The organism is Streptomyces sp. NPDC002536, from assembly GCF_053594995.1.
The window spans coordinates 1-55,915 of sequence record NZ_JBSFWU010000036.1 but is presented as its reverse complement, the minus strand read 5'-3'; the positions used below and the strand labels follow the sequence as shown (position 1 = coordinate 55,915).

Sequence of the window (55,915 nt, the reverse complement as noted above, 5' to 3'; positions counted from 1 at the left end):
CGCGGCGAGCGCGTAGTCGAACTTCTCCGGCGTGTCCGTGTGCAGCGTCATCAGCGGCTGCCCCGCCACGACGGAGTCGCCCGGCTTGGCGTGCATCTCGATGCCCGCGCCGGCCTGCACCGGGTCCTCCTTGCGGGCGCGGCCCGCGCCCAGGCGCCAGGCCGAGACGCCCACCGCGTAGGCGTCCAGCTTGGTGAGGACGCCCGTCGACTCCGCCTTCACCACGTGCTGTTCCCGGGCCACCGGAAGAACGGCGTCCGGGTCGCCGCCCTGGGCGATGATCATGCGGCGCCAGTGGTCCATCGCGGAGCCGTCGGCCAGGGCCTTGGCCGGGTCGGCGTCCTTCACGCCCGCCGCGTCGAGCATCTCGCGCGCCAGGGCGAGGGTCAGCTCGACGACGTCCGCCGGGCCGCCGCCCGCCAGGACCTCCACCGACTCGCGGACCTCGAGCGCGTTGCCCGCGGTGAGGCCGAGCGGGGTGGACATGTCGGTGAGCAGCGCGACCGTCTTGACGCCGTGGTCGGTGCCCAGGCCCACCATCGTGGAGGCGAGCTCGCGCGCGTCCTCCAGGTTCTTCATGAAGGCGCCGGAGCCGACCTTCACGTCCAGGACCAGCGAGCCGGTGCCCTCGGCGATCTTCTTCGACATGATCGAGCTGGCGATCAGCGGGATCGCCTCGACCGTGCCGGTCACGTCGCGCAGCGCGTACAGCTTCTTGTCCGCAGGCGCCAGGCCGTCGCCCGCGGCGCAGATGACGGAGCCCACGTTGCGCAGGACGTCCATCATCTCGTCGTTGGAGAGCAGCGCGCGCCAGCCGGGGATGGACTCCAGCTTGTCGAGCGTGCCGCCGGTGTGGCCGAGGCCGCGGCCGGACAGCTGCGGGACGGCCGCGCCGCACGCGGCGACGAGCGGGGCCAGCGGCAGGGTGATCTTGTCGCCGACGCCGCCGGTCGAGTGCTTGTCGGCGGTGGGCAGCGGCAGCGAGGAGAAGTCCATGCGCTCGCCGCTCTTGATCATCGCGGCGGTCCAGCGGGCGATCTCGGCACGGTCCATGCCGTTGAGCAGGATGGCCATGGCGAGGGCGGACATCTGCTCGTCGGCGACCTCACCGCGCGTGTACGCGTCGATGACCCAGTCGATCTGCTCGTCGGTCAGTCGACCGCGGTCGCGCTTGGCGCGGATCACGGAAATGGCGTCCATCAGCACATTTTCCTTAAGTTTGTGCGTCCTCAGTCTTCCCGGGGCCGGAAAGTGACCCGGACGGGCTGAACATCAGCCCGTCCGGCGCTTGAGGACATCTTCAACGATTCAGGTCGGAGGGCCCAAACGCGTCCGGCAGCAGCTCCGACAGCGGGCGGATGCCCGTCGTCGTGTCCACGGCCAGCTCCGGCCCGCCGTGCTCCCACAGCAGCTGGCGGCAACGGCCGCACGGCATCAGCACGTTGCCGTGCCGGTCGCAGCAGGTGAAGGCGGTCAGGCGGCCACCGCCGGAGGCGACGAGCGAGGAAACCATTCCGCACTCGGCGCACAGCGCCACGCCGTACGCGGCGTTCTCCACGTTGCACCCGGTGACGACACGGCCGTCGTCGACCAGGCCCGCGGCCCCCACGGGGAAGCCCGAGTACGGGGCGTAGGCCCGGGACATGGCGTCCCGGGCCTGCGCACGCAGGGCCTCCCAGTCGAGCGGGAGGGACTCTGCGGGAGAGGTCACTTGCCCTCTCCCTTCCGGTACGGCTTGCCGTTGGCCTTCGGCATCCGCAACCGCTGCGCGGAGACGGACAGCACCAGCAGCGTCGCCACGTACGGGGTGGCGTCGACGAACTCCAGCGGCACGGTCTTGGTCAGCGCGTACCAGACGGCCAGCGCCACCGCGATGCCCGCGCTGATCAGCGCCGGCTTCTGCTTGCCCTGCTTGAGCCGCAGCGCGGCCAGGCCGACCAGCAGCACCGCCAGGAGCAGCAGCAGCGCGTGGACGGTCGGGCCGCCGGAGCGCAGCTGGAGGCTGTCCATGAAGCCGAACAGGCCCGCGCCCATGGCGACGCCGCCCGGACGCCAGTTGCCGAAGATCATCGTGGCGAGACCGATGTAGCCGCGTCCGCCCGTCTGGCCGTCGGAGTACATGTGCGTGCCGACGGCGAGGAACGCACCGCCCAGGCCCGCGAGGGCACCGGAGACGATGACGGCCGCGTACTTGTACACGTAGACGTTGACGCCGAGGGACTCGGCGGCCACCGGGCTCTCGCCGCAGGACCGCAGGCGCAGGCCGAAGCCCGTGCGCCACAGCACGAAGAACGTGCCGACGAACAGCGCGGCGGCGACGATCGTCAGCCAGGACACCCCGTCGACGAGGCTGTCGAGCATGCCCGCAAGGTCGGAGACGAGGAACCAGTGGTGCTTCTCGACCGACGTCAGCCAGTCGGACAGGCCGGGGATGGAGAAGTTCCCCATGTTCGGCATGGGCGGCGACTGCTTGTCGTTGCCGCCGGCCTGCTGCGCCGCGCTGCCCTCCGCGCCGAAGAGCGTCTTGGCGGCGTACTGGGTGATGCCGAGGGCCAGGATGTTCATGGCCACACCGGAGATGATGTGGTCCACGCCGAAGGTGACGGTGGCGAGGGCGTGCACGAGGCCGCCGAGGGCGCCGCCGACGACACCGGCGAGGGCCGCGGCCCAGGGGCCGTGCTGCCAGCCCATCCAGCCGGCGCAGAAGGTGCCGAGCATCATCATGCCTTCGAGGCCGATGTTGACGACACCGGACCGCTCGGCCCACAGGCCGCCGAGGCCCGCGAGTCCGATCGGCACGGCCGCGCCGAGCGCGCCGCTGAACTGGCCCGCGGAGGTGAGGTCCGTGGCGCCGGTGATCACGCGCAGCGCCGAGAGCAGCACCAGGCCGCCGGCGACGATCAGCAGGACGACGGGGTAGGAGAGCTTGCGCTTCCCGCCGTCGTTGTTCTTGCCCCGCAGCCCCTTGGCGAGCGCGGCGGTGAAGGTCGTACTCACGCGGATACCTCCGCCTTGTCGCTCTTGCGGGCCTGGGCGGCGAGCTCCTCGCCGACCTTCCGCTGCTGGGCCTTGAGTCCGTACCGGCGGACGAGCTCGTATGCGATGACGACGCACAGGACGATGACGCCCTGGATCACGCCGACGATCTCCTGCGCATAGCCCTCGAACTCCAGCTGGGTGCCGGTGCGCTCGAGGAAGCCCCAGAGCAGGGCGGCGAGCGCCATGCCGACGGGGTTGTTGCGGCCGAGCAGGGCGATGGCGATGCCGGTGAAGCCGATGCCGGTGGGGAAGTCGGTGCCGTAGTTGTACGAGACGCCGAGCAGGGTCGGCATGCCGACGAGGCCGGCGAGGGCACCGGAGATCAGCATGGAGGTGACCACCATGCGCTTGACGCTCACGCCGCTGGCCTGGGCCGCGGTCTCGGACCGGCCGACGGTGCGCAGGTCGAAGCCGAAGCGGGTGCGGTTGAGGAGGAACCAGTAGGCGACGCCGGCGAGGGCGGCGACCACCACGAAGCCGTAGATCGGCTTGGTCTGGGTCGGGATCTCGAAGAAGTGCGCGGAGTCCGGCAGGTAGGGCGTGTGGATCAGGTTGCCCTCCTTCTTCGCCAGCCTGCCGTCCTGCAGGAAGTAGCCGATGACCGAGGCGCCGATGGCGTTCAGCATGATCGTGCTGATGACCTCGTTGACGCCGCGGCTGGTCTTCAGCAGACCGGCGATGCCCGCCCAGAGCGCGCCGACCGCCATCGCCACGATGATGATCAGCGGGATCTCGATGATGCCCGGCAGCGTCAGCGCGCCGCCGACGACGGCGGCGAAGAAGGCCGCGATGCGGTACTGGCCGTCGACGCCGATGTTGAAGAGGTTCATCCGGAAGCCGACGGCCACCGCCAGCGCCGAAAGGTAGTACGGCGTCGCCTTGTTGATGATCCAGACCTGGCTGTCGGCCTTCGAGCCGAAGTCGATCATCACCTGGTAGGCGTGGAACGGGTCCTTGCCGGTGACGCCGATGATGATCGAGGTGATGGCCAGGGCGGCCACGATCGCCAGGACCGGGGCGGCGAGGCCCAGGATCAGCCTGTTCTTGTCGATCTTCTTCACTTCGTCACCGCCTCCGCTTCTTCTTGTTCTTCTTGGACTTGTTCCGGTTGTTCGCGGGCCTCTTGGCCTGCGCGGACGTGCCGGTCTTCCGGGGCTTCGGGGCCGCGTTCGCTGCCTTCGCCGTCTTCGCCGTCTTCGGGGCGTCGGCCTCCGGCTCCGCGGACGCTCCTCGCTCCGGCGGCTTCGGCTTCCCTCCGGACTTCTTCCGCCCGGAAGGCTTCTCGTGGTGTTCGAGGTGGCCGCTGGCGGCGCCGGTCATGGCGGAGCCGAGCTCCTCCGGGGTGATCGTGGCGGGGTCGGCGTCGGCGACCAGGCGGCCACGGAACATCACCCGCAGGGTGTCGGAGAGCCCGATGAGCTCGTCCAGGTCCGCCGAGATCAGCAGCACGGCCAGGCCCTCGTGGCGCGCCTCGCGGATCTGGTCCCAGATCTGCGCCTGCGCACCGACGTCCACGCCCCGGGTGGGGTGGGCGGCGATGAGGAGCTTGGGCAGGTGGCTCATCTCGCGGCCGACGATCAGCTTCTGCTGGTTGCCGCCGGACAGCGAGGCCGCGGTGACGTCGATGCCGGGGGTGCGCACGTCGAACTCGCGCACGATGCGCTCGGTGTCGGCGCGCGCCGCCTTGGTGTCGATCAGGCCGTGCTTGCTGTTGGGCCGCTCGGTGACGTGGCCGAGGATGCGGTTCTCCCACAGCGGGGCCTCCAGCAGCAGGCCGTGGCGGTGGCGGTCCTCGGGGATGTACCCGATGCCGTCCTCGCGGCGCTTGCGCGTGGGGGCCTTGGTGATGTCCTCGCCGTCCAGGATCACGGTGCCCGCGTCCGGGGAGCGCATGCCCATGATGGCCTCGACGAGCTCGGCCTGGCCGTTCCCCTCGACGCCCGCGAGGCCGAGGACCTCGCCCTTGTGGATGGTGAAGGTGATGCCGTCGAGCACTGCGCGCACGACGCCGTCGGAGTCGGTGGCCGACAGGTGCAGTCCGTCGACCGCCAGCATCGGGATGTCGGTGACCGTGGACTCGCGGGTCTCCGGCGAGGGCAGTTCCTCGCCGACCATCAGCTCGGCGAGCTGCTTGGGCGTCGTCTGGCTCGGGATCGCGGTGCCGACGGTGGTGCCGCGCCGGATGACGGTGATGTCGTCGGCGACGGAGAGCACCTCGCCCAGCTTGTGCGAGATGAAGATGACCGTCAGGCCCTCGGACTTGAGCTCGCGCAGGTTGTCGAAGAGCGCGTCGACCTCCTGGGGGACCAGGACCGCGGTGGGCTCGTCGAGGATCAGCGTGCGCGCGCCGCGGTAGAGGACCTTGAGGATCTCCACGCGCTGGCGGTCGGCGACGCCGAGGTCCTCGACGAGGACGTCGGGGCGCACGCCGAGGCCGTAGGCGTCGGAGATCTCCTTGATCTTCGCGCGGGCCTTGCCGCCGATGCCGTGCAGCTTCTCGGCGCCCAGGACGACGTTCTCCAGGACGGTGAGGTTGTCGGCGAGCATGAAGTGCTGGTGCACCATGCCGATGCCGCGCGCGATGGCGTCGGCGGGGCTGTGCAGGGTGACCTGTTCGCCGCCGAGCGTGATGGTGCCCTCGTCCGGCTTCTGCATGCCGTAGAGGATCTTCATCAGGGTGGACTTGCCGGCGCCGTTCTCGCCGCAGAGGGCGTGGACGGTGCCGCGGCGGACGGTCAGGTGGATGTCGTGGTTGGCCACGACGCCGGGGAACCTCTTGGTGATTCCCGCGAGTTCCACCGCGGGGGCGGTACTGCTGGATTCTTCGGTGGACGCTTTGATGGCGCACTCTCCTCTGGGGAAAGGAGCGGAGGGCAGGACAGGCGAACGTACGTTATACGGGCCAACTGGACGCTACGCGCGTAGCGTTGACCCGTATGCGCGGGCCCGGCGGGAATGTTCCCCCGCCGGGCCCGCAGTGTCCATGGACCGGGTGAAACCGGTCCTCAGATCACGGAGAGGTGCGGACCGTGATCTGGCCGTCCACGATCTTCTTCTTCGCGGCCTCGATCTTGTCCTTGATGTCGTCGATGAAGCCGCCGGAGGTGGCCAGCGAAACGCCGTCGTCCTTCAGCAGGTACTTGTGCTCGCCGGTGAGCGGCTTGCCGTCCTTGACGCTCTTGACGAGGTCGTAGACCGCGACGTCCACGTTCTTCACCACGGAGGTGAGGATGGAGCTCTTGTACTGCTCCAGGCCCGGCTGCTGGTACTGGTCGGAGTCGACGCCGATCGCCCAGGCACCCTTCTGGCCGGCGACGGCCTCGATCGAACCGTTGCCGGAGAGACCGGCGGCGGTGTAGATCACGTCGATGCCCGAGTCGAGCATGCCCTTGGCCTTGTCCTTGGCGGCCGCCGGGTCGTTGAAGCCCTTGTCGTTGTTCGGGTACAGGTACTGCGAGGTGACCTGGACGCTGGAGTCCGTGTCCTTCACACCCTGCTCGAAGCCCGCCTGGAACTTCTGGATCAGCGCGTTGTTCACACCGCCGATGAAGCCGACCTTGTGGTTCTTCGACTTCAGCGCGGCGGCGACGCCCGCGAGGTAGGAGCCCTCGTGCTCGCCGAAGGTGATGCTGTCGACGTTGCTGCCGGGGACGACCGAGTCGACGATGCCGAAGGTCGTCTTGGGGTAGTCCTTGGCAACCTTCTCGATCGACTTCGCGTAGTTGAAGCCCACGCCGATGACCGGGTTGTAGCCCGCCTCGGCGAGGGAGTTCAGCCGCTGCTCGCGGTCGGCCTCGGTCTCGCCGTTCTTGGCGGTCATCATCTTGTTGTCGATGCCCAGGTCCTTCTTCGCCTTGTCCACGCCACGGGCGGCGGACTCGTTGAAGGAGTGGTCGTCACGGCCGCCGACGTCGAAGGCGAGGCCCACGCCCTTGCCCGAGCCACCGCTGGACTCGGTCGAGGAAGAGCCACAGGCCGAAAGAGTGAATGCGAGAGCCGCGGTACTGATGCCCGCGACAGTGATGGTGGATACCCGGCGCACAGAGGGCCCCTTCACTACGAAGCGCCTCCATTGGCGCTGGTTCGCGGGAATCGTAACGCGCGTAGATGCAGATAAAAGGGGTGCAGGCAAGCCGTTATCGATTCGTCGCGAACACTTCCCGACGCGAATGCTCACATTCGGTTGCCATCGAGCAAAGCTGCGGCGGTGAAGAGCTCCACCCCCACCTCGATCGCGCCCTCGTCCACATCGAAATCACCGCAATGCAGGTCACGGCGGGTCGTATCCCCCACTGGGCGGACACCCAGTCGGGCCATCGCGCCGGGGACGTGCTCCAGGTACCAGGAGAAGTCCTCGCCGCCCAGGCTCTGCTCGGTGTCCTCCACCGCATAACGGCCGCGGCGCGCCGTCATGGCGCGCCGCAGCAGGCCGGTGACCTCCGGATCGTTCATGACGGGGGGCACCCCGCGGACGTAGCTGATCTCCGACTTGGCGCGGTGCATCCCGGCGACCTCGTCGACGGCGGCGTGCACCGCGTCCGGCGCGTCCCGCCAGGCCTGGATGTCCAGGCAGCGGACCGTGCCGGAGAGCCGTGCGTCCTGCGGGATGACGTTGCACGTGTGGCCCGCCTCCAGGCGGCCCCAGGTGACGGCGAGACCCGAGCGGGTGTCGACACGGCGGGCGAGCAGGGCCGGCACGTCGGTGGCGACCCGGGCGGCGGCGGTCACCAGGTCGGTGGTGAGGTGCGGGCGGGCGGTGTGGCCGCCGGGGCCGCTGAGGGTGACCTCCAGGCGGTCGCAGGCGGAGGTGATCGGCCCGATCCGCAGCCCGATCCGGCCCACTTCGACCTTGGGGTCGCAGTGCACCGCGAGGATCCGGCCCACCCCGTCCAGCGCCCCGGACTCGATGGCGTCGAGCGCGCCGCCCGGCAGCACCTCCTCGGCCGGCTGGAAGACCAGCCGGACCGGGTGCGGCAGCAGCCCCTGCTCCGCGAGCTCCGCGAGGACCAGCCCGGCGCCGAGCACGACGGTGGTGTGCACGTCGTGGCCGCAGGCGTGCGCCATCGCGGGGACGGTCGAGCGGTAGGGGACGGTCTTGGTGTCCGGGATGGGCAGCGCGTCGAGGTCGGCGCGCAGTGCCAGGACGGGGCGGCCGGAGGCGGCGTACGAGGCGCTGTCCCGGCCGATGTCGCAGATGAGCCCGGTGCCGGTGGTGAGCGTGCGCGGTCTGAGGCCTGCTTTCTCGAGCCGCTCCCGTACTGCCGCGGTGGTACGGAACTCGCGGTTGCCCAGTTCGGGGTGCATGTGCAAGTCCCGGCGGAAGGCGATCAGTTCGGCGCGCAGCCCCGGGGGCAGCGCGCCGGGCAGATCGCCCTGGGCAGTGTCGGGGTCGGCTTCGCAGGGCATCAGATGATTCACCCTTGGAAGATTAGAGCCCCGAATGGGGCAACTACCCATCGATCAAGAAAAGTTCAGCCGCATGGATGGGTTTGCCGAGGGGTATGACCCGTATTTACGGCGTACCTTCGGCGACACACCGCGCGGGTACGGGCATCCGCGGCAGTCGGTGTACTTCGCGGGCCGTGCCGGTGACCCCGGAGAGGAAGCCCTCCGCGCGCGGCGAGGCGTGCTCGGTGAGCCAGTCGGGGTCGATGTCGCACACGGCCACGGTGACGCCGGTGCCGGCGAGGGCCAGCGGCAGGGTGTGCACCACGGTGGAGGGGAAGCTGAGCACGGTGCGCCCTATGGGGCCGCGGCGGGCGATCAGTTCGAGCGGCAGCTCCGGGCGGACGATCTCCAGGCCGAGGCCGGTGGCTATCCGGCGCAGCTTGTCGGTGCTCTCGCGGCGGTGGGCGAAGTAGCGGGTGGCGCCGTGGGCCTCGGCCAGGGCGGCGACGGCGGCCAGGTAGCGCTCGGGGTCCACCACACCGGTCTCGACCAGATTGGTGCCCACGAGGTCCGTGGTGCGGGTGAGGCGGGGCGGGCCGAAAGAGGCGCGGGTCCAGGCGAAGTCGTTGGCGGTGACGGTCACGCCGGGCGGGGCCTCGACGGGCATGGAGGTGAAGATCTCCACGCTCCGGCGGTCGTTCGGGGTGAGCCTCCGGCGCGCTGAAGCGGAGACCGGCGCGAAGACGAGATCACGCGCCCCGCGTTCACCCCTGCGGTGCCACCTCACCAGCCGTTCCCCGCGGGCGAGTTGGGAGACGAACTCCATCGTGGCCGTGCCGTCGTCCACCACCACCAGCTCCCGGGCCCGGGTGATGGTCAGCAGCAGCTGCACGTAGCGGGAGAACGGGTCGCCGATGACGATGCGGTGCGCCCGGCGCAGCGGTCCGGCCAGCGAGCCGACGGTCTGCACGGGCGCCGCGGGGCCGCCCCGGGCCTCGGTCCACTGCACCCGGTGCCCCTGGTCGCGGGCCAGTTCGGCCATGCGGCGCAGCTGGCCGCGGGTCATGGGGTCGTGCGGGGCGAGCACGACGACCAGCAGGTCGAGCGCGTCGAGCGGCTCGTCCGGCTCGCCGGGTTCCGGGGGCTCCGTCTCGACGTCCCGGGGGCCGGGCTGGCGGGGCACGCCGTCGGCGGTTTGTCGGGTCTGCCCGGCCTGCCGCGACGGGCGGCGGGACGCGCCGAGGTGCGCCCATTCGAGGACGTTGAGCAGCTGGACGGGGCTCTCGACGAAGGCCAGCGTGCGGGCCGGGCCCTGCTCGCTCCGTGGGCCCCGGAGACGGCGGACGGGAGTGGCCGCCGCCTCCGGGGAGGGGCCGGCAGAGGGCCCCGCGGGAGAGGTCACCGTGGCGCGCCCGTCAGACGGCGACGGGCTCGCGGTCGCCGCCCTCGGCGACGACGCCCGTCACCCGGCGCAGCTTGCGCATCGGACCGAGCTCGCTGTCGTACACCCGCTTCACGCCGTCGCCCAGCGACTCCTCGACCACCCGGATGTCGCGCACCAGCCGCTGCAGGCCGCCCGGTTCGACGGAGGCCGCCTGGTCGGAGCCCCACATGGCGCGGTCGAGGGTGATGTGCCGCTCGACGAAGGCGGCGCCGAGGGCGACCGCGGCGAGGGTGGTCTGCAGGCCCGTCTCATGACCGGAGTAGCCGATGGGGACGTTGGGGTACTCGGCCTGGAGGGTGTGGATGACGCGCAGGTTGAGCTCGGCGGCCTTGGCCGGGTAGGTCGAGGTGGCGTGGCAGAGCACGATGTTGTCGCTGCCGAGGACCTCGACGGCGTGCCGGATCTGCTTCGGGGTGGACATGCCGGTCGACAGGATCACGGTGCGGCCGGTGGCGCGCAGGGTGCGCAGGAGTTCGTCGTCGGTGAGCGAGGCGGAGGCGACCTTGTGGGCGGGCAGGTCGAACTTCTCCAGGAAGGCGACGGACTCGGTGTCCCAGGGCGAGGCGAACCAGGCGATGCCGCGCTCGCGGCAGTACGAGTCGATCCTGCGGTACTCGTCCTCGCCGAACTCCACCCGGTGGCGGTAGTCGATGTACGTCATCCGGCCCCACGGCGTGTCCCGCTCCAGGGCCCACTGGTCGCGCGGGGTGCAGACCTCGGGGGTGCGCTTCTGGAACTTCACCGCGTCGCAGCCGGCGTCGGCGGCGGCGTCGATGAGGGCGAACGCCGTGTCCAGGTCGCCGTTGTGGTTGATGCCGATCTCGCCGGTGACGTAGACGGGGTGGCCGGGGCCGACGGGCTTCTGGCCGAGGAGACGGGTCCGTGCTGCGGTGCTGGCGGGGCTCATGGTGAGGCGGTTCCTTAAGGGGAAGGGGGCTGTGGTCAGAGTTCGGGGCCTAGGGGGTGTCTGGTGGGCCAGTGCGGGTCCTGCGGCGTCTGGTGCGGTGCATCGCAAGGCGGAGCATCACCCGCGTACTGGGCGTACTCGGGTGATGCGACAACGCAGCGAGGTGCCGTACCAGGCGCCGCAGGACCCGTGCTGGCTCACCAGGCACCCCCTAGGAGCCATGAGGCGATCTCCCGGACGGCACCGCTGCCGCCGGGGGCGGAGGTCACCGCGCGGGCCGCCGCCCGTACGGAGCCGTGGGCGTCCGCCACGGCGACGGGCCAGCCGACGAGGCCGAAGCAGGGCAGGTCGTTGACGTCGTTGCCGACGTAGAGCACCCGGTCGGGGGCGATGCCGCGCTCCTCGCACCACTGCTTGAGGGCGTGGTCCTTGTGCTCGCTGCCGTGCACGACGGGGATGCCGAGCTTGCGGCCGCGGGCGGCGACGACGGGATTGGTCTCGGTGGAGAGGATCAGCAGGGCCAGCCCGGCGCGGCGCAGGGCGGCGACGCCGAGCCCGTCGCCGCGGTGGACGGCGACGAGTTCGCGCCCGTCGGCGTCGATGAGGACGCGGTCGTCGGTCTGGGTGCCGTCGAAGTCGAGGACGACGGCGTCGATGTCGTCCAGGGCGGGCCTGCTGTTGCCGGTGCCGAGCAGGGGTGCGAGGACGCGGGCGCGGTCGAGGTCGTGCGGCTCGTCGATCTCCAACACCCGTGCGGCGTCGGTGCGTACGAGCTCGGTGCGGCCGAAGAAGCGGTGCCGGGCGGTGCGGAAGCCGGCGGCGCGCATCGCGTAGGCGGCGCCGGTCTCCAGCCAGTCCTGCGGGCGGTCCTGGCGGCGCGGGCGGTGGGACTTGTCGTGGTTGACCCCGTGCGTGTCGTCGGGCCGGGCGGCGGTGCGGGCGCCGCCCTGGACGGGCACGGCGGGCCCGTCCGGGGCCGCGCGCCACACGAATCCGTGGAAGGGGGCCACGGCGAGCGCGCTGTCGGCGCCCTGTTCGACGACCGCGGAGGCGACCGCGTCGACGTCCTCCCCGGTGAGGAACGGGCTCGTGCACTGCACCAGCAGGACCGTGTCCACCGCCGTGCCGTGCGCGGACTCGTACGCGTCCATCGCGTGCAGCACCGCCGCCTCGCTGGTGGCGGTGTCGCCCGCGATCGCGTCCGGGCGCCGGACCACTTCCGCGCCCGCCTCCCGGGCCGCGGCCGCGATGGCCGGGTCGTCGGTGGAGACGACGACGTCGGTGACCAGGCGTGCCGCGCGGCAGGCCCGGACCGCGCGGACGACCAGGGGCACGCCGCCGACCGGGGCGAGGTTCTTGGCGGGCACCCCCTTGGAACCGCCGCGTGCGGGGACGACGGCCAGGACGGCGAGCATGGTGCGCTCCTCGGAGGGGTTCGGGGTCGGTGTCACAGCTCCCCCAGCCGCCGGATGACGGGGGCCACGCGCTGCACCCCGTGCCGGTAGGCGCCGCGGGCCGCGTCGCGCAGGGCGTTGCGGCCGGCGCGGCGCAGGGCGCTCTCCGGCCGCTCGGGGGCGGTGCGGCCGGTCAGGGGGCGGCCGCCGGGGTCGAAGCCGTGGCGGGCGAGGATGCCGGGGAGGTAGCCGGGGGCGGTGCGGGCCGTGTAGTAGGGGGCGAGTGGCGGGAGTCGGTGCCGCGCGCACAGGTGGGCGACCCGTTCGCGCGCGGTGGCGAAGGCCTGCTCGTAGGGGACGCCCACGGTGACGCCCTGGCGGGCCGTCCATTCCGGGTCGGGTGCGGGCAGCAGGCCGGCGTCGAGTTCGTCCCAGGAGGCGAGGCAGCCGGAGCCGAGGAAGTGGTGGTTGCCGAGGGGTTCGCGGATGCCGAGGTCGGTGAGGACGGCCGTGGGGATCGCCCGGTGCAGGGACTCCAGGGCGGCGGTGGAGCTGACGGTGACGAGGAGGTCGGCGCGGTCCAGGACGTCGCCCATGTGCCCGTACGCGAGGCGGAGGTTGGGGGGCGGTCCGCCCTTCAGCCGGGCGGCCAGCTTCTGGTACGGGTGTTCCTCGATGTGTGTGGTGTGCTCTCCGGGCTTGCTGCGCAGTTTGACGAGGACCTCGCGGTCCGGGTGCAGCCGGGCGTGCCCGGCGGCCCGCTCCAGCAGGTACATCCGGTCGGCGCGGCTCTCCGGCACCGAGGGCTGGGCGGCGAACACCACGGTGTACGGGCGGACTTGGCACCCGGCCTCGTAGGACTCGCCCCCGAGGAACGGCAGGGCGCACTCGGTGACGCTCTCCGCGTCGGCGCCCGCACCGGCGTACACGGCGCGGAAGCGCTCCGCGTCGTGCCGGGAGTTGGCCAGGACCACGTCCGCGCCGTGCCGCAACAGCAGCCCGTCGGCGAGCTTTTCGTACACGACCCCGACGTAGCCGGTGACCACGACGGGGCGCCGGGCCACGCCGTCCCACGCATGCCCGAGCCCGTGCAGCATGGCCTGGACGGCTCCGCCGACGCACGCGAGGACGATCACGTCGTAGCGGTCCGGGTGCGCCGCGCGGACGAACTCCGTGCCCGTGACCTCGCGCAACGCGGCCGCGTCGGCGCCGACTTCGGCGAGCTGCCGCACCGTGGGCGTCGCGCGCCCCCGCAGCAGGAACCCGTCCGGCCGGGCGCCGGGCACGAGCCGGTGCGCGGTGAGTGCTCCCCATTTCCATCGCGTGTCGGAGTCCGCGAGCACGGCGACCCGCGGCGGGGATTCGGTACGTGTGGGCACGTCGCCGACGATAGGAATTCATTCCGCTTCGTTGCCCAACGCAGGCACAACAACCGGTAAACAGCACAACGACGATCGGCGAATCGGTTGACGCGCAGGCCCGGTTCATCATTCCGACCCGCTTCGTTCACCTTCGCTTCCGGCCGCGGTCAGAGTAAATGCCGGAGCGCCGCCTACCGTGCCGTGAGTGGTCAAGCTCTCCGTCATCGTGCCGTTCTTCAACGTGCAGACTTACGCTCCGGACGCGCTGCGCAGCCTGCGTGCGAACGCACGCGACGACTTCGAATTCATTCTCGTCGACGACTGTTCGACCGACGGGACGCCGGGCATTCTGGAGCGGGCGGTACGCGAGCTGCCGGGCGCGGTGCTCGTGCGCCACGAGCGGAACGGCGGCCTCGCCACCGCCCGCAACACGGGCCTGGACCACGCCCGCGGCACATATCTGACCTTCCTGGACGGCGACGACTGGCTGGCGCCCGGCTACTACCCGCAACTGCTCTCCGCGATCGAGGCGTTGGACGTCGACTTCGTGCGCACCGACCACGTCCAGTGCACCGGACCCGTCCGCACCGTGCACCGCGTGCCGATCGGCCGCCGCGGGGTCGCGCTCCGGCCGCGCGACGCGATACTCCCCGCCGACCGCTCGACGTCCGTCGACTACGCCTACGCCTGGGCCGGCATCTACCACCGCCGCCTGCTGGACGCGGGGCTGCTGCACTTCAAGCACGGCCTGCGCACCGCCGAGGACCGCCCCTGGATCTGGCGGCTGCACCGCGAGTCGCAGTCGTTCGCGGTGGCCGGACTGCTGGGCGTGTTCTACCGGCGCGGAATCGCCTCGTCCCTCACACAGATCGGCGACGTACGCCAGCTCGATTTCATTCGCGCTTTCGACCAGGTCATCGACGAGACCTCCCGCGATCCCGCCGCGGAAAAACTCCTGCCCAAGGCCGTGCGGACGTATTGCGCCATCATTTCCCACCACCTCGGCAGCATCGAACGATTCGAACCGGCCGTGGCCAAGGCCTTGCGCTCGATGAGTGCAGCAGCCATGAAACGCATGCCGCAGGATCTCCTCAAGGACGCCCTGAATTCCATGGACGACGACCGCGCAGCCCGCCTGCGCCGCCTCCGCCGCCGCCCGGCCCCCGCGGAGGTGGCCGCCTGATGGCAGGCCGTACCCAACTGCTCCTCGCCTCCACGCTCTACGGAGCCGCCACGCTGGCGGCCGCGGTGGACGCCGGCATGCTCGCACCGGCCGACCGCCGCCTGCTGGTGGTCTCCAACACCGCTGCCGTACCCGAGACGACCCCCTCCCTGGAAGAGGCCCCCGGCTTCGAGCGGCTGCGCACCCGCTTCGACGCCGTCGTGTCCTGGAACGAGACGATCAGCCCCTTCCACCCCACCGGTTGGTCGCCGCGCCCCGACGACACCCCTCTCTGGGAGCGCCACCTGCGGCTGCTGTGGGGGCTCGGCACCGACGAGGTGACGATCGTCCTGGAGTCCCTCCAGGTCAACCCGGCCATGGCGGTGGCCCAGATGTTCCCCGGCGCCCCGCTCGAGGTCTACGCCGACGGTCTGATGAGCTACGGCCCCACGCGCAGCAAACTCGACCCGCTCATCGGCACCCGGGTCCGCCGCCTGCTCCACCTGGACCTGGTGCCCGGGCTGAAGCCGCTGCTGCTCACGGAGTTCGGCGTCGAGCCGGAGACCGTCCCCGGCGAGGTCTTCGCCAAGGTGCTGGCCGAACTCGCCGACGCGGCCGGCCTGCCGGACGACGCCCCCGAGGGCGCGGCCCTGCTGCTCGGCCAGTACCTGTCGGCGCTCGACATCCTCACCCCCGAGGAGGAGGAGCGGCTGCACGTGCGGATGCTGCGCGGCGCGGTGCGCCGCGGGCACCGGACCGTGATCTTCAAGCCCCACCCCTCGGCGCCCGCCCGCTGGTCGCGGCTGCTGGAGGAGGAGGCGGACCGGCTCGGCGCGCGCCTGACCGTGCTGGACGTTCCCGTCCTGGCCGAGGCGGTGTACCAGCGGCTGCGGCCCGCGCTGGTCGTCGCCTGCTTCTCGACGGCGCTGATCACCGCGCGGACCTTCTACGGCCTGCCGGTCGCCCGGTCGGGCACCGAGATGCTGCTGGAGCGGCTCACGCCGTACCAGAACAGCAACCGGGTGCCGGTGACGGTCGTCGACGCACTGCTGCCGGACGTGGACGACGAGACGGCGGCCCAGGACGAGACGTTCCGAGACAAGACGGTCCCGGACGCCGGGGACCTCAACGGGCTGCTGGCCGCGGTCGGTTACTCCATGCAGCCGCAGATCCTCCCCGACCTCCGCCCCGCCGCCGAACGCTACCTCGCGGCGCACCTGACCCCCCGCACCCGGCGCTACTTCAAACGGCGCCGCCTCACGTCGCTGGGCCTGCCCGGCGCGGTCCCCTCCTCGCTCTCCTTCCTGCCGCGCAATCCGACGCTCCGGCGCATGGCACGCCGCGCCCGGGCCGTGAAGCGGCGGCTGACCAAGAAGACGGCGGTGCCCTCCTCATGACAGCCCCCACCGTGCCCGGCCCCCGCCTCACCGAGGCCCCGGCCGCAGGTGCACAGCACGGCAGCGGCGCGGCGGGCCGGCTGCGCGCCCTGGACGGCCTGCGGCTCGTCGCCGCGCTCATGGTCGCGCTGTACCACTACGGCGGCCGGGACGGCGAGATCAGCCAGGCGTGGGGCAGGTCGCCGCGCCACGAATTCCCGCACCTGTCGGGCGCGTTCGCCTACGGCTGTCTCGGGGTGCAGATCTTCTTCGTCATCAGCGGCTTCGTCATCTGCATGAGCGGCTGGGGCCGCCCGCTGCGCTCCTTCTTCGCCTCCCGCGTCGCCCGGCTGTACCCCGCGTACTGGGTGGCCATCGCGCTGGTGACGCTCGCGTTCGCGCTGCCGTGGGTGACGTACAAGACGGTCTCGCCCAGCGACACGCTGGTGAACCTGACCATGCTGCAACAGCCGGTCGGCGCCACGCGGGTGCTCGGCGTGTGCTGGACGCTCTGGGCCGAGCTGCGCTTCTACGCGCTCTTCGCCCTGTGCGTCGTCCTGCCCGGGGCCACGCGCCACCGGGTCGTGCTCTTCTGCGCCGGGTGGACCCTGGCGACGGTGATCACCACGGCCTCCCATCTGGAGGTGCTGCGCGTGGTGTTCATGCCGGAGTACTCGGCGTACTTCATCGGCGGCATCGGCCTCTACCTGGTCCACCGCTTCGGGCACGACGCGCTGGCCTGGGGCATCGTCGCGATGAGCTTCCTGATCGGGCAGCACTACGCGGTGGCGGGGCTGTGGCACCCGCCGAACCCGCACTACTTCTCGTACCGTTCGGCCTACGTGATCATCGCGGTGCTGGCGCTCGGCTACGCGGCCGTGGCACTGATCGCCCTGGGCAAGGTGACCTGGGCGAACTGGAGCTGGCTGCCCTTCGCGGGCGCGCTGACCTATCCGTTCTACCTGGTGCACGAGCACCTGGGGTGGGTGGTGATCGGCGCACTGCACCGCAGGCTCGGCCTGCCCTCGGCGGCGGTGTTCGTGCTGACGATCGGGCTGATGCTGGTACTGGCGTGGCTGATGCACCGGGTGGTGGAGAGGCGGCTGACACCGGTGCTGCGGAGGGCACTTGAGGGGCGCAGCACCTAGTCGCGCCCCGTCAGGGGCGCGGGGCTGTTACATCATGCGGCTCCGCCGCGTGGGCGCGACCAGCCCCCACCGGCCCGCAGCCGAAGAACCGCCCTACAACAGGGTCGCCTCAATACCCGCTATGACGGCACTCAACCCGGCCTCGAACCCGGCCTCAAGGTCACCGAAAAGCTCCTCTCCCGCCTCGAACGACAGCGGATACCCCCCGTCCAGCCGCTCCGCCCGGTGCGCGGGCTCGAAGGCCGGGTCCCGCGGGCCGCCCGGCACGGGATGGACGGACTGCTCCTCCATCACGTACCCCATGGTGTACGTCTGCATCGTGAACCAGGCGCGGGCGGCGGCGTGCGTCGAGAAGCCCGCGCCGACGAGGGTGCTCAGGGCGCCCTCCAGCGGACCGGCGTACGTGCCGTCGGTGAAGCGGGTACCGCCGAACACCTTGGCGCCGTCGCGGTAGTGGAGCAGGTAGCGCCGCATCTCGCGGGCGGCGACGGCCATGCACTCCTGCCAGGTGCCGCCGCCACCGGAGCGGAGGGGCCCGGCCATGCGGCGCATCATCTCCGTCGCCACCTCGTCCAGCAGCTCCTGCTTGTTCTTGAAGTGCCAGTAGAGGGCGGGTGCCTGGACGTCGAGCTCCTTGGCGATCCGGCGCAGGGTGAGGCCTTCGAGACCCACCTCGTTCAGCAACCGGAGGGCGGTGTCGGCCACTTGGGCCCGGTCGATTCGCGTTGCCACCTTGACAGCTTAACGCTGTTCAGTTCAGTCTGGTAGTGCAGTGAACTTAACATCGTTAAGGGGGGTCTTCCGTGGACACGAACGTCGACGTACTGATCGCCGGAGCCGGCCCGACCGGCCTGGTCCTGGCCATCGACCTGGCGCGGCGCGGCATCCGGTACCGGCTGGTGGAGCGCGCCGAGCGCGGCTTCCCGGGCTCGCGCGGGATGGGCATCCAGCCGCGCACGCAGGAGGTGTTCGACGACCTGGGGGTGATCGGGGCCGTTGCGGCCGCGGGCGGGCCGTGCCCGCCGGTGCAGGTCTGGGAGGACGGGGAGCGGGTGCGCACGTGGGATCTGGTGGAACGGGCCGACACCTCGCCGGCCGTCCCGTACCCCGAGATCCTGATGGTGCCGCAGTGGCGGACGGTGGAGGAGCTGTGCGCACGGCTCGAAGAGCTGGGCGGCACGGTCGACTTCAGCACGGAGCTGACGGAGTTCGCGCAGGACGCGGCCGGCGTCACGGCAGTGCTGCGCGGCGCCGACGGCTCGACGGAGACGGTCCGCGCGGCGTATCTCGTCGGCACCGACGGCGGCCGCAGCACCGTGCGCAGAATGCTGGGCACGGCCTTCACCGGCAACCGGATAGACGAGACCGCCACGGTGATCGCCGACCTGGTGCTGGAGGGCGAACTCGACCGCGATCACTGGCACATGTGGCCCAAGGCGGAGGGCGGGTTCCTCGCCCTGCGGGGCCTGGAGGGCACGGAGGCGTTCCAGACCATCGTCCGGTTCAAGGACCCGTCCTATGAGCCCGACCTGGCGCGCGACGCCACGCCGCAGGCCCTGACCCGCACCATCGCCCGCCGCACCGGCCTGGCGGACCTGCGGGTGACCGAGGTGCGCTGGTCGTCGGTCTACCGGCCGCGGGCCGCCATGGCGGAGCACTTCCGCACCGGCCGCGTCTTCCTCGCGGGGGACGCCGCCCACATCCACTCCCCCGCGGGCGGCCAGGGCCTCAACACCAGTGTCCAGGACGCGTACAACCTGGGCTGGAAGCTGGCCGCCGTGCTGCGGGGAGCCGCGCCGGACGCGCTGCTCGACACGTACGACGACGAGCGGGGCCGGGTGGCGGCGGACGTCCTGGGCCTGAGCACACGCCAGCACATCAAGGACCGCTCCTCGACCGTGAACGGCTTCAGCCGCCGCGGCCCCGAGACGCACCAACTGCACCTGAACTACCGGGAGAGCGGGCTGAGCCGGGAGCACCGCGACGCCGTCCCGGAGGGCGCCCTCCACGCCGGCGACCGCGCCCCGGACGCCCCCTGCCGGGACGCCTCCGGCGAGGTGTTCCGCCTCTTCGACGCCTTCAGGGGGCCGCACTTCACGCTGCTGGACCTGACGGGTGCCGGGGGGACCGAGGTGACAGAGGTGACCGGGGCCCGCACCTACCGCATAGGCGGCCCGTCCCCGGACCTCCTGGACCCGGAGGGGCACGCCAAGGCGGCGTACGGTTCGGGGTTGTTCCTGGTCCGGCCGGACGGGTATGTCGCGGTGGCGACGGACGAGTTGGGGGATGTGACGGGGTACCTGGCGCAGGTCGCGGGGTAGTGCCCCTAAGGGGCGCGGGGCAGCTACATATGCGGCTCCGCCGCGTGGGCGCGACCAGCCCCCACCGGCCCGAAGCCGACGCACCACCCCAGGGGTCCGGGGCGCAGCCCCTGGGGGTACCTCCTGGGGGCACCCCCAGCGGTAGCTGGGGGAGGTAGCTGGGGGACCTCGACCGCGGGCGCGTCGTGGCCGATCGCGCAGTTCCCCGCGCCCCTGACGGGGCGCTACACCACCAGCGACAGCAGCATCACGAATCCCAGCCCGACCACCGAGATCAGCGTCTCCATCAGCGACCACGTCTTGAGCGTCTGCCCCACGCTCATGCCGAAGTATTCCTTCACCATCCAGAACCCGGCGTCGTTGACGTGGGAGAAGAACAGCGATCCGGCGCCGACGGCCAGTACCAGCAGGGCCGTGTGCGTCGTGCTCATCCCGGCGGCCAGCGGGGCGACCAGCCCCGCCGCCGAGATGGTGGCCACCGTGGCCGAGCCGGTCGCCAGCCGGATACCGACCGCGATCAGCCAGGCAAGCAACAGGGCCGACACCGACCAGTCCTTGGAGAAGTCCAGGATCATCCGCCCGACACCGACGTCGATCAGCGTCTGCTTGAAGCCGCCTCCCGCACCGACGATCAGCAGGATTCCCGCGATGGGCCCGAGGGACTTCTCCACGGTCCCGGCGATCCGGTCGCGCCCGAAGCCGGCGGCGCGGCCGAGCGTGACCATCCCGACCAGCACGGCCGCGAGCAGGGCGATCAGCGGGGAGCCGACCACGTCCGCGACGCGCTGCACATGGTTCTTGGGGTCGTCCACCACGACGTCCACCAGGGCCTTGCCCAGCATCAGCAGCACGGGCAGCAGCACCGTTCCCACGGTGACGGCGAATCCCGGGCGCCGCTCCAGTTCCTCCGACGGGCGCTGCGGGATCAGCTTCTCCGGCGGGGCGATGTCGACCCAGCGGGCCGCGTACCGGGAGAACAGCGGCCCCGCGATCACGGCCGTCGGCACGGCGATCAGCGCGCCCAGGGCCAGGGTCACGCCGAGGTCGGCGTGGATGGCGTCGACGGCGGCCAGCGGCCCGGGGTGCGGGGGCACCAGGCCGTGCATCACGGAGAGGCCCGCCAGCGCGGGGATGCCGATCCGCATCAGGGAGTGCCCGCCGCGCTTGGCGACCAGCAGCACCACCGGGATCAGCAGCACGATCCCGACCTCGAAGAACAGCGGCAGGCCGATGACCCCGGCGATCAGCACGATCGCCCAGGGCATCGAACTCCGGCTCGCGCGGCCCAGGATGGTGTCCACGATCTGGTCCGCGCCACCGGAGTCGGCGAGCAGCCGGCCCAGTATCGCGCCCAGCGCGATGAGCACGCCGACACCGGCGACGGTGGAGCCGAGCCCGGCCGAGAAGCTCGCGATGGCCTTGTCCAGCGGGGCGCCCGCCACGGCGCCGAGGACGAGGGAACCGATCGTCAGCGACAGGAAGGCGTGCAGTTTGAGGCGGCTGATGAGGAGGACGATGACGGCGATGCCGACGAGAACGGCGATGCCCAGCTGCGCGTGACCCGCCGATGTGATCGGGGCGGGTGCGTCCGCGGCCAGCATCTCGACGCTGAGAGTGCTCACGGGGCTTTCCTAGGGGGGAAGTTGGGGGGGAGGTGAGGGGCTCAGAGCCGCCGCAGTGCGGCGGCCGCCCGCTCGGCGATGACGGCCGCTTCGGGCGTGACATCAACGGCGATGCCCGCCTCGTCGGCCCCGAGCGGTTCGAGGGTGGCGAACTGGGAGTCCAGCAGCCGGGTGGTCATGAAGTGGCCCTTGCGGGCGGTCATCCGCGAGGCGATCAGCTCGTAGTCGCCGGTGAGGTGGAGGAAGACGAGCCCGGGGGCCGCGGCCCGCAGTCGGTCGCGGTAGGTGCGCTTGAGCGCCGAGCAGCTGACCACGCCGCCCAGCCCGGCCCGCCCGCGCGCCCAGTCGCCGATGGCGTCGAGCCAGGGGGCGCGGTCGGTGTCGTCCAGCGGAGTCCCGGCCGACATCTTGGCGATGTTGGCGGCCGGGTGGAAGTCGTCGCCCTCGGCATAGGGGACGCCGAGCGCCTCCGCCACCAGGGGCCCGACCGTGGTCTTGCCCGTTCCTGCCACGCCCATCACCACGATGACGCGGGGTTCCGTCCGGGGGTCCGTCTCCGTCGACATGGAGGACACTGAACTTTATGAGTACGACGTATTCAAGACACTGTGACGTAAACGTCATACTTAATCGCGCGGACGCCCGGCCCGTAGGCTGACCCCATGAGCAAGCAGGGGCAGGGAGGCCACGGGGGAGGCCAGGGGCTGCACGCGCGCGTGCTGGACTCCCTCGGACCCGCGATCACGGCAGGTGAATACCCGCCGGGCACGGTGCTGCGCACGGACGAGCTGGAGCAGCGCTTCGACGTCTCGCGCACGGTGGTGCGCGAGGTGATACGCGTCCTGGAGTCCATGAGCCTGGTGGCCTCCCGGCGCCGGGTCGGCGTGACCGTCCTCCCGACCGAGGAGTGGAACGTCTACGACCCCCAGGTGATCCGCTGGCGGCTGGCCGGCCCCGACCGTCCCCGCCAGCTCCGATCCCTCACCGTGCTGCGCTCCGCCGTCGAACCAGTGGCCGCGGGCCTCGCGGCCCGCCTCGCCACGCCGGAGCAGTGCGCCGAACTCACCGGGCACGCCCTGGGGATGGTCGCCACCTCACGGGGCCAGCAGCTGGACGGCTACCTGGTGCACGACATCGCCTTCCACCGCGTGATCCTCCGCGCCTCCGGCAACGAGATGTTCGCGCGCCTGGGCGACGTGGTGGCCGAGGTCCTCACGGGCCGCACCCACCACCACGTGATGTTCACGGACCCCGACCCGGCGGCGGTCACCCTGCACGTCCGGGTGGCGGAGGCGGTCCGGGAACGGGACGCGGAGGCCGCGGAGCGGCTGACGCGGGAGATTGCGCGCGGCGCGATGGCGGAGCTGGACATTCTGGCGCCGTGAGCCACGGCGCCCCGAAGTCGAGGTACCCGGGGCTTCGCCCCGGACCCCGGGGCGGTGCGTCGACTGCGGGCCGATGGGAGTTGCTCGCACAGTTCCCCGCGCCCCTGACGGGGCGCCGTGGCGCCGGACGGGTCACCCTTGCCCCATCCGGCGCACGTCACCCACACATCCCCGAACACCCATCCGTACCCTCGATCCCATGCGCCACCAGAAACCCTTCGCGCGCCCCGCGCGCCAGCGCTACGGCAACCGCTGGGTGTACGCCCGCCGCAACCCCAAGGGCCTGGCCCTCGTGATCCTCATCCCGCTCGCCGCCGTCGCAGCCCTGCTGCTGATCTCAAGCGGCGCCCCGCGCTGAGACCGGGTCCCCGGCCCAACCGGCGCCGCCGGGCCACCGCTCGTACCACCGCCGGTCCGCCTCCAACTGCGCGGCCAGCGACACCAGCAGCGGCTCGCCGCCCGCCGGTCCGAGCAGCTGGGCCCCCAGCGGAAGCCCGCCCTCCGTGAACCCCGACGGCACGCTCACCCCCGGCCACCCCAGCACGTTCCACGGCCAGGCGTACGGGCACGCCGCGGTCATCGCGGCATCGGTGTCCCGGGTGCCCAGCCCCGCGAGGTCGCCGGTGCGCAGCGGCGGCACCGCCGTCGTGGGCGTGAGCAGGACGTCGTACCGCCCGAACATCTCCCCCACCCGGTGCCGCAGCGGCCCCTCCGCGGCCCGCGCCAGCCGCAGCAGGCCGGTCGCGTCCAGCAGCCGTCCGCTCCGCGCGGTGGCCCGCGTCCGGGGGTCGAGCCGCGCCGGGTCGGGCGCCCGCAGGGCCAGGTCCCGCACCCCCGCCATGGCCCGCGGCAGGAAGGTCAGCCCGATCGGCCCGTAGGCGATCTCCTCCGCCACCACCTCGTGCCCCAGCACCTCCAGCCGCTCGGCCGTGCGCACCGTCGCCTCGCGCGCGGCGGGCGAGAGCCAGTGCCGCACGGCGGCGAAGGCGGGCCGCAGGGACAGCGCGATCCGCAGCCGCCCCGGCTCCCGCCGGGCGGCCGCCACGACGTCGACGGCCCGCGGCCGGTGCACGTCCCCGGCGTGCGAACCGCTCACCGCCTGCAGCAGCAGCGCCGCATCGGCGACCGTCCGCGCCAGCGGCCCGTGCACCGTGATGCCGTGGAACGACTCGCGCTCGGGCCAGGTGGAGATCCGCCCGCGCTGCGGCTTGATCCCCACGAGGTGCGTCCACGCGGCCGGGATCCGGATCGAGCCGGCCCCGTCCGACCCCAGCGCCCCCGCGACGAGCCCGGCGGCGACGGCCGCGGCCGAGCCGCCCGACGAACCGCCGGGCGTGTGCTCCGGGCTCCACGGGTTGCGCGTGACCCCGAACGCGGGCCCGTCGGTGACGGGCCATTGGCCCAGCTCCGGGGTGTTGGTCTTGCCGACGATCACGGCCCCCGCGGCCCGCAGCCGGCGCACGGCCTCGCCGTCGGCGCGCTGCGGCGGGAAGTCCCCCGGGCACCCGAAGGCGGTGGGCTCCCCGGCCACGTCCATGTCGTCCTTGACAGCGACGGGCACCCCCAGCAGCGGTCCGCGCTCCCCCGCCGCCAGCCGCAGGTCCGCCTGCTCGGCCTCCTCCAGCGCGGCCTCGGCGCGCACGCGCCGGAAGGCGTTGAGCGTCGGCTGCGTCGCCGCGATCCGGCGCAGCGAGCGTTCGACGAGCTCTCGGGAGGTCACTTCGCCGGAGGCGAGGGCGTCTGCCTGGCCGGCGAGCCCGTCGAGTCCGTCCGGCCTGTCCATCATGAACCCTGTCACACGATCCCCCTTCGTGTTCTCGAACACAGGTTACTGGTACGGCAGTTGACGATGCAGCGGCAAAAGCGGCCAGGTACAGCCAAGTGCGGCGGCCCGGTCCCCGGAAGACCGTTCTGTACCCTTCCGGGGACCGGTGAGCCGCCCGGGGAGGAGTACGCGTTGCCGTTGACGGAGTTGGCAGACGAGATCGCCGCGATCCACGCGGAGCAGGGGCATCCTGCCGCCCTGGTCGGCGAGTTCCGGCGGACGCCGGTCCTGGTGCCGCTGGACGCGGCGGGCGGCCTGTGGTCGGCGGAGCTGCAAGGCATCCGCTGGATCTGCGCGTTCACGGACGCGGCGGCGCTGACGCGGTTCGCGATCGCACAGGGCGCAACGGACGAGACGGCGGGCTGGGAGTACCGCACCGTCCTCGGCGCCCGCCTCCTGGACGTGGTGGTCCCTGCCGTGGACGGCCCGGCGGGGGTCGCGCTGGACGTGGGCGGTGAACGTCCCATCATGTTCCCACCGGTGAAGGGGATCGTCCCGGACGAGTCCGCAATCGACGGGGACGGAGAGCCGCGGTGAGCGACAGCCTCAAGGCCGACAAGGCCGCAATGGACGCCATCACGAGCGGCATCAACGGCGCCGTCGGCGAGCTGAAGGGCATCGGCACGCCCGGCGCGGCCTCGGTCGGCCGCGGCTTCTCGGAGCTCTCCCTCTCCGGGATGGAGACGGGACACGAGGGACTGACGTCGTCCTTCAAGGAGTTCTGCGACCGCTGGGAGTGGGGCGTGCGCGCGCTCCTGCAGGATGCCGGCGAATTCGCGGAACGGGTGGGCCTGGCGGCCGGCTACTACCACGAGGGCGACACGTACGTCTCGAACACCTTCAAGGTCGTGGCCAACGCCGGTATGGGCAACCCGCACCTGACAGAGGACCAGGTGGAGCACATGTCGTGGGGGCAGGTGGGCGCCGACAACCCTTTCACCCAGGTTCGTGACGCCGACTACAGCGCCGAGTCGCTCCGGCGGACGGGCGAGAACGCCGAGCAGGTGTGGTCGAAGACGGCCGAGGACGTCGAGGACAGCGTGGAGACGGGCGGCGCGACACCGCTGGGCATGGGCATCCGCACGGTGAGCAAGATCGAGGACTACGGCTGAACATGAGCGTTTTCGACGGTCTCGACGGTCTTGAGAAGAAATGGGACCAGGGAAAGAAGAAGCTCGGCGAGGCCGTCGAGTGGACCACCGACCACACCGCGGAGGTCCTGGACAAGGCCGGTGCCCACAAGGCGGCCCGGGCGGTGGAGCACTGGGGCGACGAGACCGCCTCGGACCTCGGCGCGGCGGTCGGCGAAGAGCAGTTGGACCACACCGAGGACCCGAAGCAGCTGGTCCACGGCGACGCGAAGCGCATCGACGCGGCGGCCAAGCACCTGCGGTCCCTCCACTCCTCCTTCGACTCCGTGCACGCGGGCCTGCAGAAGGTCCGCGCGACGGACTGGAAGGGCGAGGGTGCGGACGCGTTCACGGCCAAGTTCGTGGAACACCCGCAGGGCTGGGCCCGGGCGGCCGACGCGTGCGAGGCGGCGGCAGGCGTCCTGGAGGCGTACGCCCACACGGTCACCTGGGCCCAGGGCCAGGCCCGGGAGGCCGTCCGCCTCTACAAGAAGGGCAAGGAGGCGAACAAGAAGGCCGTCGACGACTACAACTCCAAGGCCGACGCGTACAACGCGAAGCTGAAGGCGGGCCAGGACCCCGGCCCGCGCCCGGACCGGCCCGGCGAACCGGGCACCGCGGATATGAAGGAGGCGGAGCGCCTCCTGTCCGAGGCCCGCAAACAGCGCAACACGGCGGCGGGCGAAGCGAAGACGAAACTCGACGCGGCGGTGGCGACGGCCCCGCGGAAGCCGTCCTTCGAGCAGCGGATGAAGGCCGACGCGCTGGACCTGAAGGACGGCGGCGCGATGGAACTGCTCCACGTCGGGGGCGGCGTGGTCCGCTCGGGCACGGACATGGTGAAGTTCGCGCGGGGCCTGAACCCGTACGACGTCTACAACGTCACCCACCCCGCCGAGTACCTGAACACGGTCTCCAACTCGGCCGCGGGCCTGCTGCAGTTGGCGTCCCACCCGGAGCGCCTGCCGGCCACCCTGCTGGGCGACGGCTGGGGCAAGGACCCGTCGGAGGCGTCGGGCCGGCTGCTCGGCAACGTCGGGCTGGCCGTGGCATCGGGCGGCGGCAGCGCGGGGGCGGCGGCCGGGGAGCGGGTGGGGGTTGCCGCGGCGAAGCGGGGGGTTGAGGAGGCGGCGGAGTCCGGGGCCCGGCAGGCGGCCCGGAACGCCGGCCGGGAGAGCGCGGAGAGCGCTGCGGCGCGCGAGCACCTCACGAAGGAGCCGAACGGCCCCAGCCGCGGCCAGGAGGAGAAGGTCTGCGAGAAGGACCCGGTGGACGTCGCCACCGGCCGCATGCTCCTGCCGCAGGTCGATGTGACGCTGCCCGGCCGGCTGCCGCTGTCCTTCGTCCGGCACTTCGAGTCCTCGTACCGCGCAGGCGTGTGGTTCGGCCCGACATGGGCGAGCACCGCAGACCAGCGGCTGGAGACCGACGCCGAGGGCGTCGTCTTCGTCCGGGAGGACGGCGTCCTGCTGTCATACCCGCACCCGGCCCCGGGTGTGCCGACGCTGCCGGCGAAGGGCGCGCGCTGGCCCCTGTCGGTCGACGCGGAGGGCGTCTACGCGATCGCGGATCCGGAGAGCGGACGCACGTGGGTCTTCCGCCCGTACGACACCGAACTGGCCCTGCTGGACGAACTGACCGACCGCAACGGCCACCGCATCACGTACGTGTACGCGGACGACGGCACCCCGACGGACATCGTCCACGACGCGGGCCACCACATCCGCATCACGACTGAGGGGAACCGCATCACGGCCCTCCACCTCGTCGGAGCCGCCAACGACGGATCGGACGTGGAACTGGTCCGCTACGGCTACACGAACGGCCACCTGACCGGCATCACCGACTCCTCGGACAGGCCGCTCCTCTTCGGCTGCGACGAGCGCGGCCGCATCACCTCGTGGACCGACCGCAACGACAGCCGCTTCGACTACGTCTACGACGACCGCGACCGCTGCGTGGCCCAAGGAGGCGCGGAGGGACACCTGCAGTCGCGTTTCACGTACGACCAGGTCGACCCCGATACGGGCCTGCACGTCACCACGATCACCACGTCGCTCGGGGACACCACCCGCTACCTGATCAACGACACCTCCCAGGTCGTGGCGGAGATCGACCCGACCGGCGCCGTGACCCGCACGCGCCGCGACCGCCACGGCCGCCTCCTCGGCCGCACCGACCCGCTGGGCGCCACCACGGACCTGCGGTACGACGCGAACGGCCGTCTGACCGCCGTGATCCGCCCGGACGGCCGCGAGGCGCGGGCCACGTACGACGGCGACCTGCACATGCCGACGACGGTGACCGGCCCCGACGGTTCGGTCTGGCGCCAGACGTACGACGAGGCCGGCAACCGCACGTCGCTCACGGACCCCACGGGAGCCGTCACCCGCTACACGTACGACGAGCTGGGCCACCCGGCGTCGGTCACGGACGCGTTGGGCAACACGACGCGGGTGCACTGCGATGCGGCAGGGTTGGTGGAGGAAGCAACAGACCCGCTGGGCGCGGTGACCACTTACCGGCGGGACGCCTTCGGCCGCGTGACGGCCGTCATCGATCCGATGGGCGCGACGACCCGCCTGCAGTGGTCCGTGGAGGGCCGCTTGCTGCGCCGCGTCGCACCGGACGGCGCGGAGCAGTCCTGGACGTACGACGGAGAGGGCAACTGCACGCGGTACGTCGACGCGCTCGGCGGCGTCACGACGTACGAGTACACGCACTTCGACCTGCTCACGGCGCAGACCGGCCCCGACGGTGTCCGCCACGAGTTCACGCACGATGCAGAGCTTCGACTGAAGGAGGTCACCAACCCGCAGGGCTTGACGTGGACTTACACATACGACGCAGCAGGCCGCCTGGCGGAGGAGACGGACTTCGACGGCAGACGCCTCACGTACACCCACGACGCGGCGGGCCGGCTGACGGCCCGGACGAACGGCCTGGGCCAGACGATCGCGTACGAACACGACGTGCTCGGCCGGGTGGTGGAGAAAAACGCGGACGGCGACGTCACGACCTACGCGCACGACGCGGCGGGCCGCCTGCTGGAGGCGGCATGCCCGGAAGCGACCGTCATCTACCGCCGGGACCGCCTGGGCCGCGTGAAGTCGGAGACGACGAACGGCAAGACGCTGACGTTCGCGTACGACGAACTGGGCCGCCGCACGCGCCGCATCACCCCGAGCGGTGCGGTGAGCACGTGGACGTACGACGCGGCGGGCCGACGGACGTCGCTGACGGCGTCGGGCCGCGGGTTCGACATCGAACACGACGCGGCGGGAAGGGAGGTGGCGCGCCACTTCGGCGAGGGCATCACGCTGCGGCACGGCTGGGATGCGGCGGGCCGCGTGGTGTCGCAGTCGCTGGAGGCGGGACGGGAGCGCCTGCAGCACCGCTCGTACATCTACCGCCGTGACGGCTACCTGACGGCGGTGAACGACCGCAGCTTCGAGCTGGATGCGGCGGGGCGTGTGACGGGGGTCGAGGGGCCGGGGTGGCAGGAACGTTACGCATACGACGCGGCGGGCAACCAGACCGAGGCGAACTGGCCGACCGAGCACCCGGGCACGGAGGCGCAGGGCACGCGCGCGTACTCCGGCACCCTGATCAAGCGCGCGGGAACGGTCCGCTACGAACACGACGCGCAGGGCAGGGTGGTCCTGCGCCAGAAGGTCCGCCTGTCGCGCAAGCCGGACACATGGCGCTACGAGTGGGACGCGGAGGACCGCCTCCGCGCGGTGACCACGCCGGACGGCACGCGGTGGCGCTACCTGTACGACCCGCTGGGCCGTCGAATAGCGAAGCAGCGCCTGGCGGCTGATGGTGCCGAGTTGGCGGAACAGGTGGACTTCACCTGGGACGGCCCGACGTTGACGGAACAGACGACGACGTCTGCCGCGTTGCCGAACCCGGTCACCCTGACCTGGGACCACGACGGCCTGCGCCCGGTCGCCCAGACGGAACGCATATCGGCGGCGGAGACCCCGCAGGAGGAGATCGACAGCCGCTTCTTCGCGATCGTCACGGACCTGGTCGGCGCCCCGACGGAGTTGGTGGACGAGCGGGGCACGACGGCATGGCGCACCCGCACCACGCTGTGGGGCACGACGGCATGGCCCAGAAGCAGCACGGCCTACACCCCACTCCGCTTCCCGGGCCAGTACTTCGACCCGGAGACGGGCCTCCACTACAACGTCCACCGCCACTACGACCCGGAGACGGCGCGGTACACATCACCGGACCCGCTGGGACTGGCACCGGCGCCCAACCCTGCGGGGTACGTGCACAATCCGCATACTTGGGCGGATCCGTTGGGGTTGGCGCCTTGTCCGCCACTCGGCGAGAAGTCGAATCCGTTCACGTCACGGGCCGAAGCAGAGAAGGCTGCTCACGAACTTGCAGGAATCGGCCCGGAAGACGAGCTGCTGGCCGAGTGGGAAGTAACAGGTGACATCCGCCTGAAGCATGCAGAGGGGTATGTGTATTCAAACGAACCATCTCACTGGGGACAGTTTCGTCAGTACGAGACATCTCAGGGGTCCAGGGTAGTCGTTGAACATACCCACGACCCTGCAGGCCCCCATTTCCACGCAGGGCAGCCAAAGGAGGTATCAAACCGGACCTGGGTCAACTTCGGCTGGGACAACAGCAACTACAGATCGATGGAGCGATATGGCAAAATCAACAAGCCTGGCGGCGATCACCATCTGTTCTACGAAGAGTGAGGTCGGAAGTGACTGAGCACTACAGGGAGCACCACTTGCGGATGATTTCCGCCAGCGGGCTGACGATCCTCGACACCCCGGCCCCCGGGGGAGTCCCGTCGACCGCCGAGGCGTGGAGCGAGGTGGTGAACTTCGAGACGGTTCCGAGCGCAACCGTGAGCCAGGGATCCGCGGACGCGCTTTCCGAAGTGGACGAGAAATGGCTGACTCTTGCCATGAATAACGCCCTCGTCGCCACGGACGGCACATTCCTCATCAACACAGCAGGTCCGGGTACCCGAGAAGTCGGCTGGACTGTTGTGAAGTGGGCGGAGAATGCTCGGCTGGCTTCAAATCTTCAGTACGGCGGCGACCCGGAGTTCGTAGCCATGTCCATGGACGGACGGAACATGTGCGCCGTCACGACGGAAGAGTACGACTACTGGATCGTCTCTCAGCGGTTCGATTAGACCGCCGCATCGCTCCACATCCAGCCCGCTGGAGATTGCAATGCCGAATATTTCCGACTGGAACCGAAGTTTCCGAGTCTGGCACTACACGGTCAGCTATTCATCGCTGCTCCTGCGGAGCTTAGGCGCCGAAGAGCACGACACTCGCATCGACGTACTCTTTTCCAACGTCCGAACGCTACACATACCCGACTCGTTCGATCGGCTCCGAATCGACCAGGCCGACATGACCGAAGCCAGGCAGTTCCTCGGGAAGGAACTTCCTGTGTTCCCACAGCATCATGTTTTCCTGCTGAACGGTGGACTGCACTACGTCCAGGCCACCCACTGCCAGTGGCACGAGGACAGAGGAGGCTCTCGCACCCCTTCCAGATTTGGCCCTCTCCGAGGAGTCGAGTGACACGGCTGCATGCAGGCAGCAACCTCTCAATAGACTCGCCGCAGTGGCAACCGCTTCACCGCCAGCCTGCACCGGCGAGGACGGACCGGAAAGGGAGTGGGGCCACCATTTTCTGTACAGATCCAGCGGATCCGCACCTTGCAGCGCCTACTCTCGCGGCTGCAGGTGCCCGTAACGGATGACAAAGCTCCGCAGAAGGCAATCAAGTCCCGTTCGCCCGGCACCCGTTCCGAACCAGACCAACGGGCCCATAGGCCGCCCGTTCTCATGAACCCTTCCGCGTAGGAGGACCCGAGTCTTCAATCCAGCTCGATGAGCGCGCCGAGCGCCCATGCCTGCACCCCGACGGTTGCTGGCCCCGACAAGGTCCGTTCCAAGAACGCCCCGAGAATCTCGGCATCCTCGTACCCTCCAATAAGGTCTCCGTGGACCGGATGGGATGGGAGCCGACGCGTGATCGACATCCTGACAACCACCGACTTGCCACAAGACTTCGAGTACCCGGCTGAATTCATTCGCGTGGTCGAGCTGGGGCTGACCAATCTCGAACCCTGGTGGATCTTCGACGGAGATCAATTGCGGCGTCGGGCAGTCGGTCTGCGTGAGCGGTATCCCGAACGGAGGCTGGTCCCCTTCGCTCGGCGCCAAGACAACGACGACGTGGCCTGCTGGGACCTCGCCCAAGGGGATGTCTCGGTGATCCACGACATGGCCAGGCCCGGCTGGGAGCAGCGCGAGAGGTTTCCAGACTTCAACGCCTGGCTACGGCAGGCCGTTGAGGACCTCATCGAGCACGGCGCGTGAGGACTCTGCCACGGCCTTTCGCTCGGATCGGCCATCACCGGCCTCGCGAAGCACAGCTTCCCAGCACTGCTCTGTCATACGGCGTCCCAGCCACCCACATGCCGGCAAAACGATCCGTGCACAGGAGACGCAGAGGAACCTGCGACGTCTCCGGCCTCCTTCCGCCGCCGGAATGACCGCGATCGCCACACCGACAGACGCCCCGCACGCCGTGCACACATACCGACCCGCATCGAACCCCATCACTGTCATCCCTGAGCTCAACGCGCGGGCCCCTGGCCGATCCGCCAGTTTGCCGCACAGGCGGTACACGCCTTGAGCTGCCACAAGCTCGTCGAGCCGGCCCAATCCGTGATCTGGAGGAACCCGGCAGACACATGGCCCCCACCCGGCAGGCGGCACCAGCAACACGCCTCACCCTTCAACTGCCGCTCCGAGTAGGCCGTCGGCGCAGGCAAGGACGCACCTGTACGTGCCGCGGGGACCGGCCAGCCGGCTTGCACATCGGTCATGCCGACCACCCTCGCGCCCCGAAGGGGGCGTTCCAACTGCGTTCGAGGACCGTTGGGAACGCAGTACGGCTAGCTTGTGAAACGTTCCCAACGTCCCTGCGGGGGTACACATGAACGAAGCCCTACGGCGTGCCATGTCCAACGCACGTCTGTCGGACCGCGAGCTTGCCGAGCGGTGCGGCGTGGACCTCAAGACGGTGGGCCGGTGGATCACTCAGCCGGGGCGCATTCCCCGCGCCCGGCACAGATGGGCTGCCTGCGAAGCGCTGGGAGAGGACGAGACGGTGCTATGGCCTACGGCGGCGAAAAGGGCGATCAAACTCGGGCCCGACCGTGAGATCGTCTCCGTGTACCCGTACCGGTCCGGCTGCCCCGCCGTCCTGTGGCGCTCACTGATCACGCAAGCCCGAGCCGAACTGACCTTCGCCGGCTACACCAACTACTTTCTCTGGCTGGAGCAGGCATGCTTCGGCACAGCCCTGCGCCGCAAGGCCGCCCAGGGCTGCCGGGTCCGGTTCCTCGTCGGCAGACCCGACAGCGACCTCACCCGCACCCGGGAGCAGGATGAGGGTGTCGCATTGACCCTCTCCACCCGCATCCGCGTCACCCTCGCCGAGTTGGAGAAGCTCAAGGACCAGCACGGGATCAGGGCACGGTTCAGCGACGGCCACTCCCACCTCTCCGTCTTCCGCTTCGACGACGACATGATCGTGACGCCCCTGCTGACCCACCACGTCGGGCATGATGCCCCTACGCTTCACCTGCACCGCCACCAGGACAACGGGCTGTTCGACCGCTTCGCATCGCACACCGAAGAGCTCTGGAACAACGGAACATCGGTCTGGGGAGACAACACACATGGCCAGACGTGACTATGAAGACGATCCCGATGCCCCCGCCGCCAACAGCCTGGTTCCGGCCGCATCGGCCGTGGTCGTGGATCAGGCCGGACGCATCCTGCTCCAGCGCCGCCGCGACAATGGCATGTGGGCCCTCCCCGGCGGAGCGATGAACATCGGAGAATCCCTGGCCGACTGTGCCGTACGAGAGACCAAGGAAGAGACCGGTCTGGACGTCGAAGTGACGGGAATCATCGGCACGTACAGCGATCCTCGGCACGTGTTCGCCTACGACGACGGCGAAGTGCGGCAGGAGTTCTCCATCTGCTTCCTCGCACGGCCCGTTCCTGCCGCTCAGGAGCTCATGGTCTCCCACGAGTCCACAGACGTCCGCTGGTTCGCACCCGAGGAAGTGGACGACCTCCCCATGGTGTCCGGGATTCGGAAACGCATCGACGACTGGCGGCACGACCGCGCCCCCGCCATCCGCTGACCACAGGCCAGGGCTAGGCGGAGCCGCCGCGCCGCCCGGCCCTGCAAGGCGGGTCAGCCGAAGTCGCTCACCATCGTGCCGACCGGCGTGCCATTCAGCATGGTTCGAGTTCCGCTAGGACTGAAGAAATGAACATCACGATCACGGGAATCCTGGACGCGAAGAGCAGACTTGTCTCATTCAACTCACCTGCAGGGAACGCCTCGGGTGTGTGGCGAGGGGAGTCGGAGCCGACACTCGCAAGCTACACGGTCGAGTGTGAAGTCCCAGACGAAGTGAACGAATGGACCCTCACGCAGTCTCCGTACCAGGGGATCAGGGAGTCTCGAACGCTGCACGGAGCAAGGATCGTTCTCACAGGACTGGCAGAAAGAGTCGACGATGACTCGGTCGTAGCGCTGAGGATCCAGACAGACATCTTGCTGGTCGAGCTACCGAACGCCGTCCGCAAAGTGAAGCCGGGGGAGTCTCTGACCTTTGCAGCTCCCCCGCTCGAGCTTTTCCCCTATGAGCTGTAGTTCGCCATTTCGGCGACAGTAACAACCAGAGGATGACCGGAGGGGACGGCCCGCTGCTGACGGAACAGACGACGCCGTCGGCCGATGCCCCGAACCTCGTCACCTCGGTCGAGCGTCCGGATGTCTACGTCATTCACAATCAAGGTCCACTCGACCTGACCGGAAGGGTCGTGAACCATGGAAAGACCTGAAACGGAGTACTGGAAGGTCCTGTGGCATCACGACTTCCAGGAAGAACCTGTCGTCCTGATCATGGAGATCGACCAAGACGGTTACGAGACCAAGAAGGTCCAAGAATACCGGGACGGACGGATCTTGATGGCTGACGAGCATCACGAGGGCCGCACGATCGGCCTGAGTGAAATCGCCGTCGGCTCCATTGACGAAGTAGCAGCCCAACCGGAGTTTTCCGCTCACGTGATCTCGAATGCCAAGTTCGAGGAGTGGTGGGATCGGGCGCAATGGCCGATTCATCTCGGGGATTGACGACCACTTGCAGAATCTCTCCCACCTCCCATCGGCGCACACGCCGGAGCGCCGCGAAAAGTCGCTTGACCGGCTGGATACCGTTCCCGCATGAAGCAGTGCGCGCTCCGCCTGGAACCCATCACCCCCGCCAACTTCGACGCCGCGATAGCCCTGAAGGTCCGCCCCGACCAGGAGCACCTGGTCTCACCCGTCGTGAAGTCCCTCGCCGAGGCCTACGCCCACCCCGACATCGCCTGGCCCCGTCTCATCCTCGACGGCGACCGGGCCGTCGGCTTCCTCATGGCCTTCTTCGACATCGACTTCGCCGGCGACGGCACGGGCACCGACATCCGTTCCGGCCTCTGGCGCCTCAACATCGCCGCCGGCGAACAGGGCCGCGGCTACGGCCGCTTCGCCGTCGAGTCCGTCGCCGCCGAGATCCGCCGCCGCGGCGGCACCCGCCTCACCACCAGCTGGCACCCGGGCGAGGACGGGCCCGAAAGGTTCTACCTCGGCCTCGGCTTCCGGACGACCGGAGAAACGAGCGGCGATCAGACCGTGGGCGAGCTGGACTTGGACAGCTCGCATCCGTAAGTCCTTGGCCCAAAACGATCGTTCGTCACGGGTGAGCTGTTGTACTGCGCGCGTGACAGATCAGAAGCAGTGCGCAGTCGTCCGGACCGGGCAGTACGAAGGCGTCCAGGGCGGCACGTTCGGGGTCGGCATCAGTGCCCAGTCGGCCGGTTCGGAGGGGCTGTGCCTCCACCGGCTGGTGATGCCCGTCGGCACCCGGGGCCGCCCGCACCTGCACGAGGGCCACGAGTCGGCCATCTTCGTCCAGTCCGGCCAGGTCGAGGTGTGGCACGGGGAAGGGCTGGCCGAGCGGACGGTGCTGCACCCCGGCGACTACATCTACATCCCCGCAGACACCCCGCACATGCCGGTGAACAACGGCACCGAGGACATGGTGTGCCTCGTCGCGCGAACGGACCCGAACGAGCAGGAGGGTGTCCGGCTGCTGGATCTGCCGGCCTGGCTGGAAGAGCGGCTCGGAACCCTGCTCGTCGGAGCCGGATGAGCCCCCCCGGCAAAGGGGCCGAGCGGAGCCGCCGCACCGCCCGGCCCCGTACCGCGGGTCAGCCGCAGTCGCTCACCATGGAGCCGACCGGTGCACCGCTCAGCTCCTTCGCGCCGAAGCCGTCGATCTCCTGCTCGGAACCGGCGAAGTGCGTCTGATCGTTGAGACGCACGATGCAGCCGAAGTCGTTGGGGATGGGGTTGTACGCCGAGCGCGGCGTGATCACGGGGTCGAGGGCGTCGACCTCGGGGAAGGTGAAGCCGGTCTTGGTGACCTTGACGTTGACCCGGTAGAGGATCTTCCCGGTCTGGTGCGCGCCGCTGAAGAGGCAGAACTCGCCCTTGCGGCAAGTGTTGTCAGCCCCTGACTCGGCAGCGGTGGCGGCCGGGGCCGCGGTGGCCGTGAGGCCTATGACCGTCACGGCGGCCAGACCGAGGCGTAACGCGCTTCGTGACATGTGTTGACTCCTTGGATCGAAAGGGGATCGGAAACGGATGGTCACATTCTGCACCCGGTCCCCTACTCAAGATCAACACCCGGTCGGCCATCTTGACGGTTTCAAGTCGGCCTGAAGTCATGCCCCTCGCCGTCGACCGCCCGCGCCCCGCCCCCTAGGCTGTGCGGCCGTACACGGAATGACCGACGCGCCACTCGTTCTGATCGCTTCCCTCAGGAGGAGTTCATGCGCAAGGCTCTGTACACCGTGATCGCCCTGACCGCGGCCGCCATCCTCTCCGGCGGGCCCGCGATGGCCGCGGACGTCCTGGCCCTCGACAACTGTTACAGCGCCCGCGGCTGCACCGGCAGGGTGCTGAGCCACCGGGACGCCCACAACTGCAAGGTCAAGAGCCATGGCAAGAGCTGGCGTTCGGGCCGGACGGGCACCTGCTACAACCTCTGACCACAGCCGGGCGGGTGCACCCGACACCGGTGGCCCGGCCCGCCATCCCTGGCGAACCGGGCCACCCACCCGTCGGGCCGTACACGGCCCGCCGGTCACCAGCTCCAGTAGCTGCGCGACATCCAGCCCGAGACGTCCGTGTCGAAGTCGTAGACCTTGACCCAGTCGCCCGACTCGTCGCGGAGCCCGAGGCGGTGGTCGCTGTAGCACAGACCGACGACCGAAGCGTCCGTACTGGCGGCCGCGCGGATGCGGACGCCCTCGCCCGTGCAGTGGCCGTTGACGTCGTCGGCGTAGGCCGGAGCCGACAGTGCCGCGCCGCCGATCGCCGTGGCGACCATCAGGCCCGCCAGTGCCGCGGCGCGCTTGCCGCGGCCCTTCCCCCGTACTGCTGAACTCACGTGGTTCTCCTTGCAGATGCGCTTCGCCGGGAGAGTTGATCTTGGTCCCGACGGAGGGAACCTACCATGAACATGATCATGAAACGGGCCGCCGCTCCGGCCCCCGCAGCAGTGTCAGAGGGCCGTGCCACACTGCCCGCATGACTGAGACCGTGAAGGGCCCTGCCAGCTATTTCCCCGCCATCGAGAAGAAGTACGGCCGCCCCGTGGCGGAATGGAAGGACCTCATCCGCTCCTCGCCCCTGGCCAAGCACATGGAGCTCGTCTCCTGGCTCAAGACCGAGCACGGACTCGGCCACGGACACGCCAACGCCCTCGTTGCACACACCCTCGCCGAGAACGGCCGCGAGTAAAGGGGGGCTACCCCCACCCTTAGGGGAAAGGCCAGCCGGGTGGGCAAGTGCGCGCTCTGCAAACACACTTGCCCCATGACAACCTTTCACCGCCCCCTCCTCCTCACCCTCTCCGCCGCCGCCATAGCCGCCACCCTCACCGCACCCGCCCACGCCACGGCCTCCGCACCTTCCCTCTCCTGGCATCCCTGCGACGGCGCCTCCGCCGGCGACGCCCGGGAGTGCGCCACGCTCCCCGTCCCCCTCGACTACCGCAAGCCCAACAGCGAGCAACTCCACCTGGCAGTCACGCGACTTCGCACCGATCACCCCTCCCACCGCCGCGGCACCCTGCTGCTCATCGCCGGCGGGCCCGGGGGATCCGGGGTGGGCATGGTGAAGAACAGAGCGGAGCAGGTCCGCAAGGAGACCGGTGGTGCGTACGACATCGTCGGGCTCGACCCGCGCGGGGTCGGCGGCAGCAGCACGGCCGACTGCGGGCTCTCCGAGGAGGACCGGGACATCACCACCTACCGGTCCTGGCCCGCCCCCGACGGGAGCATCGCCGCGAACGTCGAGCACTCGCGCCGCATCGCCGAGCAGTGCGCCCGCAACGGCGGTGCCGTCCTGCGCAGCATGTCCACCGCCAACGAGGTCCGTGACATCGAGCGGTTCCGACAGGCCCTCGGCGAGCGGAAGTTGTCTGCATACGGCGTCTCGTACGGGACGTACGTGGGCGCCGAGTACGCCCAGAAGTACCCGCAGCACACCGACCGTTGGGTGCTGGACAGCACCGGCGACCCCGACCCGGCGCGCGTCGAGCGCGGCTGGCTGGCCAACATGGCCGTCGGTGCCGACGACCGCTTCCCCGACTTCGCCGCCTGGGCGGCCGAGCACGGCATCGCCGAACGCGCCGAGGACGTACGGCCGTTGTTCCTCTCGACCGCCGCGAAGCTGGACCGCGAGCCGAAGAAGTTCACGGACGGGCACCTCCTCACCGGCAATCTGCTGCGGCAGATGCTGCAGGGAGCCCTCTACTCCGACAAGCAGTTCCAGGACTTCGGCGACTTCTTCCGCGCCGCCCTCTCCGACCGGCCCCTGACCATGCCCCGTCCCGAGTACCTCACACTGCAGCAGCGCGATGCGTCCGTGGGCATGGCGGTCATCTGCAACGACACACGCTGGCCGCGCTCCGTCGCCTCCTACGGACGCGCCGTCGCCGCCGACCGCGTCCGGCACCCGCTCACGGCCGGCATGCCGGCGAACGTCTCGGCGTGCACCTTCTGGGACCACGACCCGGCCGACAAACCCGCCCGCATCACCTCCGACGGGCCCTCGAACATCCTCATGGTGCAGAACCTGCGCGACCCCGCCACGCCGTACACCGGTGCCCTGGCGATGCGCCGCGCCCTCGGCGACCGGGCCCGGCTCGTGTCCGTCGACGCCGGCGGGCACGGCTCGTACCTCGCCAACGGCAACGCCTGCGGGGACCGGAAGGTGACCGATTTCCTGACGGACGGCAAGCGGCCGGACGGCGACGCGTTCTGCCCCAAGGCCTAGCCCCAAGGCCTTGCCCAAGAGCTAGAACAGCTGCTGCTGCCCCGCCATCGGCGGCTCCTCCGGGTCGAAGAGCCGCGGCTCCGTCGACAGCAGCGGGGCCGAGCGGCGCGAGCCGGGGCAGGAGGTCAGTTCGTAGGAGACGACACGGCGGCCGGGCGGGTCGTGACGGGCGTAGCGGCCGCCGACGACGGCGATCTCGCGGGAGCAAACGGGGCAGGCCCGGCGGGGTGAGGACATCTCACCAGTGTGACCCACGCGCGAAGGGCCCTGGACCAGGGGCGTCAGACCGACTCCCCCGGGGTGTACGTGCCCCACACCTCGCGCAGTGCGTCGCACACCTCCCCGACGGTCGCCCGTGCGCGCAGCGCTTCCTTCATGGGGTGGAGGACGTTCGGCTTCTTGCTCCCCGCCGCCTTGCGCACCGCGCCCAGCGCCGCGTTCACCGCCTTGCCGTCCCGCTCCGCCCGCAGGCGTTCCAGGCGTTCGCGCTGGCGGGACTCGATGGCGGGGTCCACGCGCAGGGGCGCGTACGGTTCCTCTTCCTCCAGGCGGAAGCGGTTGACGCCGACGACCACCCGGTCGCCGTTGTCCGTCTGTTGCGCGATCCGGTACGCATTGCGCTCGATCTCGTTCTTCTGGAAGCCGTGCTCGATGGCGGCGACGGCACCGCCGAGCGACTCCACCTCGTCCATGAGTTCCAGGGCCGCGCCCTCGATGTCGTCCGTCATGGACTCGACCGCGTACGAGCCGGCGAACGGGTCGACCGTCGCCGTCGCATCGGTCTCGTGGGCGAGGACCTGCTGCGTGCGCAGGGCGAGCCGGGCGGCCTTGTCCGTGGGCAGGGCGATGGCCTCGTCGAAGGAGTTGGTGTGCAGGGACTGCGTGCCGCCCAGCACCGCGGCCAGGGCCTGGACGGTGACGCGGACCAGGTTCACCTCCGGCTGCTGCGCGGTCAGCTGCACGCCCGCCGTCTGCGTGTGGAAGCGCAGCATCTGCGACTTGGGGTTCTTCGCGCCGAACTCCTCCCGCATCAGCCGGGCCCACATGCGGCGCGCCGCACGGAACTTGGCGACCTCCTCCAGCAGCGTGGTGCGCGCGACGAAGAAGAAGGACAGGCGCGGGGCGAAGTCGTCGACGTCCATGCCGGCCGCCACGGCCGCGCGGACGTACTCGACGCCGTCGGCGAGGGTGAAGGCGATCTCCTGTGCGGGCGAGGCGCCGGCCTCGGCCATGTGGTAGCCGGAGACGGAGATGCTGTTCCAGCGGGGCAGCTCGGCCTGGCAGTAGCGGAAGATGTCGGCGGTCAGGCGCAGCGAGGGTGCGGGCGGGAAGATGTAGGTGCCGCGGGCGATGTACTCCTTGAGGATGTCGTTCTGGACGGTGCCGGTGAGGCGGTCGCCGGGGACGCCCTGTTCCTCGGCGACGAGCTGGTAGAGCAACAGCAGCAGTGCGGCAGGGGCGTTGATGGTCATCGAGGTCGACACCTCGCCGAGCGGGATGCCGTCGAAGAGCACCCGCATGTCGTCGACGGAGTCGACGGCCACCCCCACCCTGCCCACTTCGCCGCGGGCGAGCGGCGCGTCCGAGTCGTACCCCATCTGCGTGGGCAGGTCGAAGGCGACGGACAGGCCGGTGGTGCCGTGGGCGATGAGCTGCCGGTAGCGGGCGTTGGACTCGGCGGCGGTGCCGAAGCCGGCGTACTGGCGCATGGTCCAGGGGCGCCCGGTGTACATGGTGCGGTGGACGCCGCGGGTGTAGGGGTACGAACCGGGTTCGCCCAGCTGCTTCCCGGGGTCCCAGGACGCGAGGTCCTGCGGGCCGTAGACCGGTTCGACCGGCAGTCCGGACTCGCTCAGGCGGGACGTGTCCTCAAGCGCTGCAAGTGAGGAAGCCGGATTGGCTTCGGATTCGTGTGCCATGGCTGCACTCCTCCCACAGCCACTGTAGGCGCGGGCGTCGCGTGCGGGGCCGGGACACGAGGAGGAGGGAGAAGGGGGGGCGCGGGCAGGACCGGGGGAAGAGTCCCGCCCGCGCCACATGCGAGGAGCCGACGGTATGGGGGGAACTCCGGCTCCTGCGCGCCGATGACCAGTCGGCTCACTCTCTACAGCGCCAGGGGCTCCGAAAACGTCACACCCGGCGTCGCACCCGACGTCACACCCGGCGTCCGGGAGAGGTCCGGGAGGCCGATGAGCGGGTGCGGGACGGAGCGCAGGGGGGTGCGCAGGTCGCCGTTCCCTTCCGTGTCCTCGCCCTGGTCGTCGGAACCGCCGCCCGAGGCGGAGGGGCCGGAGGTGCCCAGCACGTGGTCGCAGTAGGCGCGCACGGCGGCGCCGCCCGCGGCGCGCTCCAGGGCGCTCAGGGTGTCGTTGTCGACCCCCTTGCCGCTGTTGCGCCGGGTGGCGTCCTGGTAGTCGCGGCACAGCTTGGCGATCACGGCCGGGTGGCCGTCGTCGCCCTTGCGGCCGTCGTCCTTGCCGTGGCCCTGGTCCTGCTGCGGGGGCGCGGGCGTCGGGGAGGCGGTGCCGGGTCCGCCGCCGGGTGTGGCGCTCGCGCCGTCGCCCGGCGCGGCGCTGCCGGGGGCCGGGGGTGCGGTGCTGCGGCCGTGCCCGCTGTCGGCGGTGCCGCGCGACGGGCCGGTGCGGGGTTCGCCGGTGGCGGGTGCGCGGGTCTCGGTGTCGCTGTCGGCCACCACGCTCGTGGCGGGCGCCGGTTCACGGCCGCCGCGCCCGAAGGGGGCGGGCAGGACGCCCGTGCCGGCCGCCACCGCGACCCCGCCCAGGGCGCACCCGGCCAGCGCCAGGGCCAGCGCGGAGCGGGCGGGGCGGCGCAGCAGGGAGCGGGCGGCGGCGGCGCGTGCGGCGGTGCGGCCGATCCGTACGACGGGGGCGGCGGAGCCGGCGGGCGCGGCGGCGACGGCCATGTCCCGCTCGGCGGCCCGGGCCGTCCGGAAGGCGGCGAGTGCGGCCTCCTCCCCGGGCAGGGGTGTGTCGTCCGCGGGGGCCGGGACCCGGAGCGCGCCGAGGGCGGCGTCCAGCCGTGCGGCATCGGCCCGGGCACGGTCGTCCGCCGTGTCCCCGGCCAGGGTGCCGGCGAGGGCCTCGCCGTGCAGCAGCCGCTCCACGGCGTCGTCATCCAGCCAGTCGTACCGGCGATCGTCGGCCATCACATGTCCTTCTGCGTCCGCGCGCGCAATTGCGTCACACCTGCAGAAGCACTGCCTCCGGTGCTTCCGCTCCCGGGCGACCCGTGCGCCTGCCGCTGTCCGGGGACTGCGTCGGCCCCTGCCTCCTGTTGTGCCCCGCCCGCCGTCACCAGTTCGGCCAGCTTGCGCAGGCCGCGGTGCGCGGCGGTGCGCACCGCGCCGGGGCGCTTGCCCAGCACTCCGGCGGCGCTCTTGGCGTCGAGGCCGGCGACCACGCGCAGCACGACCGCCTCGGCCTGGTCCTGCGGCAGCTGGGCGATGAGGGCGAGGGTGTGTCCGGTGCCGAGGGCCTCCAGGGCCTCTCCGGCGGTGTCCGCGTCGCCCGCGCGGCCGGTGAGTTCGCTCTCGTCGCCGCCGATCGCGGGGCGGCGGCCGCGCATCCGTATGTGGTCGAGGGCGCGGTTGCGGGCGATGGTGGCCGCCCAGCCGCGGAACCGGTCGGCGTCGCCGTTGAACCGTCCGAGGTCGCGGGCTATCTGCAGCCACGCCTCCGAGGCGACGTCCTCCGCGTCCGCCTCGCCGACCAGCGTGCGGACGTATCCGAGCAGGCGGGGCTGCACGGAGCGGTAGACGGTACGGAATGCCGTCTCGTCCCCGCCCTGCGCCGCGTGCACCGCGGCGGTCAGCTCGGCGTCGTCCCCCTGCACGGTCTCATCCTGCACCACGTGCGGATTCCGCTGTTCAGCAGCCCGCCGGACCATTGCCGAAAGGATTCTGCGGCGGTCCGGGGGGCACGGGCGGTACGGGCGGGTGGACGGGCGCGCCGTAGGGCGCGGGGGCGGGCGGCATCCCGGGCCAGGCCGGGGCGCCCATGGCCATGGGCGGGGCGGGCTGCGGTGCGAACGGCGGGGCGAACTGCGGGCCCAGCGCGGCCCGCTGCTCCTGCATCCGCGACAACTGCCGCACGACGAGCAGGGCGAGCAGGGCGGCGACGGCGAGCAGCAGCGTCGACAGGACCTCGACCGCGAGGGCGGACTTCAGCGACTCGGCGTCGCTGCGCCAGTCGTCGAGGCTGTAGTGACCGCCCTTGGTCGCGGTCTTCACCCGTGCCTCGGCGACCGCCTCCATCGTGCCGGCGATCCAGTTGAGGACGTTCGCCGTGATCCACAGCACCCACCAGGAGTTGAGCAGCCCCTTGGGGGCGGCCTGCGGTCCCGCCGGGGAGCTGGCCCGGTAGATGTCGTTCGCCATCTGCTTGGGGAACCAGAGGTTCACGACGGGCGTGACCCACGAGCCGACCGCCCAGCCGCTGCCGAACCGGTGCGTACCGGGCGCGAAGACCTCGGCGTTGAGGCGTGCCCGGCGGAACCAGACGACCCACAGCACGCCCGCCGCGAGAAACGCCAGGACGTGGAGCAGCGACAGCACCGCGGCGGCGTTGTCGGCGTCGTCGGCCTTGCGTGTCGTGGCATCGGTGAGGCCGTCGCTCAGCATGGCGTCGAGCGCGGCGCGTTCGTTGCCGGCCGCGGCGACCATGAGGAGCAGCAGGAGCAGGTTCAGCACCAGCAGCACCGTCAGCGCGATGCGCACGCCCCGCCGCAGGTCGATGCCGCCGGCCGGTGCGACCACCGGCCCCGCCGGGTACGGGTACGGATACGCCGGCGCGGGCGGCAGCCCGACGGCCCCGCACGCCGCACAGCGGCTGTCCGGCCCCACGGCGACGGCGCGGCAGCGACCGCACGGATACATCTGGCTGACCCCCCGGGTACCGGCACGTTGAACAGGTGCGCCGAACGGCGCGGACCCGCACGTTACGGGCATAGACATGCCCACGTCCAGAATCGCCTTCGCACACCCGAGCGAGGGTGTGACGAATTTTCCGTCTACGGCGCTGTAGTTAATGCGTGCCCTGCCAGGGTTCGCAACGGGCGGACGGCCGGGGCCACTCCTGTGGGGGGTGGCGGCCCCGGCCGTCCTCCGTCCGCAATGCCGGACCGTCAGGCGTCCGCCTCCGCGGCCGCCGCGTCCTTCACGCTCACCGTCAGGTCGTTCGTCACCGTGAAGTACGGCCGCAGCAGCGCGTCCCCGTGCGCCGCCGCCGGGAAGGTGTCGACGCCCTTGCGGTCCGCGAAGTCGCCCGCGATCCGCCCGACCCGCACCAGCGCCGCGCCCTTCGCCGGGCGCACCCACAGGTCCCACAGGTCCTGCTCCGGGTCGCGCCGGGTGCTCATCGGCGCGCAGGGCAGGCAGCCGGTGCCGTTCTCCAGGGGCACGCGGACGTCGCCCACGGCACCGTCGGCGCCCCGCAGCCGGGCGACGAGTTCGGCGCCCTCGCCGAAGGACGTGCCCAGGGCCTCCAGCGTCACTGTGATGCCCTCACCCCCCACCCGGACCTCCGTCGCCTCGGCGTGCTCCGGGCGCAGCCAGGTGCGCAGGGCGAGGTAGCCGTCGCTGGTCCCGTACGGCACCCAGGCGGTGACGCCCTGGGGGCCGCGGCCGAGCGGGAGTCCGAGCAGGGCCTTCTGCTCGACGAGCGAAGCGGCCAGCCGGCGGCGGCTCTTGTCGCCGGAGCGCTCGGTGTAGGTGTCCCAGCGCCCCTCGGACAGGGTGTGCGCCCCGCGCTCGAGCCGGGCCTCGACCCAGCCGTCCGCGCCGCCCGGCTGCTGCGGCAGGGCGACCCGCACCGCCTCCTTGCCCTTGCTGCCGCGGTGGCGCAGCAGCAGATGCGTGTCGGCGGCGGTGAGCTGGCCGGCGCGCAGCCGGACGACGAGGGAGCCGTCGGCCCCGACCGTGCAGCGGGCCTCGGGGTGCGCGGCGCCGGCCCGCTGTGCGGGTACCGGCTTCGGCTTGTCGCGTCCGCCGCCGAACAGGCCGCGCAGCAGGCCGCCCTTCCGGGCGGGGGCGGCGGTGGTGCTGCCGGGGCGCAGTTCCTCGAAGAGCTCCTCGTAGCGGCGGGCGACGGCGGCGGGTTCGTAGCGGTGGGCGGCCTGCCGGGCGGCGGCGCCGAGGCGCCTCCGCAGGGCGGGGTCGCCGGTGAGCCGCAGCAGGGCGGCGGCGTAGGTGTCGACGGTGGCGTCGCCGTCGAGCGGGACGAGGATGCCGTCGGTGCCGTCGGTGATGATCTCGCGCGGCCCGTGCGGGCAGTCGGTGGCGACGACGGGCAGGCCCGCGTGCATGGCCTCGACGATGGTCATGCCGAAGGACTCGGCGTCGGAGGCGACGGCGGCGACCGCGCCCTTGGACCACTCGGTCTCGATGGGCGAGCGGGCGCCCATGAGCGTGATCCGCTCGGAGAGGCCCAGGTCCTCGATCTGCTTGCGCAGCTTCGGCTTGGCGGGGCCGCGCCCGTAGATGCGCAGGTTCCAGTCGGGCCGCTCGGCGGCGATCTGCGCGAAGGCGGCGATCAGCCGGTCGTAGCGCTTGACGGAGACGAGCCGGCCTGCGGACACGACGATCTTCGAGGTGCCGTCCGAGGGCTCGGCCACGGGTGCCGGAACGGCGTTCGGGATCGCGAGGATCCTCGCCTTGGCGTCCGGGAGCGCCTCGCGGTAGTGGCCGGCGTCGGCCTCGGAGACGGTGGTGAAGGCGTCGAGGGCGGCGATGGCGGGGTCCATCACGGCGTGCAGCTCGGGGACGTGGGCCTCGTGGGTGAGGTGTTCCTGGCCGAGGCGCAGGTAGCGGCCGGTGCCGTACTCCGCGAGGTAGCCGATGAGCTTGGGGCGGGTGGCGATGACGACGTCGGCGTCGGTGGCGGCGAGGTGGGCGGCGACCTTCTCGTCGGTGAGGGCGGTGGCGGCCATCAGGCCGTTGTCGATGCGCTCGTCGCGGAAGAGGGCGCTGGGCCGCTGGTTGAGCGGCGAGCGGTACTCCTCGCTCTCCTCGCCCTCGCGGAAGTCCAGCAGCGGGGTGAGGCGCACGCGGGGGTCGATGGTGAGCTCGGGTTCGTCGGCGGGGCGGTTGACGCTGACGATCCGTACGTCGTGCCGGTCGGCGAGGGCGGCTGCGAGGTTGACGGTCGAGCGGATGGTGCCGCCGATGCCGTAGGCGTTGTGCAGGAGGAATTCGATCTTCATCGTGCCCTCAGTTCCGGTGCGCGTGCAGTGCGCGGGGGCGCGGCCGAGCGCGCTCCCGCCTCACCCCTGGAGGTTAGGGGATCGCGCCCCGTAGGGGCGCGGGGAACTGCGCGACCGGCCACGGACGGCCTGCAGCCGACGCATTGCCTCTGGGGTCCGGGGCGAAGCCCCGGGGACCTCGGCTACGGGTGCGTCGTGGTTGCTCGCGCAGTTCCCCGCGCCCCTACGGGGCGCGAAGCACCCGCCCCACAAGCGCGGTGAAGTCCTGCCAGGACTGCTGGGGCTTCGCCGGGTCCCACAATCGCTGGGCCGTGGCGGCCAGGGGCAGCCGGATGCCGTTCGCGACCTGGTCGGGTGTCTGGGCGTCGGGTTTGTCGCACCAGATCGCGAACCGGCCGCCGAGGATGCGGTCGGGCCCAGCCTGCCCTGCGGGGACGGGCGTGGTGCCGCGGACGACGGCGGGCGACCACTGACCGTAGATGCGTTCGCCGGTCGGGTAACGGAACTGGTTGGGCTCGCCGAGGACGTAATAGAGGTACTCGTCGTTGAGGTTGACCAGCGGGCGTCCTTCGTTCAGGTACTCGGTGGGGGGCCGGGCGCCCAGCTCCTTGCCGGTCCAGTACTCGACCTCGATGTTCTTGTCGGGGGTGACGACGCCGTCGGTGAAGAACCCGTCGTTCCAGGCCTTGGGCGTCTTGCCGAGGGAGCGCACGAGGGCGGCGCGGTCGTTGAGCCAGCCGGTGGCGAGGTCCTGGACCCTGGCATCGGGTCCGTACTTCTGCCGGGCGGCCTCGGCGAGCCGGGGGTAGGCGGCCTGCGGGTCCTTGCTCATCAGGGCGCGGTACTCGTCGGCGCCGAGGTGGAACCAGGGGCCGGGGAAGAGGCCGGCGTACTCGCGGATGAGGTCGTCCACGACCGTGGCCGCGTCCGGGTCGGCGATGTCGACGGCGCCGCGGGCGACGGTGCCCTTGGCGTCGCGCAGCTGCAGGTCGGGGTGGCCGCTCAGGACGGCGCCGAGGTGGCCGGGCGAGTCGATCTCGGGGACGACGGCGATGTGCAGGGACGAGGCGAGGTCGATGATGCTGCGCACCTCGGCCTTGGTGAGGTGCTGGCCGGAGACGATCTCGGGGTGGCTGTCGCTGTCGATGCGGAAGCCCTGGTCGTCGGAGAAGTGCAGGCCGAGCTGGTTGAGCTTGAGGTCGGCCATCTGCCGCAGCCGGTCCTTGATCCAGTCGGCGGGGAAGTACTTGCGGGCGATGTCCAGGTTGAGGCCGCGCTGGGGGCGGTCGGGGCTGTCGCGGACGGTGCCCTCGGGCAGCCCGCCGCCGGAGCGCACGGCCTGGACGACGGTGCGGGTGCCGTAGAAGACGCCGGCCTCGTCGGCGCCGGTGATCAGGACCTTGCCGTCGTGGGTGGTGAGCTCGTAGCCCTCGGGCCCGCCGCTCTGCCCCGGGCGCAGGGCGAGCTCGACGTCGCCGCGGCGGGCGGGGCCGGCGTCGAGCCTCAGCTTGAGGTCGTCGGCGAGCCGGCGGCCCGCGTCGGCCAGCGGCCCGCCGGGGTCGGCGACGACCCGGGCCCCGGTCCCGGGCCGCCAGCCGGGGCCGCCCGCAGCGGTGAAGGAGCGCACGGCGGGGACGACGCGCGGCGGGCCGGGGGGTGCGGGGGCCGTGGAGGAGGGCGCGGCGGAGGCCGGGAGGGAGCGGGCGTCGTCCTTGGCGCGGTGGCTGCCGGAGGTGCGGGGGCAGCCCATGACGGACATGGCGGCGAGGAGGGCGAGGGCGGAGACGGTCCCCCGGATGGCCGCCGTGCGGGTGATCCTGACGGGCAGTCGCTTGGACAGTCGCATGGAGCAAAACCTCCCATTCAGGGAGAAGATAGGTTTTTTCCGTGCATGGACGGCGAGGACCCGCCCGGAAGGACGCCCGTACGACCCGTACGAAGGAAATTCGCGCATCCGTCGGACAGTGGCCGAGAACTGTCGTTACGTTTTGGTCCCGCTCAGGCTTCGCCACGATCACCGAGGAGCCCACCCTGCACGTTCTCGACCGACTCGATCGAAAGGACCGGCCCGCCCCGGTTTCCCCGGGCACGCCGGACATCTCCGCGGAGGCCGACGAGGCGCTGCGGGTCGCCCATGCGGCCTACGAGAGCCGGTTCGGCGAGCCGCTGCTGCTTCCCCCGGCCCCGGACAGCGGCCCCGAGGAGGCCTTTGACCTGCTCCTGCGCACCCTGCGCGAGCGGTTGACGGCCCGTGGCGAGCAGATTCACGCCATCGGCGGCTAGCCCGTACGTGCCTGTTTGATCACACCTGCCATACCCCGGGATACCGAACCGACAAGGCGTCGCTACGATGGCCAGGGCCGGTGGACCGTACCCGGCCGGGCCCGACCGACAGTAGAGCCGGCTGGCCCCAATCCCCGCTCCCGGAGGGTTTTCCGTGCCGGCTGGAACGCTGTACCGCGGCCGGGAAGGCATGTGGTCCTGGGTGGCTCATCGAGTCACTGGCGTCCTCATTTTCTTCTTCCTGTTCGTGCACGTCCTCGACACCGCGCTCGTTCGTGTCTCGCCCGAGGCCTACGACAACGTCGTCGCGACGTACAAGACACCCGTCGTCAATCTGATGGAGTACGGCCTCGTCGCCGCCATCCTCTTCCACGCTCTCAACGGCCTGCGGGTCATCGCGGTGGACTTCTGGTCCAAGGGCCCGCGCTACCAGAAGCAGATGCTGTGGACGGTCGTCGGTGTCTGGGTCGTGCTGATGGCAGGCGCCTTCTACCCCGTGCTCAGCCACACGCTGCGCACGCTGTTCGGGAGCTGATGACGCGAGATGTCCGCTGAAACCACCACCCCCGCGGTGAACGAGTCCGTGTCGCTCTACGACGTGGACAACCCGGCTCCGGTCATCGAGCCGCCCCGTAAGCGCACCAAGAAGACCCCGAAGTCCACGCGCACGAACTTCGAGCTGTACGGCTGGCTGTTCATGCGGCTGTCCGGCATCGTGCTGGTCGTCCTGGTCCTCGGCCACCTGCTGATCCAGCTCGTCCTCGACGGCGGCGTCAGCAAGATCGGCTTCGCCTTCGTGGCCGGCCGCTGGGCCTCGCCGTTCTGGCAGGCCTGGGACCTCATCATGCTGTGGCTCGCGATGCTGCACGGCGCCAATGGCCTGCGTACGGTCATCAACGACTACGCGGAGCGGGCCAACACCCGCTTCTGGCTGAAGATGCTGCTGTACACGGCCACGGTGTTCACCGTCCTGCTGGGCACGCTGGTGATCTTCACCTTCGACCCGAACATCCGCTAGAGCCCGGGGCTGACGAGACCATGCAGATCCACAAGTACGACACCGTCATCGTCGGCGCCGGCGGCGCCGGCATGCGCGCCGCCATCGAGGCGACGAAGCGCAGCCGCACCGCGGTGCTGACCAAGCTCTACCCCACCCGCTCCCACACCGGCGCGGCCCAGGGCGGCATGGCCGCCGCCCTCGCCAACGTCGAGGAGGACAACTGGGAGTGGCACACCTTCGACACGATCAAGGGCGGTGACTACCTGGTCGACCAGGACGCCGCCGAGATCCTGGCGAAGGAGGCCATCGACGCGGTCCTCGACCTGGAGAAGATGGGCCTGCCGTTCAACCGCACCCCGGACGGCACCATCGACCAGCGCCGCTTCGGCGGCCACTCCCGCAACCACGGCGAGGCCCCGGTCCGCCGTGCCTGCTACGCGGCCGACCGCACTGGCCACATGATCCTCCAGACGCTGTTCCAGAACTGCGTCAAGGAGGGCGTGGAGTTCTTCAACGAGTTCTACGTCCTGGACCAGCTCATCACCGAGGTCGACGGCGTCAAGCAGTCGGCCGGTGTGGTGGCGTACGAGCTCGCCACCGGCGAGCTCCACATCTTCCAGGCCAAGTCGGTCGTCTACGCCTCCGGCGGCACCGGCAAGTTCTTCAAGGTGACCTCCAACGCGCACACCCTGACCGGTGACGGCCAGGCCGCCTGCTACCGCCGCGGCCTGCCGCTGGAGGACATGGAGTTCTTCCAGTTCCACCCGACGGGCATCTGGCGCATGGGCATCCTCCTCACCGAGGGCGCCCGCGGCGAGGGCGGCATCCTCCGCAACAAGGACGGTGAGCGCTTCATGGAGAAGTACGCGCCCGTCATGAAGGACCTCGCCTCCCGCGACGTCGTCTCCCGCTCCATCTACACGGAGATCCGCGAGGGCCGCGGCTGCGGTCCCGAGGGCGACCACGTCTACCTGGACCTCACCCACCTGCCGCCGGAGCAGCTGGACGCCAAGCTGCCGGACATCACCGAGTTCGCGCGCACCTACCTCGGCATCGAGCCCTACACGGACCCGATCCCGATCCAGCCCACCGCGCACTACGCGATGGGCGGCATCCCGACCAACGTCCAGGGCGAGGTGCTGGCCGACAACGACACCGTCGTTCCGGGTCTGTACGCCGCCGGCGAGGTCGCCTGCGTGTCCGTCCACGGCGCCAACCGCCTGGGCACCAACTCGCTGCTCGACATCAACGTGTTCGGCCGCCGGGCCGGCATCGCCGCCGCCGAGTACGCGGACCGGGCCGAGTACGTCGAGCTCCCGGAGAACCCGGCCGAGCTCGTCGAGCAGCAGGTCGAGAACCTGCGCAACTCGACCGGCACCGAGCGGGTCGCGGTGCTCCGCAAGGAGCTGCAGGAGACCATGGACGCCAACGTCATGGTCTTCCGCACCGAGCAGACCATCAAGACGGCCGTCGAGAAGATCGCCGAGCTGCGCGAGCGCTACAAGAACGTGTCCATCCAGGACAAGGGCAAGCGCTTCAACACCGACCTGCTGGAGGCCATCGAGCTGGGCAACCTGCTCGACCTGGCCGAGGTGATGGCCGTGTCCGCGCTGGCGCGCAAGGAGTCCCGCGGCGGTCACTACCGCGAGGACTACCCGAACCGCGACGACGTCAACTTCATGCGGCACACCATGGCGTACCGCGAGACGGACGCGTCCGGCAAGGACGGCATCCGCCTCGACTACAAGCCGGTCGTGCAGACCCGCTACCAGCCGATGGAGCGTAAGTACTGATGAGCACCGCGACTCTCGACAAGCTCGAGGCCGAGGCGCAGACCTCGCACAACATCAAGGTCACCTTCCGCATCCGCCGGTTCAACCCGGAGGTCTCGGACGAGGCGATCTGGCAGGACTTCGAGCTGGAGATCGACCCCAAGGAGCGGGTCCTCGACGGCCTCCACAAGATCAAGTGGGACCAGGACGGCTCGCTGACCTTCCGCCGCTCCTGCGCCCACGGCATCTGCGGCTCGGACGCCATGCGCATCAACGGCAAGAACCGTCTGGCGTGCAAGACGCTGATCAAGGACATCAACCCGGCCAAGCCGATCACGGTCGAGCCCATCAAGGGCCTGACGGTCCTGAAGGACCTCGTGGTCGACATGGACCCGTTCTTCCAGGCGTACCGCGACGTCATGCCGTTCCTCATCACCAAGGGCAACGAGCCGACGCGCGAGCGCCGGCAGTCCGCGGAGGACCGCGAGCGCTTCGACGACACGACGAAGTGCATCCTGTGCGCGGCCTGCACCTCCTCCTGCCCGGTGTTCTGGAACGACGGCCAGTACTTCGGCCCGGCGGCGATCGTCAACGCGCACCGCTTCATCTTCGACTCGCGTGACGAGGCCGGTGAGCAGCGCCTGGAGATCCTGAACGACAAGGACGGCGTGTGGCGTTGCCGCACGACGTTCAACTGCACGGACGCCTGCCCGCGTGGCATCGAGGTCACGAAGGCGATCCAGGAGGTGAAGCGGGCGCTGATCACGCGCCGCTTCTAGTCCTGCGGACAGCTCGCGAAAAGGCCCCGTTCCCCTCCCGGGAGCGGGGCCTTTCGCGCCCCGTCAGGGGCGCGGGGAACTGCGCGAGCAACCACGACGTGGCCGCAGTCGAGGACCCGGGGCTGCACCCCGGACCCCCGGGGTGGTGCGTCGGCTGCAGGCCGGCGGTGGCTGATCGCGCAGTTCCCCGCGCCCCTTACGGGGCGCCCAGCGCCATCAGCGCTTCGCGCCGACGCCCCAGCTCCGCCATCTCCGCGTCGATCTGCGCCAGTTGCTCCCCCAGCACGCGCAGCGTGACATCGCAGCTCACCAGCCCCGCCCCGCCGTGGGCACACGGCAGCACCTCGCCGATGGCCTCGGTGCTCAGCCCCGCCGCGAGCAGCTCGCGGATCCGGCCGACGGCCTCCACCGCATCGGCCCCGTACCGGCGGTACCCACTGGCATCACGGCATGCTGCAAGCAACCCCCGCTGCTCGTAGTAGCGAAGCGACCGCGCGCTCACGCCCGTACGCCGCGACAGTTCCCCGATCCGCATGCCCCGTTCCCCCTCCGGACTTGACGTTGACACCGGCGTCAAGGGGCAACCTGTCGGACATGACAAACATTCCGGCCCTGCACACCACCGTCACCGGCTCGGGCCCCGGCATCCTGCTCGCCCACGGCGCCACCGGGAGCATCGCGGACAACTACGCGGCCCTCGCCCCGGCCCTGGCGGCCGCGGGCCACACGGTCGTCGCCCCGGACTACCCCGGCTCGGGCGAGACTCCGCGCGCCACCGCCCCGTTGACGCTCGACGGGCTCGCCGACGCCGTGGTCGAGCGCGCCGTGGCGGCCGGTGTGGAGACGTTCACCCTCGTCGGCTTCTCCCTGGGCACCGCCGTCTCCGTACGGGCGGCGGCGCGGCACCCCGAGCGCGTCCGCGGGCTCGTCCTGACCGCGGGCCTGGCCCGGCCCGACCGGCACGCGGACATCACGCTCGGCCTGTGGACGCACCTGCTGGAGCGGGGCGACCACGCGGCCTTCGCGCGGTCCCGCGCGCTGACCGGCTGGTCGCGCCGGCACCTGAACGGCCTTCCGCAGGCGGAGGCGGACGCACTGCTCACCCCGGACCCCGCGCTGTGGCCCGCGGGCTCCGCCGAACAGGCCGCGCTGGTACGGACCGTGGACACGACCGGCGACCTGCCGGGCATTGCCGTGCCGACGCTCGTCGTCGCGACGACGGAGGACGAACTCCTCCACCCGTCGAACTCCCGCTACCTCGCGGACCACATCCCGGGGGCGGAGTACGCGGAGATCGCGGCGGGCCACGTGGTGATGCACGAGCGGTACGCGGAGTGGGAGGGGCTGATCCTGGACTTCCTGCGCAGACACGGTCTCTGACGGTGAGACAGCTCACGCAGCCGGGGCCCGTGCCGCGTGGCAACCTCGTGCCCATGACACCCATAACCCTGCCGCCGCTCCACACCACCGTCCGCGGGACGGGCCCCGGCCTGCTGCTCGCGCACGGCGCGGGCGGCAGCGCCACGGCGCACTTCGCCGCGCTCATGCCGGCGCTGGCCGAGCGGCACACGGTCGTGGCCCCGGACTACCCCGGGTCGGGCGGGTCTCCCCTGGCGCCCGGCCCGCTCACCCTCGACGGGCTGGCCGACGCGCTGGTGGCCGCGGCGACCGGGGCGGGTGTGGAGTCCTTCACCCTGGTCGGCTACTCGCTCGGCACGCTCGTCTCCGTACGGGCGGCGGCGCGGCATCCCGGGCGCGTCCGCGGGCTCGTGCTGACCGCGGGCATGGCACGGCCGGACAACCGCATGCTGGCCTCCTTGGAGTTGTGGCGCACGCTGCTGGCCGCGGACGACCGCAAGGGCTACGCCCGCCTCAGCGCGCTGAGCTCCTTCAGCACGGACTTCTTCAACGCGCTGCCGCAGGACCAGGTGCCGGCGCTGCTGCACCTCCTGGCCTCGTCCGTTCCCGACGGCACGGCGGAGCAGGCGGGCCTGGTCGCGACGGCCGACACGACGGCCGACCTGCCGGGCATCACGGTGCCGACGCTGGTCGTGGCCACGACCCGGGACAACCTGGTGTCCCCCGCCAACTCCCGCCTGCTGGCGGGCCGTATCCCGGGGGCCGAGTACGCGGAGATCGAGGCGGGGCACGCCGTGATGGTCGAGCGCCAGGAGGAGTGGCAGAAGCTGCTACTGGAGTTCCTGGGGCGGCACGGCCTCTGACACCCAGGCCCGCGCGGCCGGGAGGTCGGGGGCGATCCCGGCCACCTGGTAGGCGAACCCGTCCCACTCCAGCAGCACGCGCGGCTCGCCGGGCCGGACATGGCTCCCGCCGCCGTGCCACGGCCGGTGCCGCCGCGCCTCCCCCTGCGGTGCCAGGCGCCGCCGTTCGTAGGCGGCGAGGGGATCGTCGGGGCGGCGGTATTCGGCCATCCCTCCAGGGTGCCGCAAGCCGCCGGTGCGGGTGGGGGTTTCGCGCACGCGCATGGTCCTCGGCTCTTCGTCACGCGGCACCACGGTGCCCTGTAAGGGGCGCGGGGAACTGCGCGACCGGCCACCGACGGCCCGCAGCCGACGCAGCGCCGCAGGGTCCGGGGCATCTGCGGGTGCATCGTGGCTGGTCGCGCAGTTCCCCGCGCCCCTTACAGGGCACCTCTCACCCCGCCACGGGCCCCTGCATCTGCTTGCTGATCCATTCGATCGGCCCCGTCCCCATGTTGGGCACATAGGTCTTGGCGTTGTGCTCGCCGTCGGGTATCTCGCTGAGCAGGGTGTGCACCGGGCCCTTGTTGCCGTACGTGGCGACGAAGTCCTTCACGTTCTTCATCGCCGTCTTCTCCTTCGTGCCGACCTGGAAGGCCAGATAGACGTCCGGCCCCTTGGCCTTGATCAACTGCTTTGCCAGCACCTGGGGGTTGTTGGCGGCCTTCTCCTTCTCGTGCCCCGCCCACAGCGGCGAGTCGGGGACGATGTCCGGCCCGGAGGCGATCACGGCCTTGAAGCGGTCCGGCTTCTGCAGCACCGCCTTCAGCCCGGCGAAACCGCCCGACGAGGAGCCCATGAAGCCCCAGCCCTCGCGCTGCTTCAGGGTGCGGAAGTTCGCCTTGATCAGGTCGGGGACGTCCTCCGTGAGCCAGGTGCCCATCTTGGGCCGGCCCGGTATGTCGCTGCCGTCGTAGTAGTTCTTGTCGTCCGGGTTCAGGACGGGCATGGCGACGATGAAGGGCAGGCTCTTGCCCTCCTTCGACCACTCGCTGATCGACTGCTGCAGCTTGAGGTCCGTACCCATCCAGTAGTTGACCGGATAGCCGTTGCCGCCCGGCAGCGCGATCAGCACGGGGAAGCCGCTGTTCCGGTACTTCGGGTCGTCGTACTGCTTGGGCGCCCAGACCCAGACCTTGCCCTTGAAGCCGGACTTCTTGCCGTCGAGGGTGACGACGCCGATCTTGGTGCCGTCCTGGACGGTACTGGCGACCTTGAAGTCGGCCTTCGGGCCGGTGGGCATGAGCGTGCCGGATTCGCCGGCGGAGCCGCTGCTCCCCTGGCCGAAGCTCATGGAGTCGCCCTTGTCGGAGAACAGGCCGAAGGAGCTGAGAACGGGCCAGGCGATGAGACCGAGGGCAACAGCGATGATCGCCGCCACGGCGAGCCGGCGTTTGGGTGCAGTAGCCATGCTGCCACGGTCGCTGCGCGTTCTAAGAGGGTTTCTAAGAGCCCCCGGCGCCGGGGGCTGCGCCCAGCCCCCTGTCGAAAGTGCGGGCCGGCGGTGGCTGGTCGCGCAGTTCCCCGGGGGCCGGGGGGGGGGGGGGCCCCCCCCCCCCCCGGGGGGGGGGGGCCCCCCCCCCAAAAACCCCACACCCAACAGGCGCTAGGTTGTGAG

General features: G+C 71.0%; 55 protein-coding genes (1 of these 55 cut by a window edge). 28 read left to right on the top strand and 27 right to left on the bottom strand.

Annotation, left to right across the window (positions count from 1 at the left end; translation table 11 throughout):
* The 11 genes from ACWD4B_RS16000 to ACWD4B_RS15950 all read right to left on the bottom strand — a co-directional run.
* Nucleotides 1-1,206, bottom strand: the 5' portion of a protein-coding gene (locus ACWD4B_RS16000) for a thymidine phosphorylase (RefSeq protein ID WP_451421297.1). The gene continues 78 nt to the left of window position 1, outside the view; 1,206 of the gene's 1,284 nt are visible here — the first part of the coding sequence; the start codon lies at nt 1,204-1,206; the stop codon falls past the left edge of the window.
* A gap of 94 nt (nt 1,207-1,300) precedes the next feature.
* Nucleotides 1,301-1,711, bottom strand: coding sequence for a cytidine deaminase (locus tag ACWD4B_RS15995; protein WP_451421296.1), 411 nt, complete (start codon nt 1,709-1,711; stop codon nt 1,301-1,303).
* The gene (locus ACWD4B_RS15990) at nt 1,708-2,997 is read right to left on the bottom strand and encodes an ABC transporter permease (protein ID WP_451421295.1); all 1,290 of its coding nucleotides are present in this window, start codon (nt 2,995-2,997) and stop codon (nt 1,708-1,710) included. The genes ACWD4B_RS15995 and ACWD4B_RS15990 overlap by 4 nt, the downstream gene beginning before the upstream one ends.
* Nucleotides 2,994-4,100: an ABC transporter permease gene (locus ACWD4B_RS15985; RefSeq protein ID WP_336416161.1), complete on the bottom strand. Its 1,107-nt coding sequence runs from the start codon at nt 4,098-4,100 to the stop codon at nt 2,994-2,996. Before ACWD4B_RS15985 ends, ACWD4B_RS15990 begins: the two co-directional genes overlap by 4 nt.
* Before the next feature lie 4 nt (nt 4,101-4,104).
* Nucleotides 4,105-5,838 carry an ABC transporter ATP-binding protein gene (locus tag ACWD4B_RS15980; RefSeq protein ID WP_451421294.1) on the bottom strand — a complete coding sequence of 578 codons (1,734 nt, stop codon included), beginning with the start codon at nt 5,836-5,838 and terminating at the stop codon, nt 4,105-4,107.
* A gap of 211 nt (nt 5,839-6,049) precedes the next feature.
* Entirely contained in the window at nt 6,050-7,081 is a 1,032-nt protein-coding gene (locus ACWD4B_RS15975; protein WP_451421293.1) for a BMP family lipoprotein, read from the bottom strand.
* A gap of 131 nt (nt 7,082-7,212) precedes the next feature.
* A complete protein-coding gene (locus ACWD4B_RS15970; RefSeq protein ID WP_451421303.1) occupies nt 7,213-8,445 on the bottom strand; it encodes an amidohydrolase in 1,233 nt (410 codons plus the stop codon).
* Between the two features lie 106 nt (nt 8,446-8,551).
* Nucleotides 8,552-9,829, bottom strand: a complete 1,278-nt coding sequence (locus tag ACWD4B_RS15965) for a hypothetical protein (RefSeq protein WP_451421292.1) — start codon at nt 9,827-9,829, stop codon at nt 8,552-8,554.
* 13 nt (nt 9,830-9,842) lie between these two features.
* Complete coding sequence (locus ACWD4B_RS15960) at nt 9,843-10,778, bottom strand: N-acetylneuraminate synthase family protein (protein ID WP_451421291.1); 936 nt, start codon at nt 10,776-10,778, stop codon at nt 9,843-9,845.
* Nucleotides 10,779-10,975: 197 nt separating this feature from the next.
* The gene (locus ACWD4B_RS15955) at nt 10,976-12,193 is read right to left on the bottom strand and encodes a cytidylyltransferase domain-containing protein (RefSeq protein ID WP_451421302.1); all 1,218 of its coding nucleotides are present in this window, start codon (nt 12,191-12,193) and stop codon (nt 10,976-10,978) included.
* Between the two features lie 32 nt (nt 12,194-12,225).
* On the bottom strand, nt 12,226-13,551 hold the full coding sequence (locus ACWD4B_RS15950; protein WP_451421290.1) for a DUF6716 putative glycosyltransferase: 1,326 nt from the start codon (nt 13,549-13,551) through the stop codon (nt 12,226-12,228).
* 187 nt (nt 13,552-13,738) lie between these two features.
* Here ACWD4B_RS15950 and ACWD4B_RS15945 point away from each other — a divergent pair, with 187 nt between their 5' ends.
* The 3 genes from ACWD4B_RS15945 to ACWD4B_RS15935 are packed head-to-tail and all read left to right on the top strand — an operon-like array spanning nt 13,739 to nt 17,219.
* The gene (locus ACWD4B_RS15945) at nt 13,739-14,716 is read left to right on the top strand and encodes a glycosyltransferase family 2 protein (RefSeq protein WP_451421289.1); all 978 of its coding nucleotides are present in this window, start codon (nt 13,739-13,741) and stop codon (nt 14,714-14,716) included.
* Nucleotides 14,716-16,092 (top strand): polysialyltransferase family glycosyltransferase, encoded by a 1,377-nt coding sequence (locus ACWD4B_RS15940; RefSeq protein ID WP_451421288.1) that lies wholly within the window; start codon nt 14,716-14,718, stop codon nt 16,090-16,092. Before ACWD4B_RS15945 ends, ACWD4B_RS15940 begins: the two co-directional genes overlap by 1 nt.
* Entirely contained in the window at nt 16,089-17,219 is a 1,131-nt protein-coding gene (locus ACWD4B_RS15935) for an acyltransferase family protein (protein ID WP_451421287.1), read from the top strand. Before ACWD4B_RS15940 ends, ACWD4B_RS15935 begins: the two co-directional genes overlap by 4 nt.
* 93 nt (nt 17,220-17,312) lie before the next feature.
* Here the strand turns inward: ACWD4B_RS15935 and ACWD4B_RS15930 are convergent, their stop codons facing one another.
* Nucleotides 17,313-17,951 (bottom strand): TetR/AcrR family transcriptional regulator C-terminal domain-containing protein, encoded by a 639-nt coding sequence (locus ACWD4B_RS15930; protein WP_451421286.1) that lies wholly within the window; start codon nt 17,949-17,951, stop codon nt 17,313-17,315.
* Between the two features lie 71 nt (nt 17,952-18,022).
* On the opposite strand from ACWD4B_RS15930, the gene ACWD4B_RS15925 reads away from it, so the two are divergent.
* Nucleotides 18,023-19,540: an FAD-dependent monooxygenase gene (locus ACWD4B_RS15925; RefSeq protein WP_451421285.1), complete on the top strand. Its 1,518-nt coding sequence runs from the start codon at nt 18,023-18,025 to the stop codon at nt 19,538-19,540.
* A 224-nt stretch (nt 19,541-19,764) separates the two neighbouring features.
* Here ACWD4B_RS15925 and ACWD4B_RS15920 read toward each other — a convergent pair whose 3' ends face one another.
* Together ACWD4B_RS15920 and ACWD4B_RS15915 are read right to left on the bottom strand one after the other, a co-directional pair.
* Entirely contained in the window at nt 19,765-21,162 is a 1,398-nt protein-coding gene (locus ACWD4B_RS15920; RefSeq protein WP_451421284.1) for a GntP family permease, read from the bottom strand.
* 41 nt (nt 21,163-21,203) lie between these two features.
* Nucleotides 21,204-21,728: a gluconokinase gene (locus tag ACWD4B_RS15915; RefSeq protein ID WP_451421283.1), complete on the bottom strand. Its 525-nt coding sequence runs from the start codon at nt 21,726-21,728 to the stop codon at nt 21,204-21,206.
* Between the two features lie 96 nt (nt 21,729-21,824).
* Between ACWD4B_RS15915 and ACWD4B_RS15910 the strand changes: the two genes are divergently transcribed.
* Nucleotides 21,825-22,547 (top strand): FadR/GntR family transcriptional regulator, encoded by a 723-nt coding sequence (locus ACWD4B_RS15910; protein WP_336416149.1) that lies wholly within the window; start codon nt 21,825-21,827, stop codon nt 22,545-22,547.
* Between the two features lie 199 nt (nt 22,548-22,746).
* A complete protein-coding gene (locus ACWD4B_RS15905) occupies nt 22,747-22,905 on the top strand; it encodes a hypothetical protein (protein ID WP_451421282.1) in 159 nt (52 codons plus the stop codon).
* Here the strand turns inward: ACWD4B_RS15905 and ACWD4B_RS15900 are convergent.
* Nucleotides 22,885-24,330 (bottom strand): amidase, encoded by a 1,446-nt coding sequence (locus ACWD4B_RS15900; protein WP_451421301.1) that lies wholly within the window; start codon nt 24,328-24,330, stop codon nt 22,885-22,887. The two genes, ACWD4B_RS15905 and ACWD4B_RS15900, sit on opposite strands and share 21 nt — an antisense overlap.
* Before the next feature lie 180 nt (nt 24,331-24,510).
* Between ACWD4B_RS15900 and ACWD4B_RS15895 the strand changes: the two genes are divergently transcribed.
* The 12 genes from ACWD4B_RS15895 (at nt 24,511) to ACWD4B_RS15840 (ending at nt 35,790) form a co-directional block, all read left to right on the top strand.
* Nucleotides 24,511-24,909, top strand: coding sequence for an SseB family protein (locus ACWD4B_RS15895; RefSeq protein WP_451421281.1), 399 nt, complete (start codon nt 24,511-24,513; stop codon nt 24,907-24,909).
* On the top strand, nt 24,906-25,484 hold the full coding sequence (locus tag ACWD4B_RS15890; protein ID WP_451421280.1) for a hypothetical protein: 579 nt from the start codon (nt 24,906-24,908) through the stop codon (nt 25,482-25,484). The genes ACWD4B_RS15895 and ACWD4B_RS15890 overlap by 4 nt, the downstream gene beginning before the upstream one ends.
* 2 nt (nt 25,485-25,486) lie before the next feature.
* On the top strand, nt 25,487-30,229 hold the full coding sequence (locus tag ACWD4B_RS15885) for a putative T7SS-secreted protein (RefSeq protein ID WP_451421279.1): 4,743 nt from the start codon (nt 25,487-25,489) through the stop codon (nt 30,227-30,229).
* An 8-nt stretch (nt 30,230-30,237) separates the two neighbouring features.
* Nucleotides 30,238-30,678, top strand: a complete 441-nt coding sequence (locus tag ACWD4B_RS15880) for a hypothetical protein (RefSeq protein ID WP_451421278.1) — start codon at nt 30,238-30,240, stop codon at nt 30,676-30,678.
* Between the two features lie 853 nt (nt 30,679-31,531).
* Nucleotides 31,532-31,882, top strand: coding sequence for a hypothetical protein (locus ACWD4B_RS15875; RefSeq protein ID WP_451421277.1), 351 nt, complete (start codon nt 31,532-31,534; stop codon nt 31,880-31,882).
* Nucleotides 31,883-32,504: 622 nt separating this feature from the next.
* The gene (locus tag ACWD4B_RS15870; protein ID WP_451421276.1) at nt 32,505-33,266 is read left to right on the top strand and encodes a DUF5919 domain-containing protein; all 762 of its coding nucleotides are present in this window, start codon (nt 32,505-32,507) and stop codon (nt 33,264-33,266) included.
* Entirely contained in the window at nt 33,253-33,726 is a 474-nt protein-coding gene (locus ACWD4B_RS15865) for an NUDIX domain-containing protein (protein WP_451421275.1), read from the top strand. The genes ACWD4B_RS15870 and ACWD4B_RS15865 overlap by 14 nt, the downstream gene beginning before the upstream one ends.
* 128 nt (nt 33,727-33,854) lie before the next feature.
* Nucleotides 33,855-34,244 (top strand): hypothetical protein, encoded by a 390-nt coding sequence (locus tag ACWD4B_RS15860; protein WP_451421274.1) that lies wholly within the window; start codon nt 33,855-33,857, stop codon nt 34,242-34,244.
* A 32-nt stretch (nt 34,245-34,276) separates the two neighbouring features.
* Complete coding sequence (locus ACWD4B_RS15855; RefSeq protein ID WP_451421273.1) at nt 34,277-34,435, top strand: hypothetical protein; 159 nt, start codon at nt 34,277-34,279, stop codon at nt 34,433-34,435.
* Nucleotides 34,422-34,730 (top strand): DUF6881 domain-containing protein, encoded by a 309-nt coding sequence (locus ACWD4B_RS15850; RefSeq protein ID WP_451421272.1) that lies wholly within the window; start codon nt 34,422-34,424, stop codon nt 34,728-34,730. The genes ACWD4B_RS15855 and ACWD4B_RS15850 overlap by 14 nt, the downstream gene beginning before the upstream one ends.
* A gap of 90 nt (nt 34,731-34,820) precedes the next feature.
* A complete protein-coding gene (locus ACWD4B_RS15845; RefSeq protein ID WP_451421271.1) occupies nt 34,821-35,306 on the top strand; it encodes a GNAT family N-acetyltransferase in 486 nt (161 codons plus the stop codon).
* A gap of 52 nt (nt 35,307-35,358) precedes the next feature.
* Complete coding sequence (locus tag ACWD4B_RS15840; protein ID WP_451421270.1) at nt 35,359-35,790, top strand: cupin domain-containing protein; 432 nt, start codon at nt 35,359-35,361, stop codon at nt 35,788-35,790.
* 58 nt (nt 35,791-35,848) lie between these two features.
* Here ACWD4B_RS15840 and ACWD4B_RS15835 read toward each other — a convergent pair whose 3' ends face one another.
* Nucleotides 35,849-36,247: a hypothetical protein gene (locus ACWD4B_RS15835; protein WP_451421269.1), complete on the bottom strand. Its 399-nt coding sequence runs from the start codon at nt 36,245-36,247 to the stop codon at nt 35,849-35,851.
* 225 nt (nt 36,248-36,472) lie between these two features.
* On the opposite strand from ACWD4B_RS15835, the gene ACWD4B_RS15830 reads away from it, so the two are divergent.
* Nucleotides 36,473-36,691: a hypothetical protein gene (locus ACWD4B_RS15830; protein ID WP_451421268.1), complete on the top strand. Its 219-nt coding sequence runs from the start codon at nt 36,473-36,475 to the stop codon at nt 36,689-36,691.
* A gap of 95 nt (nt 36,692-36,786) precedes the next feature.
* Here ACWD4B_RS15830 and ACWD4B_RS15825 read toward each other — a convergent pair whose 3' ends face one another.
* Entirely contained in the window at nt 36,787-37,092 is a 306-nt protein-coding gene (locus ACWD4B_RS15825; protein WP_451421267.1) for an SH3 domain-containing protein, read from the bottom strand.
* 140 nt (nt 37,093-37,232) lie between these two features.
* Here ACWD4B_RS15825 and ACWD4B_RS15820 point away from each other — a divergent pair, with 140 nt between their 5' ends.
* Together ACWD4B_RS15820 and ACWD4B_RS15815 are read left to right on the top strand one after the other, a co-directional pair.
* Nucleotides 37,233-37,445 carry a DUF4287 domain-containing protein gene (locus ACWD4B_RS15820; RefSeq protein ID WP_451421266.1) on the top strand — a complete coding sequence of 71 codons (213 nt, stop codon included), beginning with the start codon at nt 37,233-37,235 and terminating at the stop codon, nt 37,443-37,445.
* Between the two features lie 75 nt (nt 37,446-37,520).
* Complete coding sequence (locus ACWD4B_RS15815; RefSeq protein ID WP_451421265.1) at nt 37,521-38,984, top strand: alpha/beta hydrolase; 1,464 nt, start codon at nt 37,521-37,523, stop codon at nt 38,982-38,984.
* A 21-nt stretch (nt 38,985-39,005) separates the two neighbouring features.
* Here the strand turns inward: ACWD4B_RS15815 and ACWD4B_RS15810 are convergent, their stop codons facing one another.
* From ACWD4B_RS15810 to ACWD4B_RS15780, 7 genes are all read right to left on the bottom strand, one after another.
* Nucleotides 39,006-39,221 carry a hypothetical protein gene (locus ACWD4B_RS15810; RefSeq protein ID WP_336416138.1) on the bottom strand — a complete coding sequence of 72 codons (216 nt, stop codon included), beginning with the start codon at nt 39,219-39,221 and terminating at the stop codon, nt 39,006-39,008.
* 44 nt (nt 39,222-39,265) lie between these two features.
* Nucleotides 39,266-40,903 carry an acyl-CoA mutase large subunit family protein gene (locus ACWD4B_RS15805; protein WP_451421264.1) on the bottom strand — a complete coding sequence of 546 codons (1,638 nt, stop codon included), beginning with the start codon at nt 40,901-40,903 and terminating at the stop codon, nt 39,266-39,268.
* A gap of 185 nt (nt 40,904-41,088) precedes the next feature.
* Entirely contained in the window at nt 41,089-42,150 is a 1,062-nt protein-coding gene (locus ACWD4B_RS15800) for a hypothetical protein (RefSeq protein WP_451421263.1), read from the bottom strand.
* On the bottom strand, nt 42,150-42,890 hold the full coding sequence (locus ACWD4B_RS15795; protein WP_451421262.1) for an RNA polymerase sigma factor: 741 nt from the start codon (nt 42,888-42,890) through the stop codon (nt 42,150-42,152). The genes ACWD4B_RS15800 and ACWD4B_RS15795 overlap by 1 nt, the downstream gene beginning before the upstream one ends.
* Nucleotides 42,871-43,878 (bottom strand): DUF4328 domain-containing protein, encoded by a 1,008-nt coding sequence (locus ACWD4B_RS15790; protein WP_451421261.1) that lies wholly within the window; start codon nt 43,876-43,878, stop codon nt 42,871-42,873. Before ACWD4B_RS15790 ends, ACWD4B_RS15795 begins: the two co-directional genes overlap by 20 nt.
* Nucleotides 43,879-44,126: 248 nt before the next feature.
* Nucleotides 44,127-46,202 carry a glycosyltransferase family 4 protein gene (locus ACWD4B_RS15785; RefSeq protein ID WP_451421260.1) on the bottom strand — a complete coding sequence of 692 codons (2,076 nt, stop codon included), beginning with the start codon at nt 46,200-46,202 and terminating at the stop codon, nt 44,127-44,129.
* Nucleotides 46,203-46,425: 223 nt separating this feature from the next.
* The gene (locus ACWD4B_RS15780; protein WP_451421259.1) at nt 46,426-48,048 is read right to left on the bottom strand and encodes a family 20 glycosylhydrolase; all 1,623 of its coding nucleotides are present in this window, start codon (nt 48,046-48,048) and stop codon (nt 46,426-46,428) included.
* Nucleotides 48,049-48,089: 41 nt separating this feature from the next.
* On the opposite strand from ACWD4B_RS15780, the gene ACWD4B_RS15775 reads away from it, so the two are divergent.
* The 5 genes from ACWD4B_RS15775 to ACWD4B_RS15755 all read left to right on the top strand — a co-directional run bounded on the left by ACWD4B_RS15775 (nt 48,090) and on the right by ACWD4B_RS15755 (nt 52,036).
* Nucleotides 48,090-48,485 (top strand): hypothetical protein, encoded by a 396-nt coding sequence (locus ACWD4B_RS15775; protein WP_451421258.1) that lies wholly within the window; start codon nt 48,090-48,092, stop codon nt 48,483-48,485.
* A gap of 154 nt (nt 48,486-48,639) precedes the next feature.
* Nucleotides 48,640-49,020, top strand: a complete 381-nt coding sequence (gene sdhC / locus ACWD4B_RS15770; protein ID WP_390782150.1) for a succinate dehydrogenase, cytochrome b556 subunit — start codon at nt 48,640-48,642, stop codon at nt 49,018-49,020.
* Nucleotides 49,021-49,029: 9 nt separating this feature from the next.
* A complete protein-coding gene (locus tag ACWD4B_RS15765) occupies nt 49,030-49,503 on the top strand; it encodes a succinate dehydrogenase hydrophobic membrane anchor subunit (protein ID WP_451421257.1) in 474 nt (157 codons plus the stop codon).
* Between the two features lie 20 nt (nt 49,504-49,523).
* Nucleotides 49,524-51,278, top strand: coding sequence for a succinate dehydrogenase flavoprotein subunit (gene sdhA, locus ACWD4B_RS15760; protein WP_451421256.1), 1,755 nt, complete (start codon nt 49,524-49,526; stop codon nt 51,276-51,278).
* The gene (locus tag ACWD4B_RS15755; protein WP_451421255.1) at nt 51,278-52,036 is read left to right on the top strand and encodes a succinate dehydrogenase iron-sulfur subunit; all 759 of its coding nucleotides are present in this window, start codon (nt 51,278-51,280) and stop codon (nt 52,034-52,036) included. The genes sdhA and ACWD4B_RS15755 overlap by 1 nt, the downstream gene beginning before the upstream one ends.
* A gap of 196 nt (nt 52,037-52,232) precedes the next feature.
* Here ACWD4B_RS15755 and ACWD4B_RS15750 read toward each other — a convergent pair whose 3' ends face one another.
* Nucleotides 52,233-52,571, bottom strand: coding sequence for a MerR family transcriptional regulator (locus tag ACWD4B_RS15750; protein WP_451421254.1), 339 nt, complete (start codon nt 52,569-52,571; stop codon nt 52,233-52,235).
* A 59-nt stretch (nt 52,572-52,630) separates the two neighbouring features.
* On the opposite strand from ACWD4B_RS15750, the gene ACWD4B_RS15745 reads away from it, so the two are divergent.
* Together ACWD4B_RS15745 and ACWD4B_RS15740 are read left to right on the top strand one after the other, a co-directional pair.
* A complete protein-coding gene (locus ACWD4B_RS15745) occupies nt 52,631-53,416 on the top strand; it encodes an alpha/beta fold hydrolase (protein WP_451421253.1) in 786 nt (261 codons plus the stop codon).
* Between the two features lie 53 nt (nt 53,417-53,469).
* On the top strand, nt 53,470-54,258 hold the full coding sequence (locus ACWD4B_RS15740) for an alpha/beta fold hydrolase (RefSeq protein ID WP_451421252.1): 789 nt from the start codon (nt 53,470-53,472) through the stop codon (nt 54,256-54,258).
* Here the strand turns inward: ACWD4B_RS15740 and ACWD4B_RS15735 are convergent.
* On the bottom strand, nt 54,226-54,468 hold the full coding sequence (locus ACWD4B_RS15735) for a DUF6087 family protein (protein ID WP_336416123.1): 243 nt from the start codon (nt 54,466-54,468) through the stop codon (nt 54,226-54,228). The genes ACWD4B_RS15740 and ACWD4B_RS15735 overlap by 33 nt on opposite strands.
* A 223-nt stretch (nt 54,469-54,691) precedes the next feature.
* Nucleotides 54,692-55,708 carry an alpha/beta hydrolase gene (locus ACWD4B_RS15730; RefSeq protein ID WP_451421251.1) on the bottom strand — a complete coding sequence of 339 codons (1,017 nt, stop codon included), beginning with the start codon at nt 55,706-55,708 and terminating at the stop codon, nt 54,692-54,694.
* Between the last annotated feature and the right edge of the window lie 207 nt (nt 55,709-55,915).

What these genes read in the sequence shown, in the direction of transcription:
- ACWD4B_RS15970 (WP_451421303.1), bottom strand. Translation starts at nt 8,445, where the DNA reads ATGCCCTGCGAAGCCGACCCCGACACTGCCCAGGGCGATCTGCCCGGC.
- ACWD4B_RS15960 (WP_451421291.1), bottom strand. Translation starts at nt 10,778, where the DNA reads ATGAGCCCCGCCAGCACCGCAGCACGGACCCGTCTCCTCGGCCAGAAG.
- ACWD4B_RS15955 (WP_451421302.1), bottom strand. Translation starts at nt 12,193, where the DNA reads ATGCTCGCCGTCCTGGCCGTCGTCCCCGCACGCGGCGGTTCCAAGGGG.
- ACWD4B_RS15940 (WP_451421288.1), top strand. Translation starts at nt 14,716, where the DNA reads ATGGCAGGCCGTACCCAACTGCTCCTCGCCTCCACGCTCTACGGAGCC.
- ACWD4B_RS15935 (WP_451421287.1), top strand. Translation starts at nt 16,089, where the DNA reads ATGACAGCCCCCACCGTGCCCGGCCCCCGCCTCACCGAGGCCCCGGCC.
- ACWD4B_RS15915 (WP_451421283.1), bottom strand. Translation starts at nt 21,728, where the DNA reads ATGTCGACGGAGACGGACCCCCGGACGGAACCCCGCGTCATCGTGGTG.
- ACWD4B_RS15910 (WP_336416149.1), top strand. Translation starts at nt 21,825, where the DNA reads ATGAGCAAGCAGGGGCAGGGAGGCCACGGGGGAGGCCAGGGGCTGCAC.
- ACWD4B_RS15905 (WP_451421282.1), top strand. Translation starts at nt 22,747, where the DNA reads ATGCGCCACCAGAAACCCTTCGCGCGCCCCGCGCGCCAGCGCTACGGC.
- ACWD4B_RS15900 (WP_451421301.1), bottom strand. Translation starts at nt 24,330, where the DNA reads ATGGACAGGCCGGACGGACTCGACGGGCTCGCCGGCCAGGCAGACGCC.
- ACWD4B_RS15885 (WP_451421279.1), top strand. Translation starts at nt 25,487, where the DNA reads ATGAGCGTTTTCGACGGTCTCGACGGTCTTGAGAAGAAATGGGACCAG.
- ACWD4B_RS15870 (WP_451421276.1), top strand. Translation starts at nt 32,505, where the DNA reads ATGAACGAAGCCCTACGGCGTGCCATGTCCAACGCACGTCTGTCGGAC.
- ACWD4B_RS15865 (WP_451421275.1), top strand. Translation starts at nt 33,253, where the DNA reads ATGGCCAGACGTGACTATGAAGACGATCCCGATGCCCCCGCCGCCAAC.
- ACWD4B_RS15860 (WP_451421274.1), top strand. Translation starts at nt 33,855, where the DNA reads ATGAACATCACGATCACGGGAATCCTGGACGCGAAGAGCAGACTTGTC.
- ACWD4B_RS15855 (WP_451421273.1), top strand. Translation starts at nt 34,277, where the DNA reads ATGACCGGAGGGGACGGCCCGCTGCTGACGGAACAGACGACGCCGTCG.
- ACWD4B_RS15850 (WP_451421272.1), top strand. Translation starts at nt 34,422, where the DNA reads ATGGAAAGACCTGAAACGGAGTACTGGAAGGTCCTGTGGCATCACGAC.
- ACWD4B_RS15845 (WP_451421271.1), top strand. Translation starts at nt 34,821, where the DNA reads ATGAAGCAGTGCGCGCTCCGCCTGGAACCCATCACCCCCGCCAACTTC.
- ACWD4B_RS15835 (WP_451421269.1), bottom strand. Translation starts at nt 36,247, where the DNA reads ATGTCACGAAGCGCGTTACGCCTCGGTCTGGCCGCCGTGACGGTCATA.
- ACWD4B_RS15830 (WP_451421268.1), top strand. Translation starts at nt 36,473, where the DNA reads ATGCGCAAGGCTCTGTACACCGTGATCGCCCTGACCGCGGCCGCCATC.
- ACWD4B_RS15820 (WP_451421266.1), top strand. Translation starts at nt 37,233, where the DNA reads ATGACTGAGACCGTGAAGGGCCCTGCCAGCTATTTCCCCGCCATCGAG.
- ACWD4B_RS15815 (WP_451421265.1), top strand. Translation starts at nt 37,521, where the DNA reads ATGACAACCTTTCACCGCCCCCTCCTCCTCACCCTCTCCGCCGCCGCC.
- ACWD4B_RS15810 (WP_336416138.1), bottom strand. Translation starts at nt 39,221, where the DNA reads ATGTCCTCACCCCGCCGGGCCTGCCCCGTTTGCTCCCGCGAGATCGCC.
- ACWD4B_RS15805 (WP_451421264.1), bottom strand. Translation starts at nt 40,903, where the DNA reads ATGGCACACGAATCCGAAGCCAATCCGGCTTCCTCACTTGCAGCGCTT.
- ACWD4B_RS15800 (WP_451421263.1), bottom strand. Translation starts at nt 42,150, where the DNA reads ATGGCCGACGATCGCCGGTACGACTGGCTGGATGACGACGCCGTGGAG.
- ACWD4B_RS15795 (WP_451421262.1), bottom strand. Translation starts at nt 42,890, where the DNA reads ATGGTCCGGCGGGCTGCTGAACAGCGGAATCCGCACGTGGTGCAGGAT.
- ACWD4B_RS15790 (WP_451421261.1), bottom strand. Translation starts at nt 43,878, where the DNA reads ATGTATCCGTGCGGTCGCTGCCGCGCCGTCGCCGTGGGGCCGGACAGC.
- ACWD4B_RS15785 (WP_451421260.1), bottom strand. Translation starts at nt 46,202, where the DNA reads ATGAAGATCGAATTCCTCCTGCACAACGCCTACGGCATCGGCGGCACC.
- ACWD4B_RS15780 (WP_451421259.1), bottom strand. Translation starts at nt 48,048, where the DNA reads ATGCGACTGTCCAAGCGACTGCCCGTCAGGATCACCCGCACGGCGGCC.
- ACWD4B_RS15765 (WP_451421257.1), top strand. Translation starts at nt 49,030, where the DNA reads ATGTCCGCTGAAACCACCACCCCCGCGGTGAACGAGTCCGTGTCGCTC.
- sdhA (WP_451421256.1), top strand. Translation starts at nt 49,524, where the DNA reads ATGCAGATCCACAAGTACGACACCGTCATCGTCGGCGCCGGCGGCGCC.
- ACWD4B_RS15755 (WP_451421255.1), top strand. Translation starts at nt 51,278, where the DNA reads ATGAGCACCGCGACTCTCGACAAGCTCGAGGCCGAGGCGCAGACCTCG.
- ACWD4B_RS15750 (WP_451421254.1), bottom strand. Translation starts at nt 52,571, where the DNA reads ATGCGGATCGGGGAACTGTCGCGGCGTACGGGCGTGAGCGCGCGGTCG.
- ACWD4B_RS15745 (WP_451421253.1), top strand. Translation starts at nt 52,631, where the DNA reads ATGACAAACATTCCGGCCCTGCACACCACCGTCACCGGCTCGGGCCCC.
- ACWD4B_RS15740 (WP_451421252.1), top strand. Translation starts at nt 53,470, where the DNA reads ATGACACCCATAACCCTGCCGCCGCTCCACACCACCGTCCGCGGGACG.
- ACWD4B_RS15735 (WP_336416123.1), bottom strand. Translation starts at nt 54,468, where the DNA reads ATGGCCGAATACCGCCGCCCCGACGATCCCCTCGCCGCCTACGAACGG.
- ACWD4B_RS15730 (WP_451421251.1), bottom strand. Translation starts at nt 55,708, where the DNA reads ATGGCTACTGCACCCAAACGCCGGCTCGCCGTGGCGGCGATCATCGCT.